Genomic DNA, 57268 nt, shown 5'->3' with positions numbered 1-57268 from the left:
CGGATTGTTGTCGCGGTCTTCGATATGGCGCAGGAGGCGGATCGTCTCGCGCGTCGAATGCACCGAGCGGTCCGCGACCACATAGACGCGCGCGGCGTGATCGAAGGCTTCCTGCGCGAGCGGGTCCGTCACCGTGCCGATGTCCAGGATCACGTAGTGGAAGCTGTCGCACAGAAGTTCGAGCACGCGCGGCAATGCGCCCGGGCCGAACGGACGCGCGGCGCCGTAGTCGTGTTCCGCCGACAGCATGTAGAGCCGGGTGCCCTTGGCGACGAGCGTGCGCTCCACGTATTGCGGATCGAGGCGATGCACGTTCTGCAGCACGTCGATGAGCCCGTTGTTGCTCTGCAGACCGAGCATGGAGTTGGCCGCGCCGCCGTACAGGTTCAGATCGACATAGGCGACGCGCCGGTGCGTGTCTTCCGACAGATGGCGGGCGACGTTGAGCGCGAGCGTGGTCACCCCGACGCCGCCGCGCGAGCCCGTGAAGGCAATCGTCTTGCCGGCGCGCGCGAGCATCACCGGGCTCACCTTGCCCTCGGAGACATTGACCGTGCGCTTGAGCAGTTCGACCGTGATCGGCTTGACGAGGTAATCGCGCACGCCGATCTTGAGCAGGCTGCGGAACAGGCCGACGTCGTTGCGCTCGCCGAGCGCCACCACCTGCACCGACGGCTCGCACACTTCGGCGAGGCGGCCGAGGTCGGACAGCGGCATCACCGAGTCCTGCAGATCGACCAGCAGGAAGAGCGGCGAGCGGTCGACGCGGGCGAGATACGCGATCGCGTCGTCGACGTTGCCCACGACGATATGCGCGTGCGGCATCGCCTGTTCGAGCACGAAGCTCTTCACGATCTGCTCGGTCTTGCGATCGGACACGAAGGCGATGAAATCCGCGTTGCGCGTGCCGGACTTGGTCTTCGAGAAGGAGAACTCTGTGCTCATGGCTGGCCTTGTGTGCTTCTGGCTGTAGTGCGTCGCATCACTTGCTGTCGCGCGAGGTCGATTTGTCGAGCGGGATCACGCGGCCGGTTTCGTAGCGCCGTACTGCGCTCGCCGCCACCGCCGCGTTCGCCGGCCCGAGCGTCTGCGGATGCACGGCGTCTTCCGGGCGCGCGAGCTGGGCGGCCAGATTCGTATAAGTCGCGCAGCCCCATTGCATGCTCGGGCGGCGGATGCCGGCGTCCGTCAGCAGCGATGGCCGGGCGAGGCTGTCGCAATCGGGCGGCACGGCCGAAGCGCCGTCGTAGCCGATCACCGTTTCGTTCGGCATGTTGCGCGGCGGCTTGAAGCAGCCGGCGGCGACGACGGCGAACGTGCCGGCGAGAAGAAGCGAAAGCAGTCGTGTGTGTTTCATGACGGGCTCAATAGACGTAGCCGGCCGCGCCGACGAGACGCGGTTGTCCGGCCTGTGCCGGCGCTCCGCCGTTCTGGCGCCGGAAGCTGTATTCGACATCGCTCGACGGCGAGATCAGCGAATCGAGCGGCGTGCGCAGTTTCGACGGATCGGTCGGCTCGACGAGATACGGCGTGACCATGATCACGAGCTCGGTCTTGTTGTTCTGGTAGTTCGTCGACGAGAACAGCTTGCCGAGCACGGGAATCGAGCCGAGGCCCGGCACCTGCGAAACGACGTCGCTGGTATTGCTCTGCAGCAGCCCGCCGATCGCGAAACTCTGGCCGCTCGCGAGCTCGACGGTCGTATCCGCGCGGCGAACGGAAAGGCCCGGCACGGTGACGCCGCCGGTGGTCACGCTCGCGGTCGTGTCGATCTGGCTGACTTCCGGGCGCACCTTCAGGCTGATGCGCCGGTCCGTGAGCACGGTCGGCGTGAAATCGAGCTTGACGCCGAACTGCTTGAACTCGACGGTGATCGCGCCGTTGGTCTGCGAGACGGGAATCGGGAACTCGCCGCCCGCGAGAAAGCTCGCCGTCTGGCCCGACAGCGCGACGAGATTCGGCTCCGCGAGCACCGTCAGCAGGCCTTCCTGATTCAGCGCGTCGACGAGCGCGCGGATGTCCACGTTGTTCGTCTTGAAAGCGCCGAGAATCGAGTAGGCGTTGTTGGTCGGCAGATTGACCGGATAGCTCACGGCGCCGTTGGCGCCGGTGATCGGCTGGCTCAGGTTGTAGATCGGACGGCCGCTGAAGATGCCGCCGTAGAAGTTGCCGACCGCGTTGCCCATCGCCTGCCAGTTGATGCCGAGCTGTTGCGTGATGTTGCGATCCACTTCGGTGATGCGCACGCGCAACTGCACCTGCAGCGGGCGGTCGATCGTCATGCGGTTGACGAGCACTTCCTTCTCGGCGAGAAAGGGCGTCACCGCCTGAACGATGGCGTCGGCATCCGCCGAGTTCGACGCCTGCCCGCTCAGCATCAGCGAGCCCTGTCCCGTCGCGACCTGCACGTTCGTGTTCGGAAAGCGCGCGGCGAGCATGGCGCGCAAGGTGATCATGTCGCGCGAGACGACGATCGTGCGCTGCACGAGCGGCCGGTTGTTGGCGCCGAGCACATAGAGCGTCGTCGTGCCGGTTTTCTTGCCGAGCACGAACACCGCCTTGGGCGACGGCACATGCACGTCGGCCACGGCCGGATCGGCGACGAAGACCGACACAACGTTTTCATTCAGTTGCAACATCGTGCCCTTGCCTGCGTCGAGTACGAGCGCGCCTTGCGCGCTGGCCGGCGCCATCGCGTCCGTCATGCCGGGGCGCGCCACGTTCGCCGTGCGCGCGGGCGAGGCCGCGCCGGCGTAGGGTGGCATCTTGGCCGGCTGCGCGGCGTGCGCGGCGGCGCACGCGACGAGCGCCGCGCACGCCAGAACCGGAGCAATCGACGCCCTATCTGCGCGGCGCGCGGTGCGACTCGAACTGAACTGCGTATTCATGAATGTGAATCCTGGCGATGGCACGCTTTCGAACGGGGGCACGGTGTCAACGCTCCGCGGGTACGGAGGGCAGCGGCGGGACGCCCTGGCCCGAACCGCCCGCCTGGGCAACGCTCGACGTATCCGACTTCTCGGAGCCGCGGTAGATGGTCACGGTGCGCGGCATGGCCGGCGCGGCGCTCGGTGCGCCCGACTGAACGGGGCGCGTGCGCGGCAGATCGCGCACGGCGCGGGAGATGTCGCCGGCCCAGATGGGCTTGCGCTCGGGCGCCGACGCCCCCGCGGGCGCCGCCGGATCGCGGCTGACCGTCGCGAAGCTGCGCAGCGCAAGCGACAGGCTGCCGAGCCGCGCCGCGACCGCGACGACTTCGCCCATGCGCGGCGTGACTTCGAGCGTCACGGTGCGGGCGCGGGCCACGGCGACGTCGTTGTCGCCATCGTTTTTCGGCCGCTTGATTTCCGAGCCGACGGCGAGTACGCGCACATGCTCGACCACCGTTTCGCTCGATACCGCGAGATCCGGCGATTCGGTGCGCCGGTCCATTTGCTGGGTGAGCAGCAGGTCGACATAGTCGCCCGGCTGGATCAGGCCGGCGTTGCCGGACACATCGTCGACGGCGACCGAGACCGCGCGCATGTCGGGCTTGAGCGTCGCGGCGAGAAAGCCCGGGGCGCTCGGCAGAAAGACATCGTCGGACACGAGGACGGCGCCGGCCGCGACCGGATGGCGCAGCAGCGCGCCCTTCAGGTCGGGCGCGCCCGCGACGCCCGCGACGATGGCGTTGGCGGGCATATCCGTCTTGGGGATCGCCTTCCAGGCGAGATCCTCGTCGCGCAGCAACAAGCCTTGCGGCAGATTGGCGGCGCTGACCAGCACCTTCTCGCTCGTCACGGCGGGCTTCGCGGTGTGAGAAGCGCTCGCAAGGACGACGCGCACGATCAGCGCAATCAGAAGTGCGCCGACCAGCAGCACGGCGAATTTGATGATGTTGGACATGGAGACGTCGTCCTATTGCGTCGAGATGAGGTGCAGCAGGGCAGGCAGCACGATGACGAAACCGCCGCCGAAGGCGAGCGCCACGCCGTACGGAACGCCGCGCGCCGCGGAGAACATCGCGAGCGCGCGCAGCGGCACGAAGCGCTGAGAGGGATTCATGTTGCGGGTGGCGAGACTCACGAGCGACACCACGGTCCCGATCACCGAGACGAGCGTCAGCGTGGCGAGCGAAAGGCCGAATCCCACCCACAGAAAGATGACGGAAGCGAGCTTGGCGTCGCCGCCGCCGAGCATGCGCACGGCGAACAGGACGGCGCAGGCCAGGAACACGACGACCGCAAGCAGCAGATGCGAGATGACATCGTCGAGCGGCATGCCGGCGATGAGCGCATCGACGAAAAAGAGTGCGCCGATCGTGAGGACGATGCTCGTCGGCAGACGTCGGGTGCGCACGTCGGTGATCGCAAGCCAGAGCAAGGCGCCCAGCACGACAAGACGAATGACGAGAGACAGTACGGTCACGATGGGCTCGAATCGGGTTGGGTCAGATCGAGGTCCGGGCGTGTGAAGGCCCGGACCTGGGGCGCGACTGCTTAGCTGCCCGCGGCGGCCTTGACCTTGGTGGTCAGGTTCGAAAAGATGTCCGTCATGTTGGTGCTGAAAGCGGAGCCGACGGCCACGAGCGCGACCACGACGATGCCCGCGAGAATCGCGTATTCCATGGCGCTGACGCCACGTTCGTCGCGCACGAAGGCTTTCAGAAGTTTTTGCATGTTGCTTCCTTGATGGGTGAGAGTTGGGATTGCAGTGCCAGGGGGAAGTGCTTACCGGTTTGGATCATATCCACGGCCGCCCAGGCCAAACGCGAGAACACAAGGCAAAACAGGCCTCAAATTGAATCGACCTGGGTGGTATGGATAAGCGCGTTAACGGCAAAGCCTTGACGGGCTTTAACCGATTTGAGAAATAATCGCGAGGTCGAAGGGGTTCGCCGAAAGCACCGTCTTTCGGATGTGTATGCGTTTGCCCGGCATGCCAGATAAGAAGGCAAACGTTTGCAGGCGAGGATGCGGGCACGCACGTTGCTCGCCCGCCAGGGGCAAGTCCACTTCATACGGAGGTCCGACATGCCCGAACAGAAAACCCTCGAGCGCGCATCGAAAGCGAAGCGCGCAGGCAAGTCCCCGAGCACGCAGGCGGGTGCGTTCGTGAAGGAACAGATCGATCACATTCGCGAAGGCAAGCACGGCGCGAAGTCGGCGAAGCAGGCCATCGCGATCGGGCTGTCCGAAGCGCGCCGCTCAGGCGTGAAGATGAAGGCGCCCAAGAAGGGCACGACGTCCGAGGCCACGCGCAAGAAGGCCGCGCAGGATACGAAGGCGTCGCATCGCACGAAGAAGAGCCCGAGCACCGAATCGAAGGCGAAGCGCTCGGCCGCGTCGACACGCGCGCTCAAGCGCGAAAGCACCAAGGCCGCTTCGCACAAGGCGCTGTCGCGTCAGTCGCATGCGGCTTCGAGCCGGCGCTCGGCGGCGGATCGGTCGGCCGCCGCGAAGAAGGGCTGGGCGACGCGTCGCGCCAACGCAGCGAAGGGTTCGCGCACGCGTCACGCGTCGCGCTGAGCCGGAAGCATCCGCGCGAACGAGACGGCCATCGTCGCGAGTTCCTGCGCCGCGGGCGTGAGCGGCACGCCCGCGCGCCGCACCAGACACACCGGCGTCCTCGCGGCGCGTTCGGCGATCGGCACGATCTCGACATGCTCGCGGAAGAACGGATGCCCGGCGAGGCTCGCGGGTTCGAGCCCGATGTAATCGCTCGATGCGATGCAGTGCAGCGTGTCGAACACGGCTTCCGTCGTTGCGGCGATACGTGGCGGCCCGAGCTTCGCCTGCTCGAAAAGCGCCGACAGCTTGTTGCCGAGCGCACCGCCGCCGCGTTGCCGTGTGCTGACCCACTCGGCGTCGCGAAGATCGCGGAGCACGCGCGAACCCCCGAGCGGATGACCGCGCCGCGCGATCACCGCGACTTCGGTATCGAAGAGCGGCGCGGTGTCCATGTCGTGGATGTCGGCGTCGGGTGCGATCAGCGCCAGCGCGAAATCGAGGCTTCCGTCGCGAACCCACGACGTCAACATGCGTGAGGTCGCGCTCGTCAGATGCACGTCGATGAGCGGACAGCGCTCGCGATAGCTTTCGAGCAATGCGGGGAAGAGGCGCATCGTCGCTTCGGCGGCAAGCCCGAGCGCGACGCGCCCCGTCAGCTCGCCGCGCAACTGGCGCATCTCGTCTTCGGTCTTTCTGCACTCGCCGAGAATCAAATCGGCGCGCAGGCGCAAGCGCTCGCCGACCGGCGTGAGGCGCGCGCCCCGCACATCGCGCTCGAAAAGCGGCCCGCCCGCCAGTGTTTCGAGCTTCTGCAATTGCTGCGTGATGCCGCTTTGCGCGACATCGAGCCGCCGCGCGGCCGCGCGCACGCTGCCCGCCTCGGCGACGGCCACGAACATGCGCAACTGCGTCAGAGTCAAATCCACGCTCGGCGTCTCCGTCGGGTGATCTCGAAAAGTGATCATGATAAGCAAAACGCCTCTTTTTGCGAGCGTTTTGCGGCCGTACTATCGGGGGCAACCATACGGAGACACGGAGACAGTGCGTTCATGTTCAGACTCAGCTCACTTTTCTTGGCCGCGGCGCTCGTCGCGGCCGCACCGGTCCACGCGAAAGACGCCGACGCGCTGCGGCTCGGCATCGATCCCGGCTATCCGCCGATGGACGTGAAGACACCCGATGGCCACGTCGCGGGCTTCGACGTCGATCTCGGCGATGAAATCTGCCGCCGCATCGCGATGCGCTGCCAATGGGTCGAGCTCGAATTCTCGGGGATGATTCCCGCGCTGCAGGCACGCAAGATCGACGGAATCATGTCGTCGATGGCGATCACCGACAAGCGCATGAAGCAGATCGCGTTTTCCACCAAGCTCTTTCAGTTTCGCTCGCGCCTGATCGCGAAGCAGGGGACGCCGCTCACCGCGAGCGCGCAGGGCCTGCGCGGCAAGCGCGTCGGCGTGCAGAGCGGCAGCCAGTTCGAAACCTACGCGCTGAAGAACTGGCAGCCGGGCGGCGTCGAGGTGGTGTCGTATCAGAGCATGGAAGGCGTGCTCAACGACCTGACCGCGGGGCGTATCGACGCCGCGCTGCTCGGCTCGGTGGAAGCGGAGCACGGCTTCCTGAGGACGCCGCACGGGGCGGGCTTCGCGTTCGTCGGCGAGCCGCTTTCGATGGGCGATCACGGCGTCGGCATGGGTCTGCGCCAGGACGACACCGCGCTCAAGGCGAAGATCGACAAGGCCGTGAACGACATGCGCGCCGACGGCACCTATCAGAAGATCGCGCGCAAGTATTTCGACTTCGACGTGTACGGCGACTAAGGATTCTTCGATGCAAACGAAACGCCACTTACTCGTCTCGACGACGCTCGGCACGTCGCGCGAACTCGTCAGCTTTCATTTCGGCGACGCCGGGCGCGACGGCGAGACCGTCTACATTCAGGCATCGCTGCATGCCGACGAAACGCCCGCGATGCTCACCGCATGGACGCTCAAGAAGCGGCTCGCCGCACTCGACGCCGAAGGCCGCGTGCGCGGCGAGATCGTGCTCGTGCCGGTGGCGAATCCGATCGGCCTGTCGCAGCACGTACTCGGGCAGTTTCTCGGGCGCTTCGAGGCGAACAGCGGCCACAACTTCAACCGCAATTTTCCGATGCCGTCCGCTGCCGCGCTGATCGAGCGCGTGGGCGCGCGCTTCTCGTCCGCCGATGCCGCGCACAACGCGCGCCTTCTGCGCGACGCGCTCGTCGAAATGCTTGGCGAGATGAACGCGAAGAACGAGTTCGAATCGCTGCGGCTCACGCTGCTCACGCTGGCTTCACGAGCCGATATCGTGCTCGATCTGCATTGCTCGCTCGAAGCGACGATGCACATCTACACGAGCCCGGCGAGCTGGCCCGCGATCGAGCCGCTCGCGCGCCATCTCGGCGCAAACGGCGTGTTGCTCGCGACGGACTCGGGCGGGCAATCGTTCGACGAGGTTCATGCGCTGCTGTGGCACGAACTGCGCGAACGCCTCGGCAAGAACACGCCGCTCGGCGCGCCGAACATCGCGGCGACGATCGAGCATCGCGGGCAGCGTGACGTCGATTACGAGACCGCCGCGCATGATGCCGATGCCATCGTCGATTATCTGATCGCGCGCGGCGTGATCGAAGGCGACGAGAAGGACGCGCCGCCGCTCGCGCAAGCCGCGACGCCGCTCGCGGGCAGCCAGCAGTTGAGCGCGCCGGTGAGCGGGATCGTCGTGTATCGGGTGAAGGTGGGCGCGCGTTTGAAAGCGGGCGATCCGGTGTTCGATATCGTCGATCCGATCACCGATGCGGTGACCACGGTCACCACGAACAACGATGGCGTGTTTTACATGCGTCGCGCGATCCGTTTCGTGTACGCGGGCGCGCCGATGGGACGGGTGACGGGGGAGAAGGCGGTGAGAAGCGGGGTGCTGATCGGGGCGTGAGACGCTTTTAGTCCGGCGAAGTCATGAATTCATACGGCTTCGCCCAGTCGGGTTTCTCCGATCGAAACAGAAGATGAAAGCCGCTGTTGAACGAGGCCGCCTTCAATTCGTACTGCGACGCCAGCAGAGACAACGATGTCGGCGTAAAGAACGAGACATGGCCGTTGCGAGGCATGCAGTACCACCATTTATCGATGCCTTCGGATGCAGTATTGTCGGGTACAAAGAGGGTGCTTACGAGCATGGCGCCATCGTCGTCGAGCAAGGCGGCAAGTGTCTGCATCAATTGACGAGGATCGACACTGTGCTCGAATACTTCGAACGCGAAAACGACACGGAATTGTTCCTGGAGAACAGACGGATCCGAGCTGCTGTGGAAGGGATCGTAAGAGCGCACGTCATGGAAATCGCGCAGGCGCAGTTGCTGTTCCAGCACGCCCGATCCTGAGCCATAGTCCAGAATTTTCATTTTCGCCAAGGCGGAAAATTTCTCGGCGATTGTCCGGGCGTTCTCGTCCGGGCGGGCGAAGACGTAATCCGGATCTTGCCTTACGTAGTCGGCGTTATAGATATGTTCGCTGAATTGCGCCGATGTCCAGTCGTCAAGCGCGGAGGTGAAGGTGAAGCCGCAATGCTCGCATCGATAGTAGTAAATGGGCACGCCCGAGTACGGATCGACTTTCTTTCCCGCGGCGTGGTCGGCGCCGCCGCGTGACAAGTCCACGACTCCGCAAAGCGCGCTTGGACCGTCGCAGCACTTGCATCGTGCAGCGGGAGAAACGGAAAACATTCCTTTAACCAAGGGTCGAACTCCGACATAAATTTCGATCATAGCACTTCGTATCACGAACGAAAATTTGAGACACGGGACAGGCCTTTCAACACCGTAGTCCGTTGTCGTTGCGCCCTCGAATCCGGCTCGCGACTCACGTACGCGACTCGCTTTAGAATGGCTTTTTCCTCAAGCAGGAGTCTCGCCATGCTGGACTTCGCACGCCACGCCCGCACGCCGACGCTCGATATCGCCTACGCCGATTCGGGTCCCGCCGATGGTCGCATCGTTCTCCTGATCCACGGCTGGCCCGATGCGGCGCGCGCATGGAACGCGGTCGCCGCGCGGCTCAACGAAGCCGGCTATCGCACCATCGTCCCGGAGTTGCGCGGCGCGGGCGGCACGCGCTTCTTGCGCGATGACACCGTGCGCGACGGCTCGGGCGTCGCGCTCGCGAACGATGCCGTCGATCTCGCCGATGCGCTCGGCATCGCACAATTCGATGTCGTCGGTCATGACTGGGGCGCGCGCGCCGCGTACACGATCTCCGCGCTGTTTCCGGATCGCGTGCGCCGCATGGCCGCGCTCGCGCTCGCCTATCAGCCGCGCGGCGTCTTCGAATTGCCGGATTTCTCGCAGGCGCGGCGCTTCTGGTATCAATGGTTCATGTCGCTCGATGGCGGCCCGGATGCCGTCGCCGCCGATCCCAAAGGCTTCGCGCGCATCCAGTGGGAAACGTGGTCGCCGCCCGGCTGGTTCGACGAAGCCGAATTCGCGGCGACCGCGCGCGCCTTCGAAAATCCCGACTGGGTGCCGATCACACTGAACGCATACCGGCGTCGCTGGCGCGGCGACCAGCCGTCCGATCCGGCGCTCGCCGAACTGTATGCGCGGCTCGCGACGATCGAACGCATCGACGTTCCCGCGCTGATGATCCAGGGCGGCGCGGATTCCTGCGACGAACCGGCGAGCTCGGAAGGGCAGGACAAGTATTTTCCGGCGGGGTACCGGCGCGTGGTCATCGATGGCGCGGGGCATTTTCCGCTGCGCGAGGCGCCGGACGCCGTCGCGGATGCCGTCATCGCGCATCTGAAATGAGCCGCCGATCAGGCGAGCGTCTTGCGCACGGAAGCGGACACCTCTGACACGTTTGGCGACAAACACTGTATGCGTGTACAGTACTGTTCGCTATGGCGGCCATGCACTTCCGAACACTCGTGCAACCTCGCCCAAGGCTTTCAGAGAGCCGCCTAACCTATTGAACCGGTTGAAAAATTGGCATCGAACAACGCAATCCGCATTCGCGGCGCACGTCAGCACAACCTCAAGAATCTCGATCTCGACCTGCACACCGGCCAGATGACGGTCGTGACCGGGCCGTCCGGTTCGGGCAAGTCGAGCCTCGTGTTCGATACGCTCTACGCGGAAGGTCAGCGCCGCTACGTCGAGACCTTCAGCGCGTATGCGCGCCAGTTTCTCGACCGGATGGACCGCCCGCAGGTCGATCGCGTGGACGGCGTGCCGCCCGCGATTGCCATCGACCAGACGAATCCGGTGCGCAGTTCGCGCTCGACAGTCGGCACGATGACCGAGCTGAACGATCACCTGAAGCTGTTCTACGCGCGCGCCGCCGAACTCTTCGACAAGAAGACGTCGCAGCGCGTGCGCCACGACACGCCCGAAACGATCTACGCGGAGCTGCTCGAACGCACGCGCGCCGACGATCCGCGTCTCGCGATCACGTTTCCCGTCGAACTGCCCGATACCGCGAGCGACGAGGAAGTCGCGCAATGGCTATCCGCGAGCGGCTATACGCGCGTGCAGGCGAAGCGCCATATCCAGACGGAATCCGGCGCGCGGCAGATGCTCGATGTCGTCGCGGATCGCTTCCGCCTCCAGAACACGGAGCGCTCGCGTGCGCTGGAGGCGATCGAAAGCGCGTTGCTGCGCGGCACCGGCCGCGTCGATGTCTACGTGCTGAAGGAGGACGCGGAGCCGGAAATCTGGCGCTTCTCCACCGGTCTGCACAGCCCGGAAAGCGATCTGCGCTACGCGGACCCGCAGCCGGCGCTGTTCTCGTTCAATTCGGCCTACGGCGCGTGCGAAACGTGCCGCGGGTTCGGCCGCGTGATCGGCGTCGATTACGGGCTCGTGATTCCGGACGACAAGAAGACGCTGCGCGAAGGCGCGGTCAAGACGTTGCAGACGCCCGCGTGGAAAGAGAACCAGGACGATCTCGTGAAGTACGGCGCGAAGGCGGGCATCCGGCTCGGCGTGCCCTGGAAGGATCTCACGCAGGAAGAGCGCGACTGGGTCATCAAGGGCTCGCCCGACTGGACCGGCAAGTGGCAGAACCAGTGGTACGGCGTGCAGCGCTTCTTCGACTATCTGGAGTCGAAGGCGTACAAGATGCACATCCGCGTGCTGCTGTCGAAATATCGCAGCTATACGACGTGCCCGGTTTGCGCCGGCGCGCGTCTGAAAACCGAGTCGCTGCTGTGGCGTCTCGGCACGAAGGAACAGGCCGACGCGGTGTTGCCGCCGTCGAATCGCTTCATGCCGGAAGGCGTCGACTGGACGCGCGCGCAACTCGAAGCGCTGCCGGGTCTCACGGTCCACGATCTGATGCTGATGCCGATCGAGCGCATCCGCCGCTTCTTCGATTCGCTGACGCTGCCGTCGACCCTGCTCGATGAAGCGCTCAAGCTGCTGCACGCGGAAGTGCGCACGCGTCTGAAATATCTCTGCGATGTCGGCCTTGGTTATCTGACGCTCGATCGCCAGAGCCGCACGCTGTCCGGCGGCGAAGTGCAGCGCATCAACCTGACGACCGCGCTCGGCACCTCGCTCGTGAACACGCTCTTCGTGCTCGATGAACCGAGCATCGGCCTGCATCCGCGCGATCTGAACCGCATCGTCGAGGCGATGCACCGGCTGCGCGACGCGGGCAATACGCTCGTCGTCGTGGAGCACGATCCCTCGGTGATGCTCGCGGCGGATCGTCTCATCGACATGGGACCGGGACCGGGCGAGCGCGGCGGGCAGATCGTCTACGACGGCGCACCCGACGACATTCAAGGCACCGATACGCTGACCGGCGCGTATCTCGGCCGCCGCAAGCATGTCGCGCATGCGTCGAACTGGAACCGGCGCGTCGTGGATGCGAACACGCCGCGTCTCACGCTCGAAGGCGCGAGCGATCACAACCTGCAGGACGTGACGGTCGATATTCCGCTGCAACGTCTCGTCTGCGTGACGGGCGTTTCCGGCTCGGGCAAATCGACATTGATTCAGGACGTGCTCGCGCCCGCGCTGATGCGCCATTTCGGCAAGGCGACGGAAACGCCCGGCGCGTTTCGCGCATTGAAGGGCGCGGAGCATCTGAGCGATGTCGTGTTCGTCGACCAGTCGCCGATCGGGCGCACGGCGCGCTCGAATCCGGCGAGTTATGTCGGCGCGTTCGATGAGATCCGCAAGCTCTACGCGAAGGCGCCGCTCGCTTTGCAGCGCGGTTATAGCGCGAGCATGTTCAGCTTCAACTCGGGCGACGGACGCTGCCCGACATGCGGCGGCTCGGGCTTCGAGCACGTGGAAATGCAGTTCCTGAGCGACGTTTATCTGCGCTGCCCGGATTGCGATGGACGGCGTTATCGCGCTGAAGTTCTCGAAGTGAAGATCGAACGCGGCGATCGTCAATTGAGCGTCGCCGATGTGCTCGAACTGACGGTCAGCGAAGCCGTCGCGCTCTTCGCAAACGACAAGGAAGTGCTGCGCGTGCTGCAGCCGATCGTCGATGTGGGCCTCGAATACGTGAAGCTCGGCCAGCCTGTGCCGACGCTTTCCGGCGGCGAAGCGCAGCGTCTGAAGCTCGCGGGTTTCCTGGCCGAAACATCGCAAGCCAAAACGAGCGAAAGCCGCCTCTTCATGTTCGACGAGCCGACCACCGGCTTGCATTTCGACGACATCGCCAAGCTGATGCAGGCGCTGCGCCGACTGCTGGAGCGCGGGCATTCGTTGATCGTCATCGAACATAATCTCGATGTGATTCGCGCGGCCGACTGGATCATCGATCTCGGTCCCGAAGGCGGGGATGGCGGCGGACAGGTCGTGTGCGTCGGCACGCCCGATGACGTCGCCGCTTGCGAGCAGTCGCATACGGGCCGCGCATTGATCGAATACGAGGAAGCGATGGCGCCCGGCGCGGCGGAAAAGCGCGCGGGCGTGCCGCTGCAACTCGCGGCGGAAGTCGCGAGCGCGCGGCGCGCATTGCAGGGCGAGGATGTCGTGCGCATCGTCAACGCGCGCGAGCACAATCTGAAGTCGCTCGATGTCGATATCCCGCATAACAAGTTCAACGTCGTGACGGGCGTGTCCGGCTCGGGCAAGTCGACGCTCGCGTTCGACATCCTCTTTCACGAAGGCCAGCGGCGTTACCTCGAATCGCTGAATGCGTATGCGCGTTCCATCGTGCAGCCCGCGGGCCGTCCCGAAGTCGATGCCGTCTACGGCATTCCACCGACCGTCGCGATCGAGCAGCGTCTGTCGCGCGGCGGGCGCAAGTCCACGGTGGCGACGACATCGGAAGTCTGGCACTTCCTGCGTCTCCTGTACGTGAAGCTCGGCATCCAGCATTGCATCCACGACGGCACGCCGGTGCAGTCGCAAAGCTCGGAATCGATCGCCGCGCAGATCATGCGCGATTTCAAGGGGCAGCATGTCGGGCTGCTCGCGCCGCTCGTCGTGAATCGCAAGGGCGTGTACACCGATCTCGCGAAATGGGCGAAGGCGCGCGGCAACACGCATCTGCGCGTGGATGGCGAATTCCTGCCGGTGAGTCCGTGGCCGAAGCTCGATCGATTCCGCGAACATACGATCGAATTGCCGGTCGCGGATCTCGTCGTGTCGGCGGACAACGAGGCCGACCTGCGCCGCGTGCTCGACGAAACGCTGGAAATCGGCAAGGGCGTGATGCATCTGTGCGCGCCGCTCGACGATCTGCATGGCTCGTGGCAGGACGGCGCGCGCCGCGGCAAGGAAGAAACCCGCGTGTTCTCGACGAAGCGCGCGTGCCCTGTGTGCGGCACGAGCTATCCCGAGCTCGATCCGCGCATGTTCTCGTACAACAGCAAGCACGGCTGGTGCAATACATGCGTCGGCACGGGCGTGAAGCTCACGCGCGAACAGCGCGCCGCATTCGATGACACCTTGTTCGCGCAGGACGATCGCGGGCGCGAGCAGAGCATCGGCTCGGTGGATCAGGAGCCGGACGATATCGTCGATCAGCCGTGCCCGGATTGCGAAGGCACGCGTCTGAACGAGGTCGCGCGCGCCGTGACCTTCGGCGATTATCCGATCACGGAAGTCGGACGCTGGACCGTGAGCGATACGCGCGAGTGGATCGCCGCGTTGAAGCTGAAAGGCCGCGATGCGGATATCGCGCGCGACGTGATCAGCGAAATCGAAGGCCGACTCCAGTTTCTCGAAGAAGTCGGGCTCGGCTATCTGAGCCTCGATCGCGCCGCGCCGACGCTTTCCGGCGGCGAAGCGCAACGCATCCGTCTGGCCGCGCAACTCGGCAGCAATCTGCAAGGCGTGTGCTATGTGCTCGATGAACCGACCATCGGTCTGCATCCGCGCGACAACCTCATCCTGCTTTCAGCGCTGAAGAAGCTGAACGACAAGGGCAATACGCTCGTCGTCGTCGAGCATGACGAGGACACGATTCGCCGCGCGGATCACATCATCGATATCGGGCTGGGCGCGGGCAAGCGCGGCGGCACGGTGGTCGCGCAAGGCACCGTGACGGATCTCGCGGCGCACAAGGCGTCGCTGACGGGCCAGTTCCTTGCGAACCCGATCGTGCATCCGTTGCAGCCGCGCCGCGAAGTGCGTGCCGGGACCGCGAAACGTCCGGCGACGCCCGAGCAATGGCTCACGGTCGAAGGCGCGACGCTGCACAACCTGCGCAACGTGACGGCGAGCATGCCGCTGAACCGCCTCGTCGCGATCACGGGCGTGTCGGGCTCGGGCAAATCGACGCTCGCGCGCGACGTGCTGATGACCAACCTGCTCGATGCCGTCGGCCGCTCGGTGCTGTCGTCGCCCGCGGTGCGGCGTGCGCGCAAGGCGGCGCAGTCCGATGCACCCGCCACGCGCTCGCGCGCCAGCGTGCTCGCGCGCGAGGCGCCGCGTCCGAAGTTCGATGTCGCGCACGCGTGGCAGGGTTGCCGTGGCGTGACCGGCTTCGAGGCGATCGACCGCGTGCTCGAAGTCGATCAGACGCCGATCGGCAAGACGCCGCGCTCGTGTCCGGCGACGTACATCGGCATGTGGGACACCATCCGCAAGCTGTTCGCCGATACGCTCGAAGCCCGCGCGCGCGGCTATACGCCGTCGCGCTTCTCGTTCAACACGGGCGAAGGGCGCTGCCCGGCGTGCGAAGGCCAGGGCGTGCGCACCATCGCGATGAGCTTCCTGCCCGACGTGAAGGTGCCGTGCGACGTGTGCCACGGCCAGCGCTTCAATCCGGAGACGCTCGCGGTGACCTGGCGCGGCAAGAACATCGGCGAAGTGCTGACGATGGAGATCGACGAAGCCGTCGAATTCTTCGCGTCGATGCAGAGCATCGCGCATCCGTTGCAATTGCTGCGCGATGTCGGCCTCGGTTATCTGACGCTCGGCCAGCCTTCGCCGACGCTGTCGGGCGGCGAGGCGCAACGCATCAAACTCGTCACCGAGTTGTCGAAAGTGCGCGACGACATCACGCGGCGCGGCCAGAAGCCGCCGCATACGCTTTACGTGCTGGATGAGCCGACGGTCGGGCTTCACATGGCGGACGTCGCGAAGCTGATCCGCGTGCTGCATCGGCTGGTGGATGGCGGGCATAGCGTGATCGTCATCGAGCACGATCTCGACGTGATCGCCGAAGCCGACTGGGTGCTCGATCTCGGGCCGGAAGGCGGCGTGAACGGCGGCACGATCGTCGCGGCGGCGGACCCGGACACGCTCGCGACGCATCCGCGCAGCCACACGGGCGCGGCGCTGCGGCCGGTTCTGGGACGTACACGCGAGGCCGAAAATGCTGCGTGATCTCGATACGCTGATCGCGTCGATGCAACCCGAGCTTCAAGCGGGCGTCTACGTTTTCGCCTCGTTGCCGCACGATGCGGTGGCGAGCGGCGCGGGCATCGTCGCTACGTTTCGCGAGCGCGAAGGATTGACGGTCGTGATGGAGGAGCGCGCGGCGCAGGCGGCGGGCATCGCGCCGCTGTTTCGCGCGGCGTGGATCACGCTGACCGTGCATTCGGATCTGAACGCGGTCGGTCTGACGGCGGCGTTCGCGCGTGCGCTCGGCGACGCGAACATCAGTTGCAATGTGATCGCGGCGGCGTTCCACGACCACATCTTCGTTCCCGTCGATGATGGCGAGCGGGCCGTCGATGTCCTGCGGGATTTGCAGCGTACTGCTGGTAAGCTTTCGGCCTCACCAAAACCATGAAATCGACATAGATGGAAACGCAGGACAAAGCCGTCGCGCTGAAAAGAATGAAATGGTTCGCCGCCGCGTTGCTCGTCGCGGCGGGTTGCCTGTTCGCGCTCGCGAAAAGCCAGCACGATGCGGGCGTATGGGCATGGGTATCGTCGTTCGCGGAAGCCGCGATGGTCGGCGCGCTCGCGGACTGGTTCGCGGTCGTCGCGCTGTTTCGCCATCCGCTCGGCGTGCCGATTCCGCACACGGCGATCCTGCCGGCGAACAAGGCGCGCGTCGCGGACAACCTGGCCGTGTTCGTGCGCGACCGTTTTCTCGGCACCGATGCGCTCGTCGCGCGCGTGAACGCGTTCGATCCGGCGAGCCGTCTGTCGACGTGGCTCGCGGAGCCGAAGAACTCGGAGCTGCTCGGCAGGAAGGCGGTGACGGCGGTCGGCCAGTTGCTGTCTTTCGTCGACGATGAACGCGTCAAGACGATGCTCTACGACACGCTGCGCCGTCGCGCGGATTCGTTCGATCTCGCGAGCGCGGCGGGCAGCGTGCTGTCGACGCTGACCTCCGACCGTCGGCATCAACTGTTGCTCGATGAAGGTCTGAAGCAGATGGCCGCGTGGCTCGACAAGCCCGAGGTGCAGGAGATGCTGGCGACGCGCATCGTCGCGGTGGCGGGCGAGGAGTATCCGAAGCTCATCGGCATGCTGGGTTTCGTCGGACTGAACGCCGAGGACCTCGGCAACAAGTTCGCGGCGGGTCTGGTGCGCGGCGCGAATCAATGGCTTCACGACGTGAGCAGCGATCCGGAGCACGAGCGCCGCAAGGCTTTCGATGCGGCCGTGGAGCGATTCGTCGGGCGGCTGAAGACGGATCCGTCGTTCAAGGCGCGCATCGACGAGCACAAGCGTGAATGGCTCGAGCGGCCTGAACTGCGTAGCTATGTGAACGGGCTGTGGGACGAGTTCATCGCTTGGCTCGATGCGGATATCAAGCGGCCGGATTCGGCGCTGCACGCGAAGGTCGTGGCGATGGCGGGAGGGTTTGCCGAAGCGCTCGGCAGTGATCCGGCGTTGCGCGATTCGATCAACGAGCATATGCGCGATGCGTTGAAGGCGCTGGCGCCGGAGTTGCGGGATGGGATCGCGAAGCATATTGCCGCGACGGTCAAGCAGTGGGATGACGCGACTCTTGTGAGGGATGTCGAGCTTAATATCGGGCGGGATTTGCAGTTTATTCGGGTGAATGGGACGTTGGTGGGGGGCGCGGTGGGGATTTTGATTCACGCCGTGATGGTTTGGGTGGGGTGAGGGGGGGGTGTCGTTTGTGTCGCCGGATCCCGAATTCGTGTTGGTTTATTAGCGTTGCCCCTGTGCGGGGCGGCAGTCACTTTCTTTGCTGCTGCAAAGAAAGTAACCAAAGAAAGCAGCTTGTTTAAGCCCGCAGTCACACGCAGTTTGGCCATGCTTGCCAGCCGCAAATGGCACTCGCCTAAGTGTCGCCCTCGAAGGCCCACTCGGGCTTGGCTCGCGCACGGTCTGCCGCATCGCATCGCTTGCGTTATTGGTTCAGCACCAAATGGCTCCGGCCCGCTTCGCGGCCGACGGGTCAATTGGGTCCGCGCGTGCTTCGTGCTGACACCGCCATCTCAATGCACTGCACATGTCTTCCATTGGTTTCCCTCGCATACCCAACGGCAGCGCGTAGCGCTGTGCCGGATGTATGATTGCTGAACCCAAAAATTTAAAGAACTAGTTCGGCAGATCGTGCGCGATCCAAGCCCGATTGGGCCTTTGGGGGCGACACTTAGGCGAGTGCCACGGGCGGCTGGCAAGCATGGCCAAACTGCGTGTGACCGCGGGCGGTGAGAAGCTGCTTTCTTTGGTTACTTTCTTTGCAGCAGCAAAGAAAGTGACCCCCGCCCCGGGGAGGGGCAGTGCCAATAGACCACCACGAAACCAGGATTCCACGACCAAGCGCAAAGAGGACAAACAAGCAACCCCCCACCGCCGAGCGAAAGCGCAAAAAAACCAATGCCCAACGCCAACACCGACCTGATCGAACGCTTCTACACAGCGTTCCAGAACCGCGATGCCGAAGCGATGTCCGCCTGCTACGCCCCCGACATCCAGTTCCAGGACCCCGCCTTCGGCGTGCTGCGGGGCAAGGAAGCCGGCGATATGTGGCGCATGCTCCTCGGCCGCGCCGCCGACTTCACGCTCACCTACGACAACATCGCATCGACCGGCCAGACGGCGAGCGCGAAAGCCATCGCGCGCTACACGTATTCGGCGACGGGCCACAGCGTCGTCAACGAAATCGACTCGCGCTTCGCGATCCGCGACGGCTTCATCGTCGAACAGACCGATGTCTTCGATCTCTGGCGCTGGAGCCGTCAGGCGCTCGGCGTGAGCGGCTGGCTATTCGGCTGGACGCCGCAGATGCAGCGCGCGATTCAGGGGAAGGCGCGCAAGGCGCTCAGGGACTATCGTCAAAAGGCAGCGACGTCATGACCCGGATCGATCGCCCCGACGCAAGCAATCTCGAAGACGAATGGCTCGAAGCCGATGCCAACGGCGGCTTTGCATCCGGCACCGTCGGCACGATGCGCACGCGGCGCTATCACGCGCTGTTGCTCGCCGCGACGCAGCCGCCCGCGGGCCGCGTCGTGCTCGTCAACGGCATCGAAGCATGGCTCGAACTGGACGGCAAACGCTTCCCGCTGACGATGCAACGCTACGCGCCCGATGTGCTCTATCCCGACGCATCCGCGAGCCTGTCGTCCTTCGATACCGAACCGTGGCCGACATGGCGATACGCGATCGGCAACGACACGGTCATCGTCGCGGAGGTGTTCGTCGCGAAGGAAAGCCGCGAAACCGTGCTGCGCTGGCGTCTCGAAGGCGCATCGATAGCGGCGAAACTCGAAGTGCGTCCGCTTCTTTCCGGCCGCGATTATCACGCGCTGCATCACGAGAACCCGGCGCTTTCATTCGACGCCACGCTCGAAGGCGAGCGCGTGCAATGGCAACCGTATGGCGATCTGCCCGCGATCTGCGCGACGTCGAACGGCGCCTACGAGCACGCGCCCGACTGGTATCGCAATTTCTGCTATGCGCGCGAGCGAGAACGCGGACTCGATTTCACCGAAGACCTCGCCACGCCCGGCGTGTTCACCTTCACTTTCGATTTCACGCGCAGCGAAGCGGTGATGATCCTGCACGCACACGTGGGCCACGACAAGCCGTTCGAAGACAGCGCGCTCGCGCACGCGTCGCGTCTGGCGTCGCGGGAGACGGCGCGCCGTGCGGCGCTCGGCTCGCGGCTCGCACGCTCAGCCGATGCGTATGTCGTGAATCGCAACGTCGGGCGCACGATCATCGCGGGCTTTCCATGGTTCACCGACTGGGGCCGCGACACCTTCATCTCGATGCGCGGCCTCCTGCTCGCATCCGGCCGGCATCAGGAAGCGGAATCGATCCTGCTCGAATGGGCCGACACGATCTCCGAAGGCATGGTGCCGAACCGCTTCCCGGACAGCGGCGGTTTGCCGGAGTACAACTCGGTCGATGCATCGCTGTGGTTCGTCGTCGCCGTGCACGACTTTCTCGCGACCGGCTTCGCCCACGCCGCCACGACGAGCCGTCTGCAGAGCGCCGCCGATGCGATCCTTCAGGGCTATTCGTCCGGCACGCGCTTCAACATCGCCGCCGATACCGACGGCCTGCTGCGCGCGGGCACGCCCGGCGTGCAACTCACGTGGATGGACGCGAAGGCGGGCGACTGGGTCGTGACGCCGCGCATCGGCAAGCCGGTCGAGGTGCAGGCGCTGTGGATCAACGCGCTCTCTATCGCCAGTGCGTGGAATCCGCGCTGGCTGGCGCTGCGCGATCAGGCGCTGCTGTCGTTCGCCGCGCGTTTCGTCGATCCCGGCACGCAAACGCTCGTCGATGTCGTCGACGCCGATCACGAGCCTGGCAAGGTCGATCGCTCGATTCGTCCGAATCAGATCTTCGCGGTCGGCGGGCTGCCGTTTGCGCTCGTCGATGGCGATATCGCCCGCGCGGTCGTCGCGCAAGTCGAGACGGAGCTTCTCACGCCGCTCGGCCTGCGCACGCTCGCGCCGTCCGATCCGGCCTACAAGGCGCTCTATGCGGGCGGTGTGCTGGAGCGCGACGGTGCGTATCACCAGGGTACGGTGTGGCCGTGGCTGATCGGTCCGTTCGTGGAAGCGTGGGTGCGCGTGCACGGCGCGGCGGGCGCGCGCGAGCGCTTTCTCGCGCCGCTTTACGCGCATCTGGACCATTACGGCCTCGATCACATCAGCGAAGTCGCCGATGGCGACGCGCCTCACGCGCCCGGCGGCACGCCGTTCCAGGCGTGGTCGCTCGCGGAACTCCTGCGTATCGAAAAACTGCTCGGCGCACCGTAAGCGCACGGCGCGCGTGCTGCCATCGAAACGCGCTAAATTACGTGTCTTGCCCGCAGCTTTGCGCGCCGCCAACGAGGAGAGCCCCATGCCGAAATCGCGCCCCGTCAATCAGCTCGATACCGTCGAGGGCTCCAGGCTCCATTCGAAGGATTGCTCGCGCTGGCAGCGCTGGGGGCCGTATCTGAGCGAGCGCCAGTGGGGCACGGTGCGCGAGGACTACAGCGAATTCGGCACCGCGTGGGAGTACTTTCCGCACGATCATGCGCGCAGCCGCACGTATCGCTGGGGCGAGGACGGTCTCGCCGGTTTCGGCGACGACAAGCTCAACTGGTGCGTCTCGCTCGCGCTCTGGAACGGCTGCGATCCGATCATCAAGGAGCGGCTCTTCGGTCTGACGAACCAGGAGGGCAATCACGGCGAGGACGTGAAGGAACTGTACTTCTACATCGACGGCACGCCGACGCATTCCTACATGCGCATGCTCTACAAGTATCCGCATGCGGCGTTTCCGTACGCCGATCTCGTCGATGAAAACGCGCGGCGCGGCGCCGACATGCCCGAATACGAAGTGCTCGACACCGGCGTGTTCGATGACGAGCGCTACTTCGACGTGCAGGTGGAATACGCCAAGCACACCGCCGACGACATCGTGATGCGCGTGACGATCGAAAATCGCGGCGACGTGTGGGCCACGCTCGACGCGCTGCCGCAGATCTGGGCGCGCAATACGTGGTCGTGGAAGCCGGCGCCGGTGAAGCCGTCGCTGAAAGTGGAGACCGTGCAGGGCGAGGGCACCTACGTGCTCGCGCAACAGGGCAATCACGAGCCGATGGTCGTCACCGCATGGTCGCCGGATGCGGGCGGCATCGAATGGCTCTTCTGCGAAAACGAGACCAACGTCAGGCGTCTCTTTCACATGGAAGGCGCGGGGCCGTTCAAGGACGGCTTCAACGACTACATCCTGCAAGGCGATGAAAACGCGATTCGCCGCGACGAGGGCACGCGCGCCGCGGCGCATGCGCATCTTAAACTGGAGCCACACGGCAAGGCCGTGGTGTACATGCGCTGGCGGCCCGAGTCCGCGCCGGACGCCGTGCCGCTCGACGTCGACGGGCTCTTCGAGCGCCGCATCGCGGAAGCGGACGAGTTCTACGGCGCGCTGCAACACGACATCGCCGATGCCGATCAGCGGCTCGTGCAGCGTCAGGCGCTCGCGGGCATGCTGTGGTCGAAGCAGTACTATCAGTTCGACGTGCAGCGCTGGCTCGACGGCGATCCGCTCCAGCCGAACCCGCCGAAGCAGCGGCGCTCGGGGCGCAACATCGACTGGCGGCATCTGTGCAACGCGGACATCGTGTCGATGCCGGACAAGTGGGAATACCCGTGGTACGCGTCGTGGGATCTCGCGTTTCATGCCGCCGCGTTCGCGCTGATCGATCCGGAATTCGCGAAACGCCAGTTGCTCCTGCTCGTGAAGGACCGCTATCAGCATCCGAACGGCCAGTTGCCCGCCTACGAATGGGCTTTCAGCGATGCGAATCCGCCCGTGCATGCATGGGCGACGTGGCGCGTCTACGAGATCGACCGCGCGATCACCGGAAAGGGCGACCGCGACTTCCTGGAACTCGTGTTCCACAAGCTGCTGCTGAACTTCTCGTGGTGGGTCAACCGCAAGGACGCCGACGGCAAGAATGTGTTCCAGGGCGGCTTTCTCGGGCTGGACAACGTGGGCATCTTCGATCGCTCGTCGCCGCTGCCGACGGGCGGCCACATCGATCAGGCCGACGGCACCGCGTGGATGGCCGCGTATGCGCTCGACCTGATGCGCATCGCGCTGGAGCTCGCGTATGCGAACAAGGTGTTCGTCGATATCGCCGTGAAGTTCTTCGAGCACTTCCTGTATATCGCGGAGGCGGTGAGCTGCGAGGACAATTGCGACACCGGTCTCTGGGACAGCGAGGACGAGTTCTTCTATGACAAGCTGCGCTTGCCGGACGGCTCGAACGTGCCGATGCGCATCCGCTCGATCGTCGGGCTGATCCCGCTCTTCGCCGTGCACGTGCTGGAGCCGAAGGTGTATCGCTCGCTGCCGGAGTTGCGCGAGCGCCTGCACTGGTTCCTCGAGCATCGCACCGACCTCGCGCGGCTCGTGTCGCGCTGGAACGTCGCGGGGCAGGGCAACAGCGTGCTGCTGTCGCTGCTGCGCGGGCATCGCATGAAGGCGCTGCTCCGGCGCATGCTCGACGAGACCGAATTTCTCTCCGATCACGGCGTGCGCGCGCTGTCGCGCGTGCATCTCGACAATCCGTTCGTCTTCTATCACAACAGCGAAAGCTTCAGCATCCGCTATCTGCCGGCGGAATCGGACTCGCGCGTGTTCGGCGGCAATTCGAACTGGCGCGGACCGGTGTGGATGCCGGTGAACTATCTGCTGATCGAATCGATCCACGAGTTTCATCGCTATTACGGCGACGATTTCCGCGTCGAGTATCCGACGGGCTCGGGGCAGAAGTTCTCGCTCGCGCAGATCGCCGATGAACTCGCGCGCCGCGTGACGACGCTCTTTCTGCTCGACAAGAACGGCGAACGTCCGGTGATGGCCGCGTATCCGCTGCTTCAGGCCGATCCGCGCTCACGCGATCTCGTTCTGTTTCACGAGTATTTTCACGGCGACAATGGGCGCGGCGTGGGCGCATCGCATCAGACGGGCTGGAGCGGGCTGGTCGCGCTGCTGTTGCAGCCGCATGCGACGGGACCGTCCGGCGTCGTGCCGCTCGCGGGCGAAGCCGATGCCGACATACAGGAGTTCGCCGGGGCGAAGTAGCGCGTCGCCCGTTTTCGGCGTTCTCGGGAAAGTCAATCGTAGAACGCCGAAACCGATATTCGGAATAATCTGGTGTTGCCTCTCTCCTCGACTGCGTAGATTTGTGCACTTACAAATCGATGACAGTTCGGAGGACAGAATGAATCACTCCCTCGGGGCGTATTCGCTGAGCGGCTACCAGTTAGGCATGGGAAGCCGCAACACCCATGTCGAACACGAGTATTGTCCGCCGTTCACCCTGGTCATGCTGGTGTTCGCCGCCGCCATGCTGGGCGGCGCATGGTTCAGCGACAAATTCGACAGCTTCGCCGCCGGATGGATCGCGTGGGTCGCGATCCTCGCCATGCTGGGCGGATTCATCGATCGCCGGTTCAGCGGCGCAGCCGCGCTCGAACGTCGCATCCGTCAGCGAGAGAAGGCGCGTCTCTACGCGCTTTGCAACATGTCGGCGGCGAGCAGCTTCAGGCAGCAATGGCCTGACTGGACGATGTCAACAACACGGGAATGGACTTCGACGTCGGCGTACCGGCGCCATCCGCAACCGATGACAACGGCACGAGCGGGTTGGTCTCCGGATAATACGCACCGAGGCAGCCGCGCGGAATGTCGTATTCAACGAGCTTGAAGCCGTTCACACGACGCTCCACGCCGTCGTCCCACACGCTCGTGATATCCACAAGATCGCCCGGCTCGAAGCCGAGCATATCGATATCGTCGCGGTTGGCGAACAGCACCTGCCGTTGGCCGTACACGCCGCGATAGCGGTCGTCGAGGCCGTAGATCGTCGTGTTGTACTGATCGTGCGAGCGCGTGGTCATGAGCGTCATCAGGCGTTCGCCGTACAGCGCGCGCGCACGGTGAATCGGCGTATCGAACGCGATTTCGTGCACGATGAACTGCGCCTTGCCGCTCGGCGTCTTCCACACGCGGTCCCGCGAGGCCACGCCCAGATGAAAGCCGCCGGGCTGCTTAAGACGTTCGTTGTAGCGTTCGAAGCCGTCGAGCACTTTCTCGATGCCGTCGCGGATCAATGCATAGTCGCCGGCATGCGCCCGCCAGTCGAGCTTCGATGAACCGAGCGTCGCATGCGCCATACGCGCGACGATCGCCACTTCGGACAGCAGATTCTGCGAAGCCGGCTTGTTCATGCCGTACGAGATGTGCACCATGCTCATCGAATCCTCGACGCTCACGCCTTGCGGCACGCCGTTCTGAAGATCGATTTCGGTGCGGCCAAGCGTCGGCAGAATGAGCGCGTCGCGGCCGTGCACGAGATGGCTGCGGTTGAGCTTAGTCGTGATGTGCACGGTGAGATCGCACGAGCGCATCGCTTCCCACGTGCGCGGCGTGTCGGGCGTCGCGATGGAGAAATTCCCGCCCAGTCCGATGAACACCTTCACCTTGCCTTCGAGCATCGCGTGAATGGTTTCGACGACATCGTAGCCGTGTTCGCGCGGCGGCTCGAAATCGTAGGCGGCGCCGAGCCGGTCGAGAAATTCCTGCGTCGGCTTTTCTTCGATGCCCACGGTGCGGTCGCCCTGAACGTTCGAATGGCCGCGCACCGGGCATAGCCCCGCGCCGCGCCGGCCGATATTGCCGCGCATCATCATCAGGTTCGAGAGCAGTTGAATCGTCGGCACGGAGTTCTTGTGCTGCGTGAGGCCCATGCCCCACGTCGAGATGACGGCGCGGCCCTTCGCGTAGATATCGGCGAGTTTGAGCAGATCGTCCATCTCCACGCCGGATTCTGCGATGATCGCGTCCCAGCTTTCGGCGCGCAGGTCGTCGGCGAAGGCGTCGAAGCCGACCGTGTGCTGCGCGATGAAATCGACATCGAGCACGCGCTCGCCGCCGTTCGCGCACGCCTCGTCGTCCAGTTCGATCACGCGTTTCGCGACGCCCTTGATGAGCGCGAAGTCGCCGCCGACTTTCGGGCGAATGAACACCGAGCTGATCTTCACGCCCTTCGGCGAGAGCATGTCGAGCGTGTGCTGCGGGCTCGCGAAGCGTTCGAGGCCGCGCTCCTTCAGCGGGTTGATCGACACGATGGTCGCGCCGCGTTTCGCGCAGTCGCGCAACTCGCCGAGCATGCGCGGATGATTCGTCGCCGGATTCTGGCCGAAGAGCAGGAGCGTGTCGGCGTGCTCGAAGTCGTCGAGCGTGACCGTGCCCTTGCCGATGCCTACGGTATGCGGCAAGCCGCGGCTCGTCGCTTCGTGGCACATGTTCGAGCAATCGGGGAAATTGTTGGTGCCGTACATGCGCACGAACAGTTGATACAGAAACGCGGCTTCGTTGCTCGCACGCCCCGACGTGTAGAAGGCGGCGCGGTCCGGATTGTCGAGCGTTTTCAGATGCGAGGCGATCAGTTCGAACGCGTCGTCCCATTCGATCGGCACGTAACGATCGCGCTTCGCATCGTAGACGAGCGGGTCCGTGAGCCGGCCGTGCTGCTCCAACTCGTAGTCGGTTTGCGCCATCAACGAGGTGACGGTGTGTTCTTCGAAGAACGCTGGCGTCACGCGCTTGCTGGTCGCTTCGGCGGCGACGGCCTTGACGCCGTTCTCGCAGAATTCGAAGGTCGAGCCGTGCTCGCGGTCCGGCCACGCACAGCCGGGGCAGTCGAATCCGTCGGGCTGATTCTGCTTGAAGAGCGTCCGGTAATTCCCGCCCGCCACCTTCTCCTTGACGAGATTGATGGCGACCTGCTTCAGCGCGCCCCAGCCCGCGGCGGGGTGCGTGTACGGTTCGATGCGTGGTTCCGGCTTCTTCATGGCGTTGTCTTCGATAAAGCATGCGATGGAACCAAGATTACTGTGTCCCGAATCGAACGCGGCGCACAGAAAATATGAAATCGGAGGAGTACAGTTGCGACGTTTTGACATAGACTGCGATCACGTCGAATCGCAAGGGAGCCAGCGCATTGAAGCTCTACGAAAAGATCGCCGATGAAATCGAGGAATCCGTGCGCCGCGGCGTGTTCGCGCCGGGCGAGAAGATCGCGTCCGTGCGGCAGGCGAGCCAGCAGCATGGCGTGAGCATCAAGACCGTGCTGCACGCCTACGCGATCCTGGAAAGCCGCGGCATTCTGGAGACGCGCCCGCAGTCCGGCTATTTCGTGCGCGCGAAGCCGCAGGCGGGCGCGGCGCAGAGTCGGCCGAAGCGCGTGATCGCGACGGCGTCGGAGGTCGATGTCAGCCGGCTCGTGCTCTCGACCCTGCGCAGCATCGGCGCGCACGACGCCGTGCCGTTCGGCTCGCCGTATCCCGATCCCGGCCCGTTTCCGTGGCGCCGCATCAACCAGTACGCGAACGCGATTGCGCGACGGCATTCGAGCTGGAATCTCATCGACGATCTGCCGCCGGGCAATCCGGAACTGATCCGCCAGATCGCGCGGCGGTATGCGGAAAACGGCGTGCCGGTCGATCCGGACGAGATCGTCATCACCGTCGGCGCGACGGAGGCGATCAATCTGAGCCTGCAGGCCGTCGCGAAGCCGGGCGACACGGTAGCGGTCGAATCGCCGACTTACTACGCGATGCTTCACGCGATCGAGCGGCTCGGCATGCGCGCGATCGAAGTGCCGACGCATCCGGCCGAGGGCATCGACATCGAGGCGCTGTCGCAGATCATCGCGCGCGGGAAGGTCGCCGCGTGCATGGTGATGCCCAACTTCCAGAATCCGCTCGGCTTCCAGATGCCCGACGAACGTAAGCGCCGACTGGTCGATCTGCTGTCGGAGCACGAGATTCCGGTCATCGAAAACGATGTCTATCACGAGCTCTATTACGGCGATGCGCGCCCGTCGACGCTCAAGAACTTCGACACGAAAGGACTCGTGCTGCATTGCGCGTCGTTTTCGAAGAGCCTGACGGCGTCGTATCGGATCGGCTGGGCGATGCCGGGGCGGTATCGGGCGCAGGTCGAGAAACTCAAGTTTCTCAACACGCTGACGACGCCCTCCGTGCCGCAGGTCGCGATCGCGGATTATTTGCGGCAGGACGGCTACGACCGGCATCTGCGGCGCGTGCGCAGGCTGTATCGGCAGCAGTCGCGCATCATGAGCGCGATGGTCGAGCGCTTCTTTCCGCCCGGCACGCGGACTTCCGCGCCGCAGGGCGGCTATGTGCTGTGGGTCGAATTGCCGGAGCGCGTCGATTCGATGCGGCTGTATCGCGCGGCGCTCGACTGCGGCATCACGGTCGGGCCGGGTTATATGTTCTCGACGCGCAATGCCTTCAGCCACTTCATCCGGCTCAACTACAGTTATCCGTGGACCGCGCAGAGCGAGACCGCCTTGCAGCGGCTCGGCGAGCTCGTCGGGGAGATCGGCGCGCGTGCGGGCAAGGACACGAACATGGGAGAACGCGCATGAGCGATGACATCGATCCGGCGCTCGTCGCCGTGCTGGCGCAATTGTGGCGCGCGCGGACGGAAACGCCGGGGCGCGCGTGGTCGCTCGCCAAGCTCGCCAAACAGGCCGGCTTGCCGATGAGCGCGTTGAGGCGGCAACTGACCGGGCTTACGGACGGCGGGCTGGTCGAGATGCAGATGAGCGAGGACGGGACGGGCAGCGCGTGGCTGACGGAGGAGGGCGTGAATTTGTGTCAATCGGTCTTCGGGGACACGGAAAGCTGAAAAATGAACTAGTATGATATACGATATGTATATCGTATAGCGAGGACAAGATGGGACGGATTTTGATCGACCTGCCTGACGAGCAGATAGACGAGCTTGCGGCGATCGGCGAAGCGCAGCAACGCCCGCGCGCCGCCATCATTCGGGACGCGATCAGCGCTTATGTCGCCAGCAAGAAGCGCCGTCCTGCCGTCGACGTGTTTGGCTTGTGGGAAGAGCGAAAGATCGATGGATTGCAGTATCAGCGGGAGCTGCGCGAAGAATGGTAAGAGCGCTTTTCGACACGAACATCCTGATCGATTACCTGCTGGGTATCGCTGCCGCAAGGACCGAGATCGAGCGTTACGAAGAGCGTTCGATCAGCATCATCACGTTGATGGAGATCCTCGTGGGCGCCACGCCGGACAACGAATCGTCGCTTCGAGCGTGGCTCGCGACCTTCGATCTCGTGCCGCTCGATACTGCCGTCGCCAACCTCGCCATCGGGATTCGCAAGAAGTCGCGCATCAAGCTGCCGGACGCAATCGTGTGGGCGTCGGCGCAATCAGTGAATGCACTTCTGGTTTCACGGAACTCGAAGGACTTCCCGCCCGACGATCCAGGCATCCGGATGCCCTATCAACTTTAGTCGCGCCGGTCGCTACCGCCCTTGGACATCCACATCACCCTGCACGGCCGTCGCGATCTCACCGGCCAGATCTACGGCCAGTTGCGCGCGGGCATCGTCGAAGGCCGGCTCGCCGCGAACGCGCGGCTGCCGTCCACGCGCGATCTCGCGGCGCAGCTCGGCGTCTCGCGCAAGACCACGCTCGATGTCTTCGAGCGGCTCATCGCCGAGGGCTATCTGCACACGCGCGCGGGCGACGGCACGTTCGTCGCCGAAGGCCTCACGCGCCTGCCGTCCGCGCAGGCCGAACCCGTCTCGGCCCGCGCCCGTGCGACCGGCATCTGGCGCAAGATGCCCGAGCGCATGGCGATGCCGATGCCGCCCGCCCACGAAACGCTCGACTGCGATTTCAAAGGCGGCGTGACCGACAAGACGCTTTTCCCCTACGATGCGTGGCGGCGCTGTCTCAATCAGGCATTGCGCACGCAGGCGCGCGCGACCGACGGCTTCGCGGGCTATCGCGATCCGGGCGGCGAGCAGGAACTGCGGCTCGGCATCGCGCGTTATCTCGGGTTCAGCCGCGCGGTCGTGTGCAACTGGCAGGACGTGATCGTGACGCAGGGCGCGCAGCAGGCGCTCGATCTGCTCGCGCGCGTCACGATCCAGCCGGGCGATGTCGTCGCGATCGAGGAACCGGGTTATCCGCCCGCCCGCGCGCTGTTCGCGGCGCTCGGCGCACGCATCGCGCATGTGCCGGTCGATGGCGAAGGCATCGTCGTGCAAAAGCTGCCGCGCAATACCCGCCTCGTCTACGTGACGCCGTCGCACCAGTTTCCGCTCGGCATGCCGATGAGCCTAGAGAGGCGCATCGAATTGCTCGAATGGGCCGCGAAGCGCGGCGCGGTCATCGTCGAGGACGATTACGACGGCGAATTCCGCTTCGAAGGCAGATCGGTGGAATCGCTGAAGAGTCTGGATCGCGCGGGGCTCGTCGCGTATGTCGGCACATTTTCGAAGACGCTTTTTCCCGATCTGCGGCTCGGCTACGTCGTGCCGCCCGCGACCTTGTCGGAGCCGATCTGGAACGCGAAGCAGACCTGCGACTGGCACAGTTGCATGCTGACGCAAACGGCGCTCGGCGCGTTCATGCTCGACGGCGAATACGCGAAGCATCTGCGCCGCATGCACAAGGCTTATGCGGAACGCCGCGCGATTCTGATCGAGCGATTGAGAGGCGAGCTCGCGCCGTGGTTCGAGCCGCTGCCATCGACGGCAGGCATCCATCTCGTCGCGCGGCTTGTTGGGTCACTGCACGAGAACGACGTGGTCGCGGCGGCGCGTGCGGTATCGGTCGGACTGTATGGAATCCGCGCGTTCTACGCGGGCGAGCCGGCGCAGCAAGGCGTGCTGTTCGGCTATGGCGGAACGAGCGCCGCAGCGATCGAACGCGGCATGAAGCGGCTCGCCGCGCTCATGCCGACGCTCGCCCGCTAGCTTCGCGGTATCACTGATCGCACAGCAGCAAGAGCTTTTCCTGTGCCGTGCAACTCGCCTTCTTGGGCTTCTGCGCGGCCGCATCCGCGTCGCGCGCCGCGACCTTGCGCGCCGGAGTCTGCGACTGCTCGGCCGCCGCCGTGCGTTGCGCGATGCACGCGCGCAGGTGCTTTTCCATCGGCGGATAGTACTTCCAGCCACGCGTGAGCGGCGGCAGTTCGAGGTGCACCTGTTTCCACTTCGGATGACCGTTGGCCTGCAGCGTGTCGAAGTTCGTGCACAGCGAATCCGCGAATTTCGACAGCGCGCCGACCGTGCCGCGCAAACCGTAGTCATAGGTCACGAGGAACGCCTTCACGGTGAGCGTCGGCGTGTCTTCCTGAATCCAGTTCGGATAGCTCGACGTGCGGATCGTCGCCGGGAAATAAGTCTGCTTCGCGCGCGCGGTTTCCTGCGCGCTGGAGTCGAGGCGCAGCAGCTTGATCTGCTTCAAGAGCTCGGGATTCATGTCCTGGAAGAGCTTCGCCGGCTGGCCCGCGACGATCACCGCCACATCGATCTTGCCCACGATCAGCCGCGCGAGCGAATCCTCGTTGTTCAAATGCTGCTCGTTCGCTTCGGCGATCGGCTCGCCGAACATCAGCCGATACAGCGTCTCCGCCGATTGCGCCGTGCCGCTGCCGATCGGCCCGACGCTGATGTTCTTGCCCTTGATCTCGTGGATGAACTTCATCGGCGAGTCGGCGCGCGTGACGAAGTAAATTTCCTCGTCGTAGAGCGGCATGATGAGCCGCAACGGCTTGATGATCTTGCCCGCGTCCGCGTTGCCCGAGGTCGCCATGTCCATGTACGCCTGATACACGTCCGACTGCACCAGCGCGAACTTCACGCCGGGCTCGTAGCGCATGCGTTGCACGTTTTCCGCCGATCCCTTCGACGGCAGCACTTCCAGCTCGATGCCCGCCGGTTCGGCCACATACTTCGACAAGTCCTGGCCGATCTGGATATACGTGCCCCGTTCCTGCCCCGTCGTGATCTTGTAGGGGATCGGATCGGCGGCGAAGCTCGATCCCGCGCCGATCAGCCCGGCGATGGCAAGGAGCGCCAGCGCACCCCGTGCGGCGTTGCGCATGCTTTTTGTGGTGAACATGATTGACCCTTTAATCGGAGTTGGACGGGTACTTTTGAAACTCGCGCGACGCAGAAAAGAGTCCGCAAAGCGCGCAATTCACTCATGCCCGGTCACTCACATGCGGCTCAACGCGAAGGCGCGTGGCGCGTGCTTGCCGTGCGTCGTTGTTGTCTCGGTGTGTTCTTCTGCTTTTGCTTTTCTGCTCAGCGCGACGGCTTCGAAGCCGGGTCGCCGCCGCTCCAGCCGTATTGCTTGATGGCGCGTTCGAGCTCCTCGGATTTGTCGGAGTCCAGGTGTGAACCCGCCGGCATATTGGCGAACTGGGGCGACGCGCCGGCGCTCGCCTGCGTGCTGCGCGCCGGTGCGTTCGTCTGCGCGACGGGCTGACTCACGACCGGCGCGACGCGCTGCGCGGCGGCAGTCTGCGCGACAGGTTGCGCCGCGGGCGGGCGCGGCACGGCGGCCTGCATCGTCGCCGTGGATGGCGGCAGCGCGCTGCTCTGGTTGCCGGGTTGCGGCGGACGCGGCACGGCGGCCCGCGTGGCTGGCGTGGCCGGCGCCGACGGTTGCGGGGGATCTTCGCCGAGGTAATACGCGCCGCGCGGATTCGCCGGGCGAGCGGCCTGCTGCGGCGGCTCGTCGCCGAGATAGTAGGGCGCGCGCGGATTGGCGGGACGCGTGTTGTTGTTGGCCGCCGCGGAAGGCTGCGGGTCTTCGTCGCCGAGATAGTAGGGCGTGCGCGCCGCCTGCGTGACGGGCGCCGGAGCCGCTTTCGCCGCCGGTTGCGAAGGCGCGGCCGCCGTGGTCTGCGTGGGCGCTGGTGCGGCGGGCGCGGGCTTCGTCATTGTCGTGGCGACGGTGGGCGCGGCGGGCGCGGCGGGCGGTGCGACGGTCGTCGCGGTGATCGCGGCGGTCGCCGCCTGGGCACGCGCGATTTTCTCCTCACGCGCTTCGTACGCGGCGTCGTCCTCGGCGTGGCGCGCGGCGGCGCTGCGTTGCGCAACACGCCGGTCGGCGGCGGGTTTCTGCGCGATGGTGTTCGGCTTCGTAGCCGGCGCGACCGCTGCAACGTTTGCCTGCGCGGGAAGCGGCGCGGGCATCGCGGCGGCCGGTTTCGGCTGCGTGGCGGCTGCCGTGTTCGTCGCATCGGGCGGATTGGGCGCAGCCGTCGGAGGCGCCGTGCCCGGAACCTTCTTGGCGAGCGCCGCCGCTGCCGTCGGCGCGAGCCAGCCCGCATGCGAGACCACGCGTTCGAGCATGGTCTGGGATTCCATGTTGCTGCCGTCGAGCGCGAGCGCCTCGCCCGCATTCTGCTGCACGCAGGCCCATGCGGAAGTCCGCTCGCAGGCGCGCGCGAGTTGCAGCGCGGCGTCGCGTTGCGATTCGCGCTTGAGCAGTTCGTCTTTCAGGCTTTCGTAGTCCGCGCGCGCCTGCTGCTGCGCCGGAAGGACTCTGAGCCGCGCGCGGGCGGTGGCGAGGTCGTGCTGATCCAGCGCGGTGCGCACGCCTTGCAGCGTATCGCCGCCGGGCACGCGCGTGTCCGCCGGGACGCGACGTTCGGCGACGGCCGGAGCGTCCGTCGTTGCGCCGCGCATGAGCGAACCGACCTTGGAATCGATCGCGCCCGAGACGCTGTGATCGGCGGAAGGCGTGCCGCCACCGCCATCGGAATCGCCGAGCTGGTAATAGAACATCGCGCCGAGCAGCAGCACGAGCCCGCATGCGCCCGCGATGACCGTCTTCTTCGTGTTCCAGCGCTCCGAGCCGGGCAGCGCGTCGGGATCGTTGCCGGATTCGGCATAGGCGTTACGCGCGGACTCTTCGGCGCGGCGCGCGCGATATTCCGCCGCTTTCTGCGCGATGCGCTCGCTCGCGCGCTCGGTCCAGCGCGAGCGCATGCCCGGCTCGACGCGCTCGGCGCCGTCCGTGCCGAGCGCGGCGGAAGAAGTCGATGCCGAAGCCGCCGCCGATGCGAGCGGCGCGCCCGCTTCTTCGAAAACGTTCGTGCGCGGCTTGCCCGGCGCGGCTTCGCGCTGCTGGCCGAACGCGGCGTTGCGATCGGCGCCGCAATTGGGGCAACTGTCGGCGTTTTTGCGCACCGTGCTGCCGCACCGCTGGCAGACGACGGAGAACATGGATGCGGGAAACGTCAGACGCGTGGTCATGCTGGAGCCCCTCGAAGGACATGTGCGTGAGGTTGCCAAAATCGCGTGGCCGCCAATGCGCGCCGGGTCGTCGCGCCTGTACGCAGGAACGCAGTCCCGCAACAGCAATCCTTCGTATTCTCTCCCCGCGCGCCATGCGCGCCGGCGGGAAACGACATTCCGACTATGGTTCAACCACTATCGGACGTCAATTGCCTTTCGCACCTATTTCCGGGCCGCGAAACTTAAGCGACTACACCATTGCGCCGCGCGTCGTATGGCTGATGGCGTACGGACCGGAGTTCCGCACATTGGCCCTGATGTCGATGTGAAAGCGTCGGATCGACGCGCGTACGACTTCGAATCGGCACGCCGCGCGCCTCGCTTCTCTCGCTCACGATAATTTCTGACATTTTGGGATCGCGCCGGCGGTTTTGAACCGCCAATCCTTAGCCGTTAAACGACAAGGGCGCGCGATCGCCGGATAACCCACTGATGCCAAAGCGATTCGCACGCCAGGCAAAGCGTTGTTTCGCGCCCACGGCGGACGCGTAAACACGGATTGGCCGGATCGCCGGATGTCGATCGAAGATTGATCAGGCATCCGAAGCATCGTCCGAAATGCCGATGGCGTCCGCAAATGGCGAGGGCCGCGACGCGAAATTCGCGCCGCGGCCCTCGTCAGTCCGACCGTAGGCGGAAGCCTTATTCGGCCAGTTGCAGCTTGCCGTCGATGCGGCGGTTCAGGCCGAGCGGATTGTCCGTCTTCAATGCATCGGGCAGGAGCGCGTCAGGCAGATCCTGATAGCTCACCGGACGCAGGAAGCGGTTGATCGCGAGGCTGCCGACCGAGGTCGAGCGGCCATCCGCCGTCGACGGGAACGGGCCGCCGTGGACCATCGCGTGGCCGACTTCCACGCCCGTGCCGAAGCCGTTCACCAGCAGGCGGCCCGTGCGGCGTTCGAGCGCGGGCAGGACGCGTTTGGCATCGGCGTAATCCGCTTCGTCGATGTGCAGCGCCGAGGTCAACTGGCCTTCCAGCGATTCGACCAGATCCAGCATGGTCGCGAGATCCGGGCAACGCACGACGAGCGACGACGCGCCGAAGATTTCTTCCTGCAGTTCGTGGCTCTTGCGGAACGCGTCGGCGGTGGTGACGAACAAGGCCGAGCGGCCCTGATTCTCGCCCTTCGCCTCGACGCCGCGTGCGGCGGTCGTCACGCCCGCATGCTCGCCCGCGCGCTCGACGGCGCCCTGATACGTCTTGCAGATGCCCGGCGTGAGCATCGTCTGCGCGGCGGTTTCCGAAAGCGCCGCCGATGCCGCCGCGATGAACTTGTCGAGATCGGGACCGTCGACGGCGAGCACCAGGCCCGGATTCGTGCAGAACTGGCCCGCGCCGAGCACGAGCGAGCCCACGAACGCCTTGGCGATGGCTTCGCCGCGGTTCGCGAGCGCCGCCGGGAACAGCAGAACCGGGTTGATGCTGCTCATTTCCGCGTAGACGGGAATCGGCTCGGTGCGTGCCGCCGCGAGTTTCATCAGCGCCGTGCCGCCGCCGCGCGAGCCGGTGAAGCCGGCTGCCTTGATGCGATTGTCCTTGACCAGACCCTGACCGACGTCACGGCCGCTGTCGAACAGTAGCGAGAACGTGCCTTCGGGCATGCCGCAGTCCTTGACGGCCTTCTGCACCGCGCGGCCGACCAGCTCCGCCGTGCCCGGATGCGCCGAGTGCGCCTTCACGATGACCGGGCAGCCGGCTGCGAGCGCCGACGCCGTGTCGCCGCCGGCGACCGAGAACGCTAGCGGGAAGTTGCTCGCGCCGAACACGGCGACCGGGCCGACGCCGATGTGGCGCAGACGCAGATCGACGCGCGGCAGCGGCTTGCGCTCGGGTTGCGCCGGATCGATGCGTACGCCGAGGAAGTCGCCGTTGCGGACGACGTCGGCGAACATGCGCAACTGGCCGACCGTGCGGCCGCGCTCGCCTTCGAGGCGCGCGCGCGGCAGGCCGCTTTCGATCATGCAGCGCTCGATCAGATCGTCGCCGATATCGAGGATATTTTGCGCGATCGTGTCGAGAAACTTCGCGCGCGCTTCCGGCGCGGTTTCGCGATAGACGTCGAACGCGGTCCACGCGAGGGCGCACGCGCGGTCGAGATCGGCCAGCGTCGCGCCGCCGAAAGCCGGTTCGATGGCCGCGCCCGTCGATGCGTTGACGGCCTTGATCGAGCCGTTCGAGCCGAAGACCGATTCCTGACCGATCAGCAGGTTGCCAGTGAGTTGCATGTTGTCTCGTCCTTGCTTGGAGTGATTCGTGGCAGTCAGTTGTACGATGACTGTCTCATGCCCGACTATACGGCTTCGCGCGTGCACCTGTATAGTGAAACCTTTCCATCGCTTGATCGCTTTTTGGAATCACCCCACGCTTTCCCGCAGGCCGACGGATGAAGAATACGCTGGAAGTATTGATGTCGCGGTTGCGCATGAAGCAGTTGCAGTTGCTGATCGCGCTGGACGACCACAAATCGCTGCACAAGGCGTCGAGCGCGATGGCGATGACGCAATCCGCCGCGAGCAAGGCGCTCGCCGAACTCGAATCGATGCTGGAAGCGCCGCTGTTCGAGCGCGCGAAGACCGGGCTGATTCCGAATCCGTTCGGCCGCTGCGTGGTGCGCTATGCGCGCGTGCTGGCCGCCGATCTGAACGCGCTGTGCCAGGAAGTCGCACAGATTCGCGCGGGCACGGGCGGACGCCTGACGGTCGGCACGATCATGGGCGCGGTGCCGGGCGTCGTCGCGCCGATCGTCAACGAAATGCACGCCCGGCATCCGGATCTGGCCATCGAGATCGTCGAGGATACGAGCGCGCGCATGCTGCCGATGCTCGACGACGGCCGTGTCGATCTCGTGATCGGCAGGTCGAGCGTGTCGGATCAGCCGTCGAAATATCACTATCAGCCGCTCGCGGACGAACCGCTTTGCATCGTCGTCGGGCACGCCCACGAGCGCACGGGGGAACAGAAAGTCGGTTTCGCGGACCTCGCGCGCTATCGCTGGGTCACCTATCCGAGCTACATGCCGATGAGCGCGCTGCTCGAACGCGAACTCGATCTCGCCGGCCTGCCGATGCCGGCCAATCCGATTTCCACCGCCTCGCCGCTCATGACGGTGACGCTGCTGCAGGAAAGCCCGGAACTCGTGTCGATCTTGCCGGCGAGCGTCGCGAAGGTTTTCGAGCGTCACGGCATGCTGCGCATCCTGCCGGTGCGCATGAAATCGAAGTCGCAGACCTACGGCATCGTCACACGCAAGGGCGGGGAGCTGTCGCCGGCCGCGCGCCAGTTCGTGCAGATGCTGCGCGAACAGAGCCGGCCGCATTGAGATTCAGCGCGTCGCGACGATGAAAATGCGCGGGAAGGGCAGCAGCACCGTGCCGTCGCCGAGCACCGTGTAGGCCGCTTGCAGCCCAGCGCGATAGCGGTCGAGGAAAGCGGTCGTTTCCTTCTCGTCGAGCTTCGCGAGGAACGGCCGCAGCCCGCTTCCCTTGAACCATTCGATAACCGCATCGACGCCGCCGTCGAGCGGGTGATGGTACGTCGTGCGCCACACGTCGACACGCGCGCAATGCGGCTTGAGCAGCGAGTAATACGCGTCCGCGCGGTAGCGCTCGGTGCGCTCCACGCCTTTGAGCTTGTCGCGCCACGGACCGTCGGCGGCGGTTTCGCGCATCAGCCGGTGCGCGGGCTCGTCGAGATTGTCCGGCATCTGCACGGCCAGCCGGCCGCCCTTCGAAAGCTTGCCGACGAGCGATGGAAACAGCGTCTCGTGATCAGGCACCCACTGCAGCGACGCGTTCGCGAGGATCAGATCGAACGGGCCTTCGCCCGGCCACGCGGAAATATCGCCGAGTTGGAAGTCGACGTTCGGCAGGCGCTTCCTCGCCGAATCGATCATGTCGCGCGAATTGTCCACGCCGATGATGCGCGCGTCGGGCGCGTAGCCGATCAGCGTTTCGGTCGAGTTGCCGGGGCCGCAGCCGAGATCCACGGCGGTGCGCGCGGTCTGTGCTTGTGTCGCGTTCAACAGATCGCGCACCGGACGCGTGCGCTCCGCTTCGAAGAGTGTGTACTGGCGGGCTTGCCAGTCGGCCGATGATGTCGTCATGTCGGGCTCCATTCGATGTGTATGTCAGGGGACAGCAGCGATTCTGAACGCGCCCGCGCCCAGCGTAAAATGAATTTATGCTGCGCATTATTTGGTTTTTCTTATGAAAATCGACACGCTGGGCGTGCAGGCGTTCGTCGCCATCGCCGATCAGGGAAGCTTCAGGGGCGCGGCCGAGCGCCTCAATATCACGCAGACGGCGATCACCCAGCGTCTGCAAAAGCTGGAGGATTTTCTCGGCGTGCCGCTCATCGAGCGCACCACGCGCTCGATGAATCTCACCGAAACGGGGCGCACGTTCCTGCCGCAAGCGCGGCGTCTGCTCGCGGAATTGTCGGCCGCGCTGATGGAGATTCGGGAGACGGGCATGGCGCAACGTGGCGATGTGTCGATCGCGTGCGTGCCGACCGTCGGCGTGCAGTATCTGCCGCGCGTGTTGCAGGCGTATTCGGCGCGTTATCCGCATAACCGCGTCCGGATTCTGGATCACGCGTCGTCGGCGGTCGCGCAGGCGGTGCTGCATCGTGAAGTGGAGTTCGGCATCAAGATCGCGGGCGAGCATCATCCGGAGTTGCACACCGAGCCGCTCGTCGAGGATAGCTACGTGGTCGTGTGCCATCGCGATCATCCGCTCGCGCGGCGCAAGCGGATCGCGTGGCGGGCGCTGGCGGACTATCCGCTCATTCTCGCGGGCGACGTGAGCGGCAACCGCGCATTGATCGACGCCGCGCTGGAAGGCAGCGGCATCGAACTGCATTCGTTCTACGAGGTCCAGCGCAGCTCCACGGCGCTCGGGCTCGTGGCGCAGCGCGTCGGCGCCGCGGTCGTGCCGGCGCTCGCGATTCAGAAGGACGCGTACCCGACGGTGCGGGCGATCGAACTCGTCGAGCCGACGGTCACGCGCTCGCTCGTACTCGTGACGCGCCGCTCGGCGTCGTTGTCGCCGGCGGCGCAGGCGCTCTACGCCATGCTCGCGAAACCAGTCGGCGGCATCTGAATGGAATACTGAATCCGGTGCGTCGCAAAGTGGAAGGGAAAACTCGGATATGCACCATCGGCGCGGGCATCGCGCCTATACTGGCGAAGCATTCGCGGTCGGCTCCGGCGACATGGGAAATGCTTTCGACTGCATATCACGATCACCACGCGCGCCGCCCTCCGGCGCCTCAAGCTATCAGGAACTCGCAGATGAGCGACACGTCAGTCGGCGGCTTGAAGGGTCTCGTGGCCGCGCTGCGCGAGCAACAACCCGCGCTCACCGAGCGATGGATGAAGCTCGTGTTCGGCGATCAGGAAGTCGAACATTCCGATCAACTCACCTATCGTCAGCTCGCGGATCATCTGCCGAGCATCTTCGAGGAAATCTGCATCGTGCTGGAGTCGCGCAACCTGCGCGACCAGGAAGGCGCGATCGAGCGCGACGCGCGCCAGCACGGTCAATGGCGCTGGCAGCAGGGCTATCGTGTCGATGAACTCGTGCGCGAGCTCGATCTGTTTCGTCAGGTGCTGCTGCTCGCGATCGGCGAGTACGCCAGCACGCACGAGGATTTTTCGCGCGCGGACGAGGAGCACGCGCGCCTCATGACCGACGAGGTGGTGAGCTTCGTCACGCTCGCGTCGATACGCGAGGCGATCGGCGAGCGCGATCGCAAGATCGACGAATACACCGGCATGCTGGAGCGCGCGAACTACGAGCTGACGCTGCGGCAAAAACTCATCGGCGATCTATATGAAACGCGCATGCAGATCGCGCGTCGCGTCGCGCACGATCTGCGCAACTTCCTGAACGTATTCTCGACGGCTCTGCAACTCGCCACGCGTTCGCCCGCGAAGCGCGACGCGGCGCTCGGCCTCGCGAACCGGCAGGTCGCCGACATGGCGACGCTCGTCGATGAAATGGTCGAATATTCGAAAGTGCTCGGCGACGATTCCTTGCTCACGGTCGAGCCATTCGATCTCGTCGGCCTCTTCGACGAACTGATGCAGGCGTGCCGCGTCACGACCGAGGCGAAGGGGCTCAAGCTCATCGGCCAGTTCGATCCGGTGCTCGGCACGGTGACGTCGAACCGGCTGAAGGTGAAGCAGGTCGCGCTGAATCTGCTGACGAACGCGATCAAGTACACGTCGTCGGGCGAGATCGTGCTGGCGATCGCGGCGGCGCCGGACGAATGCTGGAAACTGCGCGTCGCGGACACGGGCGTGGGCATCGGCGTGGCGGATCAGGAGCGCGTGTTCGAGGAGTTCGAGCGCGCCGCCGCCGACGATATCCCCGGCGCGGGGCTCGGGCTCGCCATTGTCAAGGAATTGTCGCGCACGTTGGACGGGGAGCTACGGTTCCAGTCGTCGAAAGGGCACGGCAGCGTATTCGAGGTTACGTTTCCGCTCGTGCTCAAGCCGAAGCCGGCGGAAGCGAAATAAAACAAAAAAGGCGAACGGGTCGCCCGTCCGCCTTCCGGTCACTACGACGCCCGCGCTACGCTCAGGCTGCCGCTTCTTCTTCGACCACTGCCTCGTCTTCCACCGACGCGCGGATCAGATGATCGAACGCCGACAGCGATGCCTTCGCGCCTTCGCCCGCCGCGATCACGATCTGCTTGTACGGAACCGTGGTCACGTCGCCGGCGGCGAACACGCCCGGCAGCGAGGTCGCGCCCTTCGCATCGACGACGATCTCGCCGTGCTTCGACAACTCCACCGTGCCCTTCAGCCATTCGGTGTTCGGCACGAGGCCGATCTGCACGAACACGCCTTCCAGCTCGACGTGATTGCTCGCGCCGGTCGCGCGGTCCGTGTACGTGATGCCGTTCACTTTCTTGCCGTCGCCGGTGATTTCGGTCGTCTGCCCCTGCGTGACGATGGTCACGTTTTTCAGGCTGCGCAGCTTTTTCTGAAGCACCGCATCGGCGCGCAGCTCGTTGCCGAACTCGATCAGCGTGACCGCCGAGACGAGGTTCGCGAGATCGATGGCCGCTTCGACGCCCGAATTGCCGCCGCCGATCACCGCGACGCGCTTGCCCTTGAAAAGCGGGCCGTCGCAGTGCGGGCAGTACGCCACGCCGCGGCCGCGATACTCGCGCTCGCCCGGCACATCGATTTCGCGCCAGCGCGCGCCGGTCGACAGGATCACCGTCTTCGCCTTCAGCACCGCGCCGCTCGCCAGATGGATCTCGTTGATGCGGCCCGGCACGAGCTTTTCGGCGCGCTGCACGTCCATCACGTCGACTTCATAGCTTTTCACGTGCTGTTCGAGCGCGGTCGCGAACTGAGGTCCTTCGGTTTCCTTCACGGAGACGAAGTTCTCGATCGCCATCGTATCGAGCACCTGGCCGCCGAAACGCTCCGCGACGACGCCCGTCGCGATGCCCTTGCGCGCCGAATAGATCGCCGCCGCCGCGCCGGCAGGTCCGCCGCCGACGATCAGCGTGTCAAACACCGGCTTGTTTTCGAGTTCCTTCGCCGCCCGCGCCGATGCGCCCGTGTCCAGCTTCGCCAGAATTTCCTTCACGCCCATCCGGCCCGAGCCGAAGCTTTCGCCGTTGATGAACATCATCGGCACGGACATGACCTGGCGCTCTTCCACTTCCTGCTGGAACAGCGCGCCGTCGATCGCGACGTGTTGGATGCGCGGATTGATGATCGCCATCACGTTCAGCGCCTGCACGACTTCCGGGCAGTTCTGGCACGACAGCGAGAAATACGTCTCGAACGCGAAATCGCCGTCGAGATTGCGGATCTGCTCGATGGTGGCGTCGTCGAGCTTGATCGGATGGCCGCCCGCCTGCAAAAGCGCCAGCACGAGCGAGGAGAATTCATGGCCCATCGGGATGCCGGCGAAGCGGATGCCCGCAGGTTTGCCCGCCTCGCCGATGGTGAAGGACGGACGACGCACGCTGGCGTCCTCTTTCTCGACGACGCTGATCTGGTGAGACAGCGAGGCGATCTCGTCGAGCAGGCTTTTCAGCTCGCGCGATTTGTCGCCGTCGTCGAGGAAGGCGACGAGTTCGATCGGCCGGGTGACATTTTCCAAATACGTTTTTAACTGGTTCTTGATATTGGCGTCGAGCATGGCGATGTCCGTTCCTTGACTGGGGTGTCGCAGACGCGCCTCGCCGCGCCGCTGCGATGATCGCAGCGCCGGACGAAGGCGTTTTTTGGGGTGAGCCTGTCGCTGAACCGCGGCAAGCTCGATACTGCGCTCGTGAAAACGAGGCTTAGATCTTGCCGATCAGGTCGAGCGACGGGGTCAGCGTTTCAGCGCCCGGCGTCCACTTGGCGGGGCACACTTGACCCGGGTTCTTCGCGATGTACTGGGCAGCCTGAACCTTGCGGAGCAGTTCGCCGGCGTCACGGCCGATGCCGTTGTCGTGCACTTCGCACAGCTTGATCTCGCCTTCCGGGTTGATCACGAACGTGCCGCGCAGCGCGAGGCCTTCTTCTTCGATCAGCACGTCGAAAGCGCGCGAGATTGCGAGCGTCGGATCGGCAACCATCGGATACTGGATCTTCTGGATCGTGTCCGACGTGTCGTGCCATGCCTTGTGCGTGAAATGCGTGTCGGTCGAAACCGAGTAGATTTCCACGCCCAGCTTCTTGAATTCTTCGTAGCGGTCAGCCAGGTCGCCCAGTTCCGTCGGGCACACGAACGTGAAGTCGGCCGGGTAGAACACGAACACCGACCACTTGCCCTTCAGGCTTTCATCGGTGACGGTCACGAAATCGCCATTGTGGTAGGCGGTTGCTTTGAACGGCTTGACTTGGCTGTTGATGATAGGCATTTACCAGGTTCCTTTTGGAGTGGTGTTGAAGAAGTGAATGAACTATACAGGAAAGCTATCACATCCGAGAAGTGGATTGATTTTATTGTCGGGATAGCGCAGGGCTATCGGGCCGATATTTGGCGTTTTCCCGCATGAGGCATTGTGATTGCGCGGACCTCCCGGAGGTTCCTTTTAAAACACGTCGTTGCTTTCGCGTTTATTTCAAGGAGGCAGTATGAAGATCGGAATTATCGGCGCCGGGAACATCGGGTCCGTGCTGGCGCTGCGGTTCGGCGAGAACGGCCATGAGGTGCGCATCGCCAATTCGCGCGGGCCCGCTTCGCTCGCGGATGTCGAACGCGAAACCGGTGCGACGGCTGTCGAGGCGCGAGACGCGGTGAAGGACGCGGACGTCGTCGTGGTGACGATTCCCGAGGCGAAAGTGCCGAATCTGCCCAAGAACCTGTTCGCGGGCGCGCCGGCGGGCGTCGTCGTGATCGACACGGGCAACTACTATCCGCAGCAGCGCGACGGGCGTATCGAAGGCATCGAGAAGGGCGCGACGGAAAGCCGCTGGGTCGAGCAGCAGATCGGGCGGCCGGTCGTGAAGGCGTTCAACAATATCTATGCGGACCACTTGCGCAATCGCGGCAAGCCGGCGGGCACGCCGGGACGCATCGCGCTGCCGGTTGCGGGCGACGACGCCAAGGCGAAAGCCGTCGTGATGAAGCTCGTCGATGAAATCGGCTTCGATCCCGTCGATGCGGGCGCTATCGACGATTCATGGCGGCAGCAGCCCGCGACGCCCGTCTATACCGGCGATTTCGACGCGCCCGGCGTGCGCGCGGGGCTGCAGAAGGCCGATCCGGCGCGCAAGCCCGAGTGGCGCGCGACGGACAGGAGTCCAGGCACTTTCGAGAATCCGGCGTAAGAGAAGGCTGCCGATGAGCGGAACGCCCGTACGGAAAAACGCAGAAAGGGGCGCGTGCCGTGCGACAATCTGCAAACTTTCCCGATGGGCTTTACCATGACTAACCGGGCCGGCGTGATGGTGCATGATCCATCGGCCGACGTCCGGCGCCGTGGACTCGCTGATTGATCTATGAAAACCGCTTCTCCCCCGCAGGACGTGCAGGACCCACAACACCGCTTCGGCGAGTGCGACGAGTGCGCGGATGTCGAACTCGTGGCGACGGCCACCATTCCGACCCGCTACGGCACCTTCGATTCGTACGTCTATCGCGTGAAGCACACGGATGTCGAGCACATCGCCTTCGTGATGGGCGACGTGAGCAACGGAGAATCGGTGCTGACGCGGCTGCATTCCGAATGTGTGACCGGCGACGTGTTCGGCTCATACCGCTGCGATTGCGGCGAGCAGCTCGATCTGGCGCTGCGCTACATCGCGGCGGAGGATCGCGGGATTCTGCTGTATCTGCGTGGACATGAAGGGCGCGGCATCGGCCTCGCGAACAAGATTCGCGCGTACGCGCTGCAGGAGCAGGGGCTCGATACCGTCGATGCGAACCTGCATCTCGGCCTGCCCGACGACGCCCGCGAATACGACTCCGCCGCCGCGATCCTGCGCTCGATGAACGTGAAGTCGGTGCGCCTCATGAGCAACAATCCGTCGAAGTTCGACACGCTGCTCAAGCACGATATTCCCGTGTGCGAACGGGTCGCGCTCGCCATCCCGATGCGCGAGGAAAACGAGCGCTACATCAAGACGAAGCAGGCGCGCTTCGGGCATTACTTCGACGAAAACGAGTAAAGCCCGCGCTCACTGCGCGTCGTGAAAGATCACGCCGAGCATATGCCGCCGCCCCGACCTGAGGCGGCTTACGCCGTGCTTCATGTTCACCCGATACGGCCCGCGCGTGCCCTGCACCGGCCGATGATGCACGGCGAAGAACACCGCATCGCCCTGCGACAGGGGCACCGCTTCCACGCGTGATTGCATTCTCGGGCGCTGCTCCGTCATCACGAACTCGCCGCCGGTGAAATCGCGGCCGGGCGCGGATAGCAGGATCGCCATCTGGATCGGAAAGACATGCTCGCCGTAGAGATCCTGATGCAGGCAGTTGAAATCGCCGGGCACGTAACGTAGCAGGAGCGGCGTCGGCCGTGTCTGCCCCGCGCGATGGCAGCGCTCGATGAATGCCGCGTGCTCGCGCGGATAACGCGTCTCGATGCGCATCACCTCGTTCCAGCGATTGGCGATCGGCGCGAGATGCGGATAGACCGCACGCCGCGCGCCTTCGAGCGTTTCGGGCAGCGGATACGAGAAGTATTTGTACTCGCCGCGCCCGAAGCCGTGGCGCTCCATCACGACGCGGCTGCGAAAGATGCCGTCGCGATCGTACAGCGCGGCGAGCGCCTCGCATTCGTCGCGCGACAAGAGCGCGGGCGCGGCGGCGCAGCCGTAGCTGTTGAGTTGCGCTTCGAGATCGGCCCAGTCGAGCGCGTCGATCCGTTCGCCGATATCTTCTGACGTCGCGCGTTCGAGCACCTTCATGTCATTTCTCCGGATGTGCGTAAGTTGCCTGCAGTGTGCGCCGCGCGCGCGTCGCACGCACTCCGGGTCTTGCTGTGCAATTCGCGCCGCGCATCAGTGCGCCATCATCGCGCTCTCTGCGATGCGCTCCTTCAGCGCGGCCTTGCGCGCGGCCATCTTCGCGCCGATCGCGACGAGATCCATCTGCGTCTTGCGCACTTCCGGAAACAGCGTGGTTTCCTCTTCCTCGATGTGATGCGTCGTGTTCTCCTTGAGCACCTTGAAGGTCGCGTCGAAACCATCGTCGCCGGCCTTCAGGTTCGCGAACCGTTCGATGAGCGTCTTCACGAGAAAATGCTCGACGTAGGCTTCGTCCACGTCGATGCGCTGGTCTTCGGCCAGCGCATTCTGGGCGACGGGATACAGCATTTCTTCCTCGACGATCGCGTGGATCGTCAGCAACTCGCACGCGCGCTGAACGAGCGCGTTCTTGCGCTCGAAATCGTTGCGTTCCGCGCGTTCGAACGCATCGAAAAGCTGTTCGATGGCGCGGTGGTCGGCTTCGAGCATGTCGAGCGCATCAATGGGTCGCGGGGTATGAGCGGCAGACATGTGGGTTCTCCTATAGTGGGCTCTCTCGGCCCTGTAGGGGCATCTTCGTGTCCCTGAGGCGCCCGAGAGCAGCAAGATGAATGCCCGCGATTGACCAGTTAACGGCGGCGTCGCGCGCGTCTAAATAGTCGGTCTTCCCGATTCGGCCAGGTCGCGTTGCCGCATCACTTTCACCTGCCACCACGCGGGCAAGAGACGCCGCACTTCCGCGCGCGCGAAGCGGTCGTCGATCAGATAGAGCACGCCGCGATCGAGCGGCCCGCGAATCACGCGCCCGGCCGCCTGCACGACTTTCTGCACGCCGGGAAAAAGATACGTGTACGCGTAACCCTCGCCGAACGCCTCGTGCATGCGCGCTTTCATTTCCTGATTGACGGGATTGAGCTGCGGCAGACCGAGCGTCGCAACGAACGCGCCGATGAGCCGCGAGCCGGGCAGATCGATCGCCTCGCCGAACGCGCCGCCCAGCACCGCGAAGCCGACGCCGCGCCCGTCGGCGACGAAACGCGCGAGGAACTCGCGTTGCGCCGCTTCGCTCATCGCGCGGGACTGCTGCCAGCATGGAATCGACGGATGACGGGCCGCGAGCGCCGCCGCGACTTGCGCCAGATATTCGAAGCTGCTGAAGAAGCTCAGGTAATTGCCCTCGGCGCTTTCGAACTGCGCGGCGATGAGATCGGCGATGCGGTCGACCGAGCGCTCGCGGTCGCGATAGCGCGTCGACAGGTCCGCGATGGCCCGCACGTCGAGCTGTTCGGCGGAAAAGGGCGATTCGACATCGATGCGCACGCTCGACTCCGGCAGGCCGAGCGTATCGGCGTAGAAGTGCGCGGGCGTGAGCGTCGCGGAAAAAAGCGCGACGCTGTGGGCGCGCGCGAAACGCGGCGCGAGATGCGGCGCGGGAATCACGTTGCGCAGGCAGAGCACGGCATTGCGCTTCCCGGCATTCGAACTCATTCGGCCGAGTGTGATGTCGAAGATCGAATGCGAACCGAAGCGTTCCGCGATGCGCGTGAAATGCATGGCATCGAAATAGAAGCGCAAGGTTTCGGGCGTGAAGACGTCGGGTTGTTCGCCGAGCGTTTCGGTCATCAGCGAGACGGCTTGCGCGAGCGCCGTCAGCAGGCGCGCGGGCGTTTCCGTATGCGCAGCGTATTCGATGTTCGCCGCGTCCTGTTCGCGCGTGAGTTCGCGCAAGCATCGCCCGATGCGCACGAGCGCCTGTTTCAGCACGGGTGGCGCGCCGCGCCGCATCGCGTTGACGGCGGCCTGATCGAGCGTCGCGGAATACATGCCGCGCGCCCGTTCGACGAGGTTATGCGCTTCGTCGACGAGCACCGACACGCGCCATCGATTCGCCTCCGCGAGCGCGAAGAGCATGGCGCTCGTATCGAAGTAATAGTTGTAGTCGCCGACGATCACGTCGCTCCAGCGCGACAGCTCCTGGCTCAGATAATACGGACAGACTTCGTGCCGCCGCGCGACCTCGGCGATCGACGCGCGATCGAGTTGCGCGCATTCGAGCGCGTCGGCGCGCGCCCCGGCGAGGCGATCGTAGAAGCCCCGCGCAAGCGGACACGATTCTCCGTGACACGCGCGATCGGGATATTCACACGCCTTGTCGCGCGCCACGAGTTCGACGACGCGCAACGGTTTAGCGGCGAGCGTCGTCAGCGCATCGAGCGCGAGTTGCCGTCCGGCGCTCTTCGCCGTGAGAAAGAAGATCTTGTCGAGCCGCTGGCCTGGCCACGCCTTCAGCAGCGGAAAGAGCGTGCCGACTGTTTTGCCGATGCCGGTCGGCGCCTGCGCCGCGAGACATCGGCCGGACACCGCCGAGCGATACACCGCTTCCGCGAGCGCGCGCTGGCCGGGCCGGAAATCGGCGTGAGGGAAGGCGAGCGCTTTCAGCGCGTCATCGCGCGCGGCGGCGTGCTGCATCTCCTGCCGCGCCCACGCGATGAAGCGCTCGCACTGCGTTTCGAAATGCGCGGCGAGCGCTTCGGCAGTCTGCGTCTCGACGAGCACGCTCTCGGTCTGATCGACGATATCGAAATACACGAGCGCGATCTCGATGGCTTCGAGCCCGAGCTTGCGGCACATCAGATGCGCATACACGCGCGCCTGCGCCCAATGCAGATGACGATGATTCTGCGGCATCGATTCGAGCTTGCCGCGATGCGTCTTGATCTCTTCGAGACGATTGAGCGCGGGATCGTAGCCATCGGCGCGGCCGCGTACGTACAGCGGCCCATAAGTCTCCGACAGCGAGATTTCCTTCTGATATCCGGCCGGCCGCCGGCTCGTCACCGTGACGTGGCCCGCGACGCCTTCCTGCGCGCTCGGCGTCGGCGTGAAGCGCAGATCGAGATCGCCCTGTTTCGCGGTGAACTCGCACAGCGCGCGCACGGCGACGGTGTAGGCAGGCTCGGATACTGTATGCATGTACAGCAGTCTAGCATGCAGACATCGGCGTCAAACGACCTTCTACGATGCCGCGCGCAGCAGTTCGCCGAGCGTTTTCATCGCGCTTTCGACTTGCGGCGACCACGGATGACCGAAGTTGATGCGCACGTAATTCCCGAACGCGTGACGCGCGGAGAAAATCGGCCCGGGCGTCACGTTGATGCCGTGTTCGAGCCCGCGCCTGTGCAACTGCATCGCATCGACATGTTCGGGCAATTGAAGCCACAGAAAATAGCCGCCGTCCGGCTGCACGAATCCGACGTCCGGCGGAAGCCAGCGCGCAATGGCGTGTTCCATCGCGCCGCGTTGCGTGAGAAGCGCGCCGCGCAGCTTGCGCAAGTGCTTGTCGAAGCCGCCGTGCTGAAGATAATCGGCGACGCCCGCCTGAATGGGGATGCTGGTCGAGATGCTCGTCATCAGCTTGAGCCGCCGGATCGCGTCCGCGAAACGACCCGCCGCGACCCAGCCGAGCCGGTAACCCGGCGCGAGCGTCTTCGACAGCGACGCGCAATGCATCACGAGCCCTTTGGTATCGAAGGCTTTCGCGGGCGGCGGACGATCTGCCGCGAAATGCAGTTCGCCGTAAACATCGTCCTCGATGAGCGGCACGTCATGCTTCGCGAGCAAATCGACGAGCGCGCGCTTTTTCTCGATGGAAAGCGTCACGCCAGTCGGATTCTGAAAGTTGGTCATGAACCAGCACGCACGCACCGGATGCTTGACGAGCGCTTCGGCGAGCACGTCGAGATCGAGTCCTGCGTGCGGATCGACGGGAATCTCGACCGCCCGCAGGCCGAGATGCTCGACCGCCTGCAACGCCGCGTAGAAGCACGGCGATTCGATCGCGACGACATCGCCCGGCTTCGTGACGGCCATGAGGCTCAACGTGAGCGCTTCCATCGCGCCGTTCGTGACGATGAGTTCCTCGACCGGCTGCGCGATGCCCATGCCGATGTAACGCAGCGCGATCTGCCGCCGCAATTGCTCGTTGCCCGGCGGCATGTCGACGACCGTGCTCCACGGATCGAGCATGCGCGCCGCGTGCGCGAGCGACTTCGCGAGACGCGCCAGCGGAAACAGTGTCGGCGATGGAAACGCGGAGCCGAGCGGCACGACATCCGGACGCTTGACCGCATCGAGCACGGAGAAAACGAGACTGCTCACGTCGATGGCCGCAGGCTCCGCGATCGGCGTGGGCGAGGCTGTCTGCGTCGCCACTTTCGCGCCGGGCGCGACGAAGTAGCCGGAACGTTCACGCGCGCGAATCAAGCCCCATTCTTCGAGCAGGTAATACGCGCGAAAGACTGTCGATTGACCGACGCCGTATTGCGTCGTCAGATGCCGCACCGATGGCAGGCGCGTGCCGACGGGCAAGCGGCCCGCGCGAATCTCGGCGGCCATCGTGTCGGCAAGGGCTTGGTAGCGCTTCATCGCGTGCTTGGGAGAGGGGGCGCGAAATTGTCTCATACGGGTTCGCGAAGGAATATCCACGCGTCGCCGTGCGTTTAATGAGCAAGCGGCTTAATCGCCGCGCCCGGCTTTTCAAACCTTTCGGAGGTGCTTTCATGAAGCTCGCCAGAATCGCAACAGTCATGCTCGCCTTGCTCGCCGGTCTGCTCGCGGGATGTCAGACCGACGGCAGTTCGACGTCGTCGGGCACGACATCCGGCAGCGGCAGCAGCGGCGGATATTGACCGCGCAGACGCTGCCGCCGGGACTGTCGGCGGCGCAGTTTCGAGCGGCGCTCGCGGCCTTCGCGGCGGCGCTCAGAAGCGATGCGGTGCTGTCGAACGATACCGCTTCGTATCTCGATCCATTCGCGCCCGGCGACGCGCTCGCGCATGCGCCGTCCGCCGTCGTCCTGCCGAAAGATGTGGAAGGCGTGCGCGCGGCACTGGCGGTGGCGAATCGATATCGCGTGCCGCTCTGGACCGTATCGACGGGACGCAACTTCGCTTACGGCGGCGCGGCGCCACGCATGAGCGGCTGTGTCGTGCTCGACTTGCGGCGGATGAACCGCATCATCGAGATCGATGAAACGCTCGGCTTCGCGCTGGTCGAGCCGGGCGTGACGTACTACGACCTGCATCGCGCGCTCGGCACGCCACGGAAGTTCTGGCTCGATCCGCCCGCGGCGGGCTGGGGCAGCGTGATCGGCAACACGCTCGAACGCGGCTATGGCACAACGCCTTACGGCGACCATGCGGCCCATCAGTGCGGCATGGAAGTCGTGCTTGCAAACGGCGATGTCGTGCGTACCGGCATGGGCGCGATGGCGTCGAGCCGCGACTGGCAGGTTTTCAAAGGCGGCTTCGGGCCGTCCTACGACGACATGTTCATGCAGTCGAACTTCGGCGTCGTCACGAAGCTCGGCATCTGGCTCATGCCCGCGCCCGAGGGCTACATGATTTGCCGCTACGCGTTCAGACGCGAGGACGATCTCGAACGCGTCGTCGATACGCTGCGTCCGCTCAGAATGGACGGCACGATTCAAAGCAACGCGGTCATCGAAAGCGCGGTGCGCTGGGCGGCGGGCGTATCGACGCGAAAGGCCTGGTACGACGGCAACGGCGCGATGCCCGACGACGCCATCGACGCGATGGCGCGCAAGATCGGCATCGGGCGCTGGAACCTGCGCTTCTGTCTATATGGGCCGCCGTCGCTCGTCAACGCGCGGCGCGATATCGTGCATGCGCGTTTCAAGCCGATCGCGGGCGCGACGCTCTTCGAAATGCCATATCGCGATGCATCCGTCGAGCCCGAAGGCGGCGGCGATCGTGCGCAAGTCGGCATTCCGGGGCTCGAAGCATTCAATTTGCTGAACTGGCGCGGCGGCTCGGGCGCGCATATCGATTTCTCGCCGATTTGCCCGCCCATCGGACGCGATGCCGTGAAGCAGGTGCGCATGGTGCGCGAGCGCGCTGCGCAATTCGGCTTCGACTATTACGGCGGTTTCACGGCGGGCCAGCGCGCGATGCATCACATCTTCGCGGCGATTTTCGATCGCGACGATCCGAAACAATCGCGCGACGCCGGCGCGCTGATCGAAGCGCTGATCCGCGATGCGGGCGCGGCGGGTTACGGGCAATATCGGACGCATCTTTCGTATATGGATCTGGCCGCCGCGCAATACGATTTCAACGATCACGCGCTGATGCGTCTCTCCGGCACGATCAAGACGGCGCTCGATCCGAACGGGATTCTGTCGCCGGGCAAACAGGGTATCTGGCCGGCGAAGCGTCCGGATGCAGCAGAAGGAGAAGGGCGATGAGCACGACGCGGCGCGCGTTTCTCATTGCGGCGGGGGCGTCCGGATTGCCGTGGATTTCCGTTGGCGTGGCGGCGCAGGCATCGACGCGAACCTGGGTCATCGATGCAGCGTTGCCCCAAAGCCGCGTGCTGTTGCGGCGAGCCCGTCTGACGAGCGCGCGCGTCGAGTCCCTTTCCGGCGATGCGGGCTGGCTGTGGATCGAGCGGTTATCGAAGGAAGCGATGTCGTCTTCGCATGCGATCGGGGGACTGACGCGCTTCGCCGACGCGTTCGTGTTGTCGCAGCTCGGCGCGGGCATCGGCATGCGGGCGACACATCATCGCGCATTCGTTGAAGACGCCGTGCTCTGGACGCTCGAACATGGCTGAAAGCGCTTCGGTAGAATGAAGCGTGTCTCAATATTGCCGCGCACGGATGAAACGATGAACGCCACGGACACCCGCACGATCGCCGACTGGCATGCGCATATCTATTTCGATGCCGTGAGCCGCGACGCCGCATGGCAGCTTCGGCTCGTCATCGAGCAACGATTCGCAGCGGAGTTGCAAAGTGGCCCATTGCGCCTGGGACGTTTTCACGAGCGTCCGGTCGGACCGCATCCGATGTGGTCGTTTCAATTGGGATTCGGCGGCGACCTGCTCGCGCCGATGCTCGCCTGGCTCACGCTCAACCACGGCGCGCTCGATGTATTCATGCATCCGAATACCGGCGACGCGCTCGTTGACCATCGCGATTCAGCCGTGTGGATCGGCCGATCGCATGAACTCGTGCTGAAGAGTCTGGGCGGCTGACGCTCAAAAAGAAAAAGGCGGAACGCGTCCGCCTTGCTTACCGATATCCCGCGAAATTACTTCTTCGCGCTTGCCGTTTTCGACGATACGGCGCGCACGGCCGTCTGGGTCGCGACGGTGGCGTCGTTCTGCGCAGTTTCGACCACTTGCTTCGCAGCTTTTTTGGCGGCTTCGTATGCCGAATTCGCCGATTGGGTCGCGGCGTCGATCGCGGTTTTCCACGCCGTCACGACGGCTTCGCTGCCGACCGGCGCGTTGCTCACGAGGCTTTCCAAGAATGCCTGCGCGTTACGCTGCGACTTCTCGATCTGATCCTGCGCCGCTTCGATGTACCCGCCGCGCACACCCGTCGTGATCTCGTAGACGCTCGTCCAGTACGCCTGCACGCGTTGCGCGCTGTTTTGCAGATGCTGGTTCTGGAGCGCGAAGAATTCCTGCGGATCGCGCACGGAGAACGTCTTGGCGAGCAGCGCCTGATGTTCGTCAAGCGCCGTTCTGACCGTGCGCACGTTCAGATCGACCAGCTTTTCGAAACCCCCGACGACTTGTGTGGCGAGACCAAAAGTCGTGTCGACGCCCGCCTTCTGTGACGCGATAACATTTTCCGGCGTAAAACTGCTCATGCTCGACTCCATATGGAAGTTGCCAATTGAATACGCGATGAATTTGTGCAGTGCAGCGATTGGTCTATTCTAAGGGAACGATGTGGAGTGTCAATTACGTTTTCCCCGCTTGACTTTAAACCATGTCGCCCATTATTCAAAAATCGCGGCTGGCGATAAGTAAATGAGCAGGCTCATTAAAAGCAAGTGGTCTGATCACACATCACATAATCCGAACGACCATTTGCTTTTCGGCAGTATTCCAGTACGCGGAAAAATCCGACCAGTCGGACGGTGAAGATGCGCGGCGAATTAGCTCTGTCCGCTAAGCCGGAAAGCCCGCACCCGCGTAAACACCTAAGCCCAAACTTACCGAATGCGTTGTTTCCCCACTTGACGCATTGGTGTGGTAATTGGAAGAATCTCGCACTGCAACACGCGCATCGGGGCATTCGGCGAACACGGTCTTTACCGGTATTTCTGTCACTGCCTCGTCATCGTGAATCCGTAGGATTCACCTCGCGCGAATGAGCCGGCGCTGAACGGCATAAAGATATAAATCGAGAGAATTGAAGAAAATGGGGCGACATTCCCAAACCCTTGGCCATCTTGAACGTAGTCACGAAGACAACACCTTGCGGCGCGCCATGGCCGCACGACTCGACCGCGCCTTGCAGAAGGCAAACGTCAGTTCCGCCAAAGCCGCCGGCTGGCTCGATGTGAGCGAGCACGACGTGCAATTCTGGCGACGGGGCATCACGGTCCCGCCGTTCGCGGCATTCAGCCGAATCGCGCGGGCGCTCGACATCGATCCGCACTGGCTCTGCACGGGCCAGGCACAGCAAGCGCATTCCGCCAACTGATTGCGTCCGCTTCGGCTATCGCGTTTCCCTGAGCGTCAGACTTCCGTCGATACGGCCGGTGCCGTCTTGCGTCCGTGCAGGAGCACGGTGCCGATGCCGCTCGCCGCGATCACGCACATGCCGATCGCCATCCAGAGGTCCGGCACCTGTCCGAACAGCAGCCAGCTGAAGAGCGCCGCGAACGCGAGCTGGCCATAGGCAAACGGCGTCAGCACGGAGAGCGGGGCGCGTTTTAGCGCCTGAAGCATGAGTCCGTGCCCGAGTGTCGCCATCGTCGCCATGAAGACGACGAGCAGCCAGCTCCCGATCCGCACCTGCGCGACCGCAGGCAAGGTTTCCGCCTGATCCATCCAGACGAGCACGCACAGCAGGATCGTGGCGACGAGCGCCGTGAGGAAGTTGGTCGTGATTGCATCGTCGACGCGCGTGAGATGGCTCGACACCACCTGAAAGCACGCGAATGTCGTCGCCGCGCCGATCGGAAAGATCACGGTCCAGCTGAACTGGCTGCCGCCCGGCCGCACGACGAGCAACATGCCGATAAAGCCGAGTACGACCATCGCCCATTTGCTGCGCGGAACTTCGTCCTTGAGCACGAGCGCGGCAAGCAGCGTGGAAATGAGCGGCGCGAGCATCGCGAGGGAAGTCGAAACCGGCAGCGGCAGATGCCGCAAGCCCGCGAACGTGCATGCGGAATTGCTGAGCAGCAGCACCGCCCGCACGATCTGCAGCTTGACGCTGCCCGAGCGAAAGAGACCGAATGCGCGGCGCCGCACCTGCCAGACGCCCATCACGATCATCTGAAAGAGATAGCGTACCCAGAGGAGCGCCAGCAGAGGGACCGCGGTGCCGATCAGCTTGACGGTGGAATCGCTTGCCGCGAATGTCGCGGTCGTCAGGATCATGATGGCGATACCGGCGCCGGTGTTATCGGTATCAATGCGGTATCGCGTCTTGCCCTCTGCGGTTGCCATCGAGTTCTCGTGATTCGCCGCCACGCGCAGCGAACCGTTGCCCGGCGCTTCTGCTGACGGCATATATGAAGGAACGGCTCTCAGACCGTTGTTCCGATTCTCCCGGCATCGCCGGGCGCTGGCAAGGCGACAGTAAAGTTCTTTTCCGCCTTGTTGTGCACAGGTCACGATGCGGGAAATGTACTAGACGGTTCGGACAAATTGGGATTCGGCGCGGGCGAGGGCCGTCAATCGTCGGACTAATACAGGAAAAGCGCTTCGATTCGTCCACTTCGGCATTCGCCTCCTAAAGAACGCCCATCTCAATTTGAGATTTGGATTAGAGCTTTCTTAGGCTCACTTTTTTACTATTCATTTCAACGCAGATCGCCGCGACAGCCAGCCACCAGGCATCACGCTGGATGAAAGCGCAACGCGTTCTCCGATGCGACATGGCATGCAAGCTCAGCCATGCGCGCCGAATCAGTCCGAAGTCCTTCATCACGAGTTTTCTGGAGCATTACATGCAAAAGCGCATTACCCTGGCTGCCGCCTTCGTTTCCATGAGCGTCGTCGCTCTGATGTCGATGAACGCGCACGCCGCCGACGGCACCATCACCATCAACGGCGCGCTTTCGGACACGACGTGCTCGATCAACGGTGTCGCGACCGGGGCGCCGGCCAACGTCACGGCGACGCTGCCGAACGTGGACTCGGGCTCGCTGCCGGCCGCGGGCACGACGGCCGGCACGTCGAGTCTCGGCGACATCAAGCTCGCGCTGACCGGTTGCGGCGGCGCGGCGACGAAAGCCGTCGCGCGTTTCGAAAACGGTCCGACGGTCGATCAGACCAGCGGCAATCTGGTGAACCAGGCGTCGGCATCGCCGGCGGGCAACGTGCAGGTTCGCTTGCTAAACGCCAAAATGCAGCCTATCAATATCCTCACCAACCAGAACAACGACCTGGCCACGAACGGCGCAGCCATCTCGGGCGGCGCCGCCATGCTGAACTATTTCGCCCAGTATTACGCAACGGGCAAAGCAACCGCGGGCAGCGTCAACACCACGGTGCAATACACGTTGCAATATCAGTAATGAGCGCGCCGGACCGTCCCGATGAGGCATGGTCCGGCTCGGCGTCTGCGCACGACGGGACATTCAGGTAGCGGTAATGAAAATAGCGAAGTGGTTGATTGCGATATCGACAATACTCACGGTTCTGTTCGCCGTCGCCGCGCATGCCAGCGTCACGATAAGCGGCACGCGCGTGATCTATCCGCTCGATCAGCGGGAAGTCAGCGTGAAGCTGAACAACGATAGCCGCACGCCGGCGCTCGTGCAGGTCTGGATGGACGATGGCAACGCGGACGCGAAGCCCGGCGATATCAAGACGCCCTTCGTCATCACACCGCCGATTTTCCGCATGGACCCGAGCAAATCGCAGACTTTGCGCCTGATGTATGGCGGCGGCGCGTTGCCGCAAGATCGCGAGTCGGTGTTCTGGCTCAACGTGCTCGACGTTCCGCCCAAGGTCGACGCCAGGGGCGATGCCAATACCAACACGCTGCAAATGGCCTATCGCACGCGGATCAAGGTCTTCGTGCGTCCGCCACGCTTGGCGGGCAGCCCGGACGAAGCACCGAAAACACTCGAATGGCGCGTCGTGCCGGCGCCTCAGGGCGCGGGCCTGGCGCTCTCCGTGTCGAATCCGAGCGCGTATCACGTTTCGTTCAGCGAAATTTCCGTATCGTCCAATGGACGCACCTACAAGAACGAAATGGGTGGAATGGTCGCGCCACGTTCCACGCAAATCATCCCTGTGCCGCAGATGAGCGGTGTCACCAGCGGAAAGATTCATTTCATCGCGATCAGCGACTACGGCGGTCCCATCGAGGGCGACGCCGCCATCGGACAGTAGCGCCGCCGAAGCGATCCGTCGCGTCTTCACGCATATCGCGTTTCTCGTCTCGAAATAATCGAGCGCGCGAGTTCAATCGTGCCGACGGTCTTTTGAAACAGACCGTTCACCCATCTCAAAATTCGAACTCGTCCTAGGTACTTCTATCTCGATAAAAAATAGCATCGGTTTGTTGGACGTCGATCCTTCGATATCCGAGAAACCGAAACCGCTGAGATATGAAGTCCCATCGTCATCAATCGCTTTCTACCCTCGAATTGAGCCGCACGGCGGCGCTGGTCCTGATGACCTTCGCGACGGCAGCCTTTGCGAGCACGGAGCGGGCGCTCGCCAGCGAAGCGCCCGGCGTGGTCGAGTTCGACACCACGTTCCTGCGCGTGGATTCGAAAGGCGATTTCGATGCAAAGCG

The 57268-nt window shown here is 64.4% G+C and carries 50 protein-coding genes (2 of these 50 only partly in view); 28 read left to right on the top strand and 22 right to left on the bottom strand.

The annotated features are described in order from the left end of the window. From IAG25_RS29370 to IAG25_RS29345, 6 genes are all read right to left on the bottom strand, one after another. Positions 1 to 945: the 5' portion of an AAA family ATPase gene (locus tag IAG25_RS29370; protein WP_187607968.1), read on the bottom strand. It extends 273 nt beyond the left edge of the window; the window shows 945 of its 1218 coding nt (coding positions 1-945); the start codon lies at positions 943 to 945; the stop codon falls past the left edge of the window. Between the two features lie 37 nt (positions 946 to 982). Further along, the gene (locus IAG25_RS29365; RefSeq protein ID WP_187607967.1) at positions 983 to 1357 is read right to left on the bottom strand and encodes a CpaD family pilus assembly lipoprotein; all 375 of its coding nucleotides are present in this window, start codon (positions 1355 to 1357) and stop codon (positions 983 to 985) included. A 7-nt stretch (positions 1358 to 1364) separates the two neighbouring features. Next, positions 1365 to 2765, bottom strand: coding sequence for a type II and III secretion system protein family protein (locus IAG25_RS29360; protein WP_187608060.1), 1401 nt, complete (start codon positions 2763 to 2765; stop codon positions 1365 to 1367). A gap of 169 nt (positions 2766 to 2934) precedes the next feature. Next, complete coding sequence (gene cpaB, locus IAG25_RS29355) at positions 2935 to 3885, bottom strand: Flp pilus assembly protein CpaB (protein WP_187607966.1); 951 nt, start codon at positions 3883 to 3885, stop codon at positions 2935 to 2937. 12 nt (positions 3886 to 3897) lie between these two features. After that, on the bottom strand, positions 3898 to 4407 hold the full coding sequence (locus IAG25_RS29350; RefSeq protein WP_187607965.1) for an A24 family peptidase: 510 nt from the start codon (positions 4405 to 4407) through the stop codon (positions 3898 to 3900). Positions 4408 to 4478: 71 nt separating this feature from the next. Next, on the bottom strand, positions 4479 to 4658 hold the full coding sequence (locus IAG25_RS29345) for a Flp family type IVb pilin (RefSeq protein ID WP_187607964.1): 180 nt from the start codon (positions 4656 to 4658) through the stop codon (positions 4479 to 4481). A 354-nt stretch (positions 4659 to 5012) separates the two neighbouring features. Here IAG25_RS29345 and IAG25_RS29340 point away from each other — a divergent pair, with 354 nt between their 5' ends. After that, positions 5013 to 5507 carry a DUF6496 domain-containing protein gene (locus IAG25_RS29340; RefSeq protein ID WP_035510686.1) on the top strand — a complete coding sequence of 165 codons (495 nt, stop codon included), beginning with the start codon at positions 5013 to 5015 and terminating at the stop codon, positions 5505 to 5507. Here the strand turns inward: IAG25_RS29340 and IAG25_RS29335 are convergent. Further along, a complete protein-coding gene (locus tag IAG25_RS29335; protein WP_187607963.1) occupies positions 5492 to 6415 on the bottom strand; it encodes a LysR family transcriptional regulator in 924 nt (307 codons plus the stop codon). The genes IAG25_RS29340 and IAG25_RS29335 overlap by 16 nt on opposite strands. A 123-nt stretch (positions 6416 to 6538) precedes the next feature. Here IAG25_RS29335 and IAG25_RS29330 point away from each other — a divergent pair, with 123 nt between their 5' ends. Further along, positions 6539 to 7309 carry a transporter substrate-binding domain-containing protein gene (locus tag IAG25_RS29330; protein ID WP_187607962.1) on the top strand — a complete coding sequence of 257 codons (771 nt, stop codon included), beginning with the start codon at positions 6539 to 6541 and terminating at the stop codon, positions 7307 to 7309. A gap of 10 nt (positions 7310 to 7319) precedes the next feature. Next, entirely contained in the window at positions 7320 to 8447 is a 1128-nt protein-coding gene (locus IAG25_RS29325; RefSeq protein ID WP_187607961.1) for a succinylglutamate desuccinylase/aspartoacylase family protein, read from the top strand. A gap of 7 nt (positions 8448 to 8454) precedes the next feature. Here IAG25_RS29325 and IAG25_RS29320 read toward each other — a convergent pair whose 3' ends face one another. Then, positions 8455 to 9279: a class I SAM-dependent methyltransferase gene (locus IAG25_RS29320; protein WP_255504027.1), complete on the bottom strand. Its 825-nt coding sequence runs from the start codon at positions 9277 to 9279 to the stop codon at positions 8455 to 8457. Between the two features lie 147 nt (positions 9280 to 9426). Here IAG25_RS29320 and IAG25_RS29315 point away from each other — a divergent pair, with 147 nt between their 5' ends. The 7 genes from IAG25_RS29315 (at position 9427) to IAG25_RS29285 (ending at position 23955) form a co-directional block, all read left to right on the top strand. Next, entirely contained in the window at positions 9427 to 10317 is an 891-nt protein-coding gene (locus IAG25_RS29315) for an alpha/beta fold hydrolase (protein WP_187607960.1), read from the top strand. 177 nt (positions 10318 to 10494) lie between these two features. Beyond that, complete coding sequence (gene uvrA, locus IAG25_RS29310) at positions 10495 to 16308, top strand: excinuclease ABC subunit UvrA (RefSeq protein ID WP_187607959.1); 5814 nt, start codon at positions 10495 to 10497, stop codon at positions 16306 to 16308. Next, positions 16298 to 16717, top strand: coding sequence for an ACT domain-containing protein (locus IAG25_RS29305; protein WP_187607958.1), 420 nt, complete (start codon positions 16298 to 16300; stop codon positions 16715 to 16717). Before uvrA ends, IAG25_RS29305 begins: the two co-directional genes overlap by 11 nt. An 11-nt stretch (positions 16718 to 16728) precedes the next feature. Then, positions 16729 to 18009, top strand: coding sequence for a DUF445 domain-containing protein (locus IAG25_RS29300; RefSeq protein ID WP_187607957.1), 1281 nt, complete (start codon positions 16729 to 16731; stop codon positions 18007 to 18009). Positions 18010 to 18732: 723 nt separating this feature from the next. Next, positions 18733 to 19212, top strand: coding sequence for a nuclear transport factor 2 family protein (locus IAG25_RS29295; protein ID WP_187607956.1), 480 nt, complete (start codon positions 18733 to 18735; stop codon positions 19210 to 19212). Then, positions 19209 to 21131 carry an amylo-alpha-1,6-glucosidase gene (locus IAG25_RS29290; protein ID WP_187607955.1) on the top strand — a complete coding sequence of 641 codons (1923 nt, stop codon included), beginning with the start codon at positions 19209 to 19211 and terminating at the stop codon, positions 21129 to 21131. Before IAG25_RS29295 ends, IAG25_RS29290 begins: the two co-directional genes overlap by 4 nt. A gap of 85 nt (positions 21132 to 21216) precedes the next feature. Beyond that, positions 21217 to 23955: an MGH1-like glycoside hydrolase domain-containing protein gene (locus IAG25_RS29285; protein ID WP_187607954.1), complete on the top strand. Its 2739-nt coding sequence runs from the start codon at positions 21217 to 21219 to the stop codon at positions 23953 to 23955. Positions 23956 to 24136: 181 nt separating this feature from the next. On the opposite strand, the gene IAG25_RS29280 is transcribed toward IAG25_RS29285, so the two are convergent. Together IAG25_RS29280 and IAG25_RS29275 are read right to left on the bottom strand one after the other, a co-directional pair. Next, positions 24137 to 24427, bottom strand: a complete 291-nt coding sequence (locus tag IAG25_RS29280) for a hypothetical protein (RefSeq protein WP_187607953.1) — start codon at positions 24425 to 24427, stop codon at positions 24137 to 24139. Continuing rightward, entirely contained in the window at positions 24417 to 26729 is a 2313-nt protein-coding gene (locus IAG25_RS29275) for an FdhF/YdeP family oxidoreductase (RefSeq protein WP_187607952.1), read from the bottom strand. Before IAG25_RS29275 ends, IAG25_RS29280 begins: the two co-directional genes overlap by 11 nt. 149 nt (positions 26730 to 26878) lie before the next feature. On the opposite strand from IAG25_RS29275, the gene IAG25_RS29270 reads away from it, so the two are divergent. The 5 genes from IAG25_RS29270 to pdxR are packed head-to-tail and all read left to right on the top strand — an operon-like array spanning position 26879 to position 30694. Beyond that, positions 26879 to 28330 carry an aminotransferase-like domain-containing protein gene (locus IAG25_RS29270; protein ID WP_187607951.1) on the top strand — a complete coding sequence of 484 codons (1452 nt, stop codon included), beginning with the start codon at positions 26879 to 26881 and terminating at the stop codon, positions 28328 to 28330. Next, positions 28327 to 28593 carry a helix-turn-helix domain-containing protein gene (locus IAG25_RS29265; protein ID WP_187607950.1) on the top strand — a complete coding sequence of 89 codons (267 nt, stop codon included), beginning with the start codon at positions 28327 to 28329 and terminating at the stop codon, positions 28591 to 28593. The genes IAG25_RS29270 and IAG25_RS29265 overlap by 4 nt, the downstream gene beginning before the upstream one ends. Positions 28594 to 28643: 50 nt before the next feature. Then, positions 28644 to 28862: a ribbon-helix-helix protein, CopG family gene (locus IAG25_RS29260; RefSeq protein WP_187607949.1), complete on the top strand. Its 219-nt coding sequence runs from the start codon at positions 28644 to 28646 to the stop codon at positions 28860 to 28862. Next, the gene (locus tag IAG25_RS29255; protein WP_187607948.1) at positions 28856 to 29221 is read left to right on the top strand and encodes a type II toxin-antitoxin system VapC family toxin; all 366 of its coding nucleotides are present in this window, start codon (positions 28856 to 28858) and stop codon (positions 29219 to 29221) included. The genes IAG25_RS29260 and IAG25_RS29255 overlap by 7 nt, the downstream gene beginning before the upstream one ends. Before the next feature lie 21 nt (positions 29222 to 29242). After that, the gene (pdxR, locus tag IAG25_RS29250) at positions 29243 to 30694 is read left to right on the top strand and encodes a MocR-like pyridoxine biosynthesis transcription factor PdxR (RefSeq protein ID WP_187607947.1); all 1452 of its coding nucleotides are present in this window, start codon (positions 29243 to 29245) and stop codon (positions 30692 to 30694) included. 10 nt (positions 30695 to 30704) lie between these two features. Here pdxR and IAG25_RS29245 read toward each other — a convergent pair whose 3' ends face one another. The 3 genes from IAG25_RS29245 to IAG25_RS29235 all read right to left on the bottom strand — a co-directional run bounded on the left by IAG25_RS29245 (position 30705) and on the right by IAG25_RS29235 (position 36259). Further along, a complete protein-coding gene (locus IAG25_RS29245) occupies positions 30705 to 31844 on the bottom strand; it encodes a TAXI family TRAP transporter solute-binding subunit (RefSeq protein WP_081818274.1) in 1140 nt (379 codons plus the stop codon). 185 nt (positions 31845 to 32029) lie between these two features. Further along, the gene (locus IAG25_RS29240; protein WP_187607946.1) at positions 32030 to 33991 is read right to left on the bottom strand and encodes a zinc ribbon domain-containing protein; all 1962 of its coding nucleotides are present in this window, start codon (positions 33989 to 33991) and stop codon (positions 32030 to 32032) included. Positions 33992 to 34675: 684 nt separating this feature from the next. Beyond that, positions 34676 to 36259, bottom strand: coding sequence for an aldehyde dehydrogenase (NADP(+)) (locus IAG25_RS29235; protein WP_187607945.1), 1584 nt, complete (start codon positions 36257 to 36259; stop codon positions 34676 to 34678). Between the two features lie 158 nt (positions 36260 to 36417). Between IAG25_RS29235 and IAG25_RS29230 the strand changes: the two genes are divergently transcribed. After that, positions 36418 to 37353 carry a LysR family transcriptional regulator gene (locus tag IAG25_RS29230; RefSeq protein ID WP_187607944.1) on the top strand — a complete coding sequence of 312 codons (936 nt, stop codon included), beginning with the start codon at positions 36418 to 36420 and terminating at the stop codon, positions 37351 to 37353. Positions 37354 to 37356: 3 nt separating this feature from the next. On the opposite strand, the gene tam is transcribed toward IAG25_RS29230, so the two are convergent. Further along, positions 37357 to 38136, bottom strand: a complete 780-nt coding sequence (gene tam, locus IAG25_RS29225) for a trans-aconitate 2-methyltransferase (RefSeq protein ID WP_187607943.1) — start codon at positions 38134 to 38136, stop codon at positions 37357 to 37359. A gap of 103 nt (positions 38137 to 38239) precedes the next feature. Between tam and IAG25_RS29220 the strand changes: the two genes are divergently transcribed. Further along, positions 38240 to 39133, top strand: coding sequence for a LysR family transcriptional regulator (locus IAG25_RS29220; RefSeq protein ID WP_187607942.1), 894 nt, complete (start codon positions 38240 to 38242; stop codon positions 39131 to 39133). A 191-nt stretch (positions 39134 to 39324) separates the two neighbouring features. Further along, on the top strand, positions 39325 to 40554 hold the full coding sequence (locus IAG25_RS29215; protein WP_187607941.1) for a sensor histidine kinase: 1230 nt from the start codon (positions 39325 to 39327) through the stop codon (positions 40552 to 40554). 61 nt (positions 40555 to 40615) lie between these two features. Here IAG25_RS29215 and ahpF read toward each other — a convergent pair whose 3' ends face one another. Then, positions 40616 to 42202 carry an alkyl hydroperoxide reductase subunit F gene (gene ahpF / locus IAG25_RS29210; RefSeq protein WP_187607940.1) on the bottom strand — a complete coding sequence of 529 codons (1587 nt, stop codon included), beginning with the start codon at positions 42200 to 42202 and terminating at the stop codon, positions 40616 to 40618. A 145-nt stretch (positions 42203 to 42347) separates the two neighbouring features. Next, on the bottom strand, positions 42348 to 42911 hold the full coding sequence (gene ahpC, locus IAG25_RS29205; protein ID WP_035506113.1) for an alkyl hydroperoxide reductase subunit C: 564 nt from the start codon (positions 42909 to 42911) through the stop codon (positions 42348 to 42350). A 217-nt stretch (positions 42912 to 43128) separates the two neighbouring features. On the opposite strand from ahpC, the gene IAG25_RS29200 reads away from it, so the two are divergent. Together IAG25_RS29200 and ribA are read left to right on the top strand one after the other, a co-directional pair. Beyond that, on the top strand, positions 43129 to 43824 hold the full coding sequence (locus tag IAG25_RS29200) for an NADPH-dependent F420 reductase (RefSeq protein ID WP_187607939.1): 696 nt from the start codon (positions 43129 to 43131) through the stop codon (positions 43822 to 43824). Positions 43825 to 43995: 171 nt separating this feature from the next. Further along, positions 43996 to 44664, top strand: coding sequence for a GTP cyclohydrolase II (ribA, locus tag IAG25_RS29195; RefSeq protein WP_035506107.1), 669 nt, complete (start codon positions 43996 to 43998; stop codon positions 44662 to 44664). 9 nt (positions 44665 to 44673) lie between these two features. Here the strand turns inward: ribA and IAG25_RS29190 are convergent, their stop codons facing one another. The 4 genes from IAG25_RS29190 to IAG25_RS29175 all read right to left on the bottom strand — a co-directional run bounded on the left by IAG25_RS29190 (position 44674) and on the right by IAG25_RS29175 (position 49893). Then, positions 44674 to 45408: a 2OG-Fe(II) oxygenase gene (locus IAG25_RS29190; protein ID WP_187607938.1), complete on the bottom strand. Its 735-nt coding sequence runs from the start codon at positions 45406 to 45408 to the stop codon at positions 44674 to 44676. A gap of 93 nt (positions 45409 to 45501) precedes the next feature. Next, positions 45502 to 45999 carry a hemerythrin domain-containing protein gene (locus IAG25_RS29185; RefSeq protein ID WP_187607937.1) on the bottom strand — a complete coding sequence of 166 codons (498 nt, stop codon included), beginning with the start codon at positions 45997 to 45999 and terminating at the stop codon, positions 45502 to 45504. 120 nt (positions 46000 to 46119) lie between these two features. Continuing rightward, the gene (locus tag IAG25_RS29180) at positions 46120 to 48441 is read right to left on the bottom strand and encodes an ATP-dependent DNA helicase (protein WP_187607936.1); all 2322 of its coding nucleotides are present in this window, start codon (positions 48439 to 48441) and stop codon (positions 46120 to 46122) included. 42 nt (positions 48442 to 48483) lie between these two features. Further along, positions 48484 to 49893, bottom strand: coding sequence for an aminotransferase-like domain-containing protein (locus IAG25_RS29175; protein WP_187607935.1), 1410 nt, complete (start codon positions 49891 to 49893; stop codon positions 48484 to 48486). A 134-nt stretch (positions 49894 to 50027) separates the two neighbouring features. On the opposite strand from IAG25_RS29175, the gene IAG25_RS41610 reads away from it, so the two are divergent. The 4 genes from IAG25_RS41610 to IAG25_RS29160 are packed head-to-tail and all read left to right on the top strand — an operon-like array spanning position 50028 to position 52524. After that, positions 50028 to 50156 (top strand): hypothetical protein, encoded by a 129-nt coding sequence (locus tag IAG25_RS41610; RefSeq protein ID WP_255504025.1) that lies wholly within the window; start codon positions 50028 to 50030, stop codon positions 50154 to 50156. After that, positions 50153 to 51733, top strand: coding sequence for an FAD-binding oxidoreductase (locus tag IAG25_RS29170; RefSeq protein WP_187608057.1), 1581 nt, complete (start codon positions 50153 to 50155; stop codon positions 51731 to 51733). Before IAG25_RS41610 ends, IAG25_RS29170 begins: the two co-directional genes overlap by 4 nt. After that, the gene (locus IAG25_RS29165; RefSeq protein ID WP_187607934.1) at positions 51730 to 52101 is read left to right on the top strand and encodes a hypothetical protein; all 372 of its coding nucleotides are present in this window, start codon (positions 51730 to 51732) and stop codon (positions 52099 to 52101) included. The genes IAG25_RS29170 and IAG25_RS29165 overlap by 4 nt, the downstream gene beginning before the upstream one ends. Before the next feature lie 54 nt (positions 52102 to 52155). Then, on the top strand, positions 52156 to 52524 hold the full coding sequence (locus IAG25_RS29160; protein WP_187607933.1) for a DOPA 4,5-dioxygenase family protein: 369 nt from the start codon (positions 52156 to 52158) through the stop codon (positions 52522 to 52524). 56 nt (positions 52525 to 52580) lie between these two features. Here IAG25_RS29160 and IAG25_RS29155 read toward each other — a convergent pair whose 3' ends face one another. Beyond that, positions 52581 to 53147, bottom strand: a complete 567-nt coding sequence (locus IAG25_RS29155; RefSeq protein WP_255504023.1) for a phasin family protein — start codon at positions 53145 to 53147, stop codon at positions 52581 to 52583. Between the two features lie 557 nt (positions 53148 to 53704). On the opposite strand from IAG25_RS29155, the gene IAG25_RS29150 reads away from it, so the two are divergent. Continuing rightward, on the top strand, positions 53705 to 53989 hold the full coding sequence (locus tag IAG25_RS29150) for a helix-turn-helix transcriptional regulator (protein WP_035506058.1): 285 nt from the start codon (positions 53705 to 53707) through the stop codon (positions 53987 to 53989). Positions 53990 to 54024: 35 nt separating this feature from the next. Here IAG25_RS29150 and IAG25_RS29145 read toward each other — a convergent pair whose 3' ends face one another. Further along, positions 54025 to 54963 (bottom strand): DMT family transporter, encoded by a 939-nt coding sequence (locus tag IAG25_RS29145; RefSeq protein ID WP_187607931.1) that lies wholly within the window; start codon positions 54961 to 54963, stop codon positions 54025 to 54027. 503 nt (positions 54964 to 55466) lie between these two features. Here IAG25_RS29145 and IAG25_RS29140 point away from each other — a divergent pair. From IAG25_RS29140 to IAG25_RS29130, 3 genes are all read left to right on the top strand, one after another. Continuing rightward, on the top strand, positions 55467 to 56036 hold the full coding sequence (locus tag IAG25_RS29140) for a fimbrial protein (RefSeq protein WP_187607930.1): 570 nt from the start codon (positions 55467 to 55469) through the stop codon (positions 56034 to 56036). Between the two features lie 76 nt (positions 56037 to 56112). Further along, positions 56113 to 56859 (top strand): fimbria/pilus periplasmic chaperone, encoded by a 747-nt coding sequence (locus tag IAG25_RS29135; RefSeq protein ID WP_187607929.1) that lies wholly within the window; start codon positions 56113 to 56115, stop codon positions 56857 to 56859. 218 nt (positions 56860 to 57077) lie between these two features. After that, a protein-coding gene (locus tag IAG25_RS29130; RefSeq protein WP_187607928.1) for a fimbria/pilus outer membrane usher protein crosses the window boundary here: on the top strand, positions 57078 to 57268 show its start. Its footprint extends 2416 nt past the window's final position; the window shows 191 of its 2607 coding nt (coding positions 1-191); the start codon lies at positions 57078 to 57080; the stop codon falls past the right edge of the window.

Source organism: Caballeronia sp. EK (assembly GCF_014384845.1).
Lineage (GTDB): Bacteria > Pseudomonadota > Gammaproteobacteria > Burkholderiales > Burkholderiaceae > Caballeronia > Caballeronia jiangsuensis.
The sequence above is the reverse complement of the archived record's forward strand: the minus strand, read 5'-3'. Positions and strand labels throughout refer to the sequence as shown.

Bases quoted from the DNA above. Each gene is read 5' to 3' on its own strand.
- ribA (WP_035506107.1), top strand. From the start codon at position 43,996: ATGAAAACCGCTTCTCCCCCGCAGGACGTGCAGGACCCACAACACCGC.
- IAG25_RS29330 (WP_187607962.1), top strand. From the start codon at position 6,539: ATGTTCAGACTCAGCTCACTTTTCTTGGCCGCGGCGCTCGTCGCGGCC.
- IAG25_RS29220 (WP_187607942.1), top strand. From the start codon at position 38,240: ATGAAAATCGACACGCTGGGCGTGCAGGCGTTCGTCGCCATCGCCGAT.
- IAG25_RS29145 (WP_187607931.1), bottom strand. From the start codon at position 54,963: ATGGCAACCGCAGAGGGCAAGACGCGATACCGCATTGATACCGATAAC.
- IAG25_RS29135 (WP_187607929.1), top strand. From the start codon at position 56,113: ATGAAAATAGCGAAGTGGTTGATTGCGATATCGACAATACTCACGGTT.
- IAG25_RS29320 (WP_255504027.1), bottom strand. From the start codon at position 9,279: ATGATCGAAATTTATGTCGGAGTTCGACCCTTGGTTAAAGGAATGTTT.
- IAG25_RS29175 (WP_187607935.1), bottom strand. From the start codon at position 49,893: ATGAAGCGCTACCAAGCCCTTGCCGACACGATGGCCGCCGAGATTCGC.
- cpaB (WP_187607966.1), bottom strand. From the start codon at position 3,885: ATGTCCAACATCATCAAATTCGCCGTGCTGCTGGTCGGCGCACTTCTG.
- IAG25_RS29240 (WP_187607946.1), bottom strand. From the start codon at position 33,991: ATGACCACGCGTCTGACGTTTCCCGCATCCATGTTCTCCGTCGTCTGC.
- IAG25_RS29215 (WP_187607941.1), top strand. From the start codon at position 39,325: ATGAGCGACACGTCAGTCGGCGGCTTGAAGGGTCTCGTGGCCGCGCTG.
- IAG25_RS29325 (WP_187607961.1), top strand. From the start codon at position 7,320: ATGCAAACGAAACGCCACTTACTCGTCTCGACGACGCTCGGCACGTCG.
- IAG25_RS29235 (WP_187607945.1), bottom strand. From the start codon at position 36,259: ATGCAACTCACTGGCAACCTGCTGATCGGTCAGGAATCGGTCTTCGGC.
- IAG25_RS29315 (WP_187607960.1), top strand. From the start codon at position 9,427: ATGCTGGACTTCGCACGCCACGCCCGCACGCCGACGCTCGATATCGCC.
- IAG25_RS29275 (WP_187607952.1), bottom strand. From the start codon at position 26,729: ATGAAGAAGCCGGAACCACGCATCGAACCGTACACGCACCCCGCCGCG.
- IAG25_RS29285 (WP_187607954.1), top strand. From the start codon at position 21,217: ATGCCGAAATCGCGCCCCGTCAATCAGCTCGATACCGTCGAGGGCTCC.
- IAG25_RS29290 (WP_187607955.1), top strand. From the start codon at position 19,209: ATGACCCGGATCGATCGCCCCGACGCAAGCAATCTCGAAGACGAATGG.
- IAG25_RS29360 (WP_187608060.1), bottom strand. From the start codon at position 2,765: ATGCCACCCTACGCCGGCGCGGCCTCGCCCGCGCGCACGGCGAACGTG.
- IAG25_RS29230 (WP_187607944.1), top strand. From the start codon at position 36,418: ATGAAGAATACGCTGGAAGTATTGATGTCGCGGTTGCGCATGAAGCAG.
- ahpC (WP_035506113.1), bottom strand. From the start codon at position 42,911: ATGCCTATCATCAACAGCCAAGTCAAGCCGTTCAAAGCAACCGCCTAC.
- IAG25_RS29190 (WP_187607938.1), bottom strand. From the start codon at position 45,408: ATGAAGGTGCTCGAACGCGCGACGTCAGAAGATATCGGCGAACGGATC.
- IAG25_RS29260 (WP_187607949.1), top strand. From the start codon at position 28,644: ATGGGACGGATTTTGATCGACCTGCCTGACGAGCAGATAGACGAGCTT.
- IAG25_RS29185 (WP_187607937.1), bottom strand. From the start codon at position 45,999: ATGTCTGCCGCTCATACCCCGCGACCCATTGATGCGCTCGACATGCTC.
- tam (WP_187607943.1), bottom strand. From the start codon at position 38,136: ATGACGACATCATCGGCCGACTGGCAAGCCCGCCAGTACACACTCTTC.
- IAG25_RS29165 (WP_187607934.1), top strand. From the start codon at position 51,730: ATGAGCACGACGCGGCGCGCGTTTCTCATTGCGGCGGGGGCGTCCGGA.
- IAG25_RS29265 (WP_187607950.1), top strand. From the start codon at position 28,327: ATGAGCGATGACATCGATCCGGCGCTCGTCGCCGTGCTGGCGCAATTG.
- IAG25_RS29160 (WP_187607933.1), top strand. From the start codon at position 52,156: ATGAACGCCACGGACACCCGCACGATCGCCGACTGGCATGCGCATATC.
- IAG25_RS29200 (WP_187607939.1), top strand. From the start codon at position 43,129: ATGAAGATCGGAATTATCGGCGCCGGGAACATCGGGTCCGTGCTGGCG.
- IAG25_RS29180 (WP_187607936.1), bottom strand. From the start codon at position 48,441: ATGCATACAGTATCCGAGCCTGCCTACACCGTCGCCGTGCGCGCGCTG.
- IAG25_RS29305 (WP_187607958.1), top strand. From the start codon at position 16,298: ATGCTGCGTGATCTCGATACGCTGATCGCGTCGATGCAACCCGAGCTT.
- IAG25_RS29155 (WP_255504023.1), bottom strand. From the start codon at position 53,147: ATGAGCAGTTTTACGCCGGAAAATGTTATCGCGTCACAGAAGGCGGGC.
- IAG25_RS29295 (WP_187607956.1), top strand. From the start codon at position 18,733: ATGCCCAACGCCAACACCGACCTGATCGAACGCTTCTACACAGCGTTC.
- IAG25_RS29245 (WP_081818274.1), bottom strand. From the start codon at position 31,844: ATGTTCACCACAAAAAGCATGCGCAACGCCGCACGGGGTGCGCTGGCG.
- IAG25_RS29365 (WP_187607967.1), bottom strand. From the start codon at position 1,357: ATGAAACACACACGACTGCTTTCGCTTCTTCTCGCCGGCACGTTCGCC.
- IAG25_RS29255 (WP_187607948.1), top strand. From the start codon at position 28,856: ATGGTAAGAGCGCTTTTCGACACGAACATCCTGATCGATTACCTGCTG.
- IAG25_RS29340 (WP_035510686.1), top strand. From the start codon at position 5,013: ATGCCCGAACAGAAAACCCTCGAGCGCGCATCGAAAGCGAAGCGCGCA.
- IAG25_RS29345 (WP_187607964.1), bottom strand. From the start codon at position 4,658: ATGCAAAAACTTCTGAAAGCCTTCGTGCGCGACGAACGTGGCGTCAGC.
- ahpF (WP_187607940.1), bottom strand. From the start codon at position 42,202: ATGCTCGACGCCAATATCAAGAACCAGTTAAAAACGTATTTGGAAAAT.
- IAG25_RS29300 (WP_187607957.1), top strand. From the start codon at position 16,729: ATGGAAACGCAGGACAAAGCCGTCGCGCTGAAAAGAATGAAATGGTTC.
- IAG25_RS29150 (WP_035506058.1), top strand. From the start codon at position 53,705: ATGGGGCGACATTCCCAAACCCTTGGCCATCTTGAACGTAGTCACGAA.
- IAG25_RS41610 (WP_255504025.1), top strand. From the start codon at position 50,028: ATGAAGCTCGCCAGAATCGCAACAGTCATGCTCGCCTTGCTCGCCGGT.
- IAG25_RS29140 (WP_187607930.1), top strand. From the start codon at position 55,467: ATGCAAAAGCGCATTACCCTGGCTGCCGCCTTCGTTTCCATGAGCGTC.